24 protein-coding genes and 1 pseudogene (1 of these 25 running past the window's edge) are annotated in these 57,671 nt (G+C 48.0%); 7 read left to right on the plus strand and 18 right to left on the minus strand.

What is annotated here, in order from left to right; translation table 11 throughout:
* Nucleotides 1–187: pseudogene (locus J7438_RS12410) on the plus strand (hypothetical protein); the annotation flags it as partial.
* Between the two features lie 108 nt (nucleotides 188–295).
* Here J7438_RS12410 and J7438_RS12415 read toward each other — a convergent pair.
* The 5 genes from J7438_RS12415 to J7438_RS12435 all read right to left on the minus strand — a co-directional run bounded on the left by J7438_RS12415 (nucleotide 296) and on the right by J7438_RS12435 (nucleotide 7,557).
* Nucleotides 296–628 (minus strand): calcium-binding protein, encoded by a 333-nt coding sequence (locus J7438_RS12415; protein WP_209276780.1) that lies wholly within the window; start codon nucleotides 626–628, stop codon nucleotides 296–298.
* Nucleotides 629–955: 327 nt separating this feature from the next.
* Nucleotides 956–1,513 (minus strand): 3'-5' exonuclease, encoded by a 558-nt coding sequence (locus tag J7438_RS12420; protein WP_503003903.1) that lies wholly within the window; start codon nucleotides 1,511–1,513, stop codon nucleotides 956–958.
* A 585-nt stretch (nucleotides 1,514–2,098) separates the two neighbouring features.
* Nucleotides 2,099–3,115, minus strand: a complete 1,017-nt coding sequence (locus tag J7438_RS12425; RefSeq protein ID WP_209276781.1) for a DUF1848 domain-containing protein — start codon at nucleotides 3,113–3,115, stop codon at nucleotides 2,099–2,101.
* Nucleotides 3,112–3,543 (minus strand): small ribosomal subunit Rsm22 family protein, encoded by a 432-nt coding sequence (locus J7438_RS12430; RefSeq protein WP_209276782.1) that lies wholly within the window; start codon nucleotides 3,541–3,543, stop codon nucleotides 3,112–3,114. Before J7438_RS12430 ends, J7438_RS12425 begins: the two co-directional genes overlap by 4 nt.
* A gap of 591 nt (nucleotides 3,544–4,134) precedes the next feature.
* The gene (locus J7438_RS12435) at nucleotides 4,135–7,557 is read right to left on the minus strand and encodes a DEAD/DEAH box helicase (RefSeq protein WP_209276783.1); all 3,423 of its coding nucleotides are present in this window, start codon (nucleotides 7,555–7,557) and stop codon (nucleotides 4,135–4,137) included.
* A gap of 228 nt (nucleotides 7,558–7,785) precedes the next feature.
* Here J7438_RS12435 and recD2 point away from each other — a divergent pair, with 228 nt between their 5' ends.
* Nucleotides 7,786–9,987: an SF1B family DNA helicase RecD2 gene (gene recD2 / locus J7438_RS12440; protein ID WP_209276784.1), complete on the plus strand. Its 2,202-nt coding sequence runs from the start codon at nucleotides 7,786–7,788 to the stop codon at nucleotides 9,985–9,987.
* Here the strand turns inward: recD2 and J7438_RS12445 are convergent.
* From J7438_RS12445 to J7438_RS12455, 3 genes are all read right to left on the minus strand, one after another.
* Nucleotides 9,984–12,041: a Y4lR C-terminal helical domain-containing protein gene (locus J7438_RS12445; protein WP_209276785.1), complete on the minus strand. Its 2,058-nt coding sequence runs from the start codon at nucleotides 12,039–12,041 to the stop codon at nucleotides 9,984–9,986. The genes recD2 and J7438_RS12445 overlap by 4 nt on opposite strands.
* A gap of 511 nt (nucleotides 12,042–12,552) precedes the next feature.
* Nucleotides 12,553–12,960: a hypothetical protein gene (locus tag J7438_RS12450; RefSeq protein ID WP_209276786.1), complete on the minus strand. Its 408-nt coding sequence runs from the start codon at nucleotides 12,958–12,960 to the stop codon at nucleotides 12,553–12,555.
* Nucleotides 12,961–13,093: 133 nt separating this feature from the next.
* Nucleotides 13,094–13,330, minus strand: a complete 237-nt coding sequence (locus J7438_RS12455; protein ID WP_209276787.1) for a hypothetical protein — start codon at nucleotides 13,328–13,330, stop codon at nucleotides 13,094–13,096.
* 244 nt (nucleotides 13,331–13,574) lie between these two features.
* On the opposite strand from J7438_RS12455, the gene J7438_RS12460 reads away from it, so the two are divergent.
* Nucleotides 13,575–14,270: an aspartate/glutamate racemase family protein gene (locus tag J7438_RS12460; RefSeq protein WP_209276788.1), complete on the plus strand. Its 696-nt coding sequence runs from the start codon at nucleotides 13,575–13,577 to the stop codon at nucleotides 14,268–14,270.
* A 341-nt stretch (nucleotides 14,271–14,611) separates the two neighbouring features.
* Here J7438_RS12460 and J7438_RS12465 read toward each other — a convergent pair whose 3' ends face one another.
* The 5 genes from J7438_RS12465 to J7438_RS12485 form a co-directional block, all read right to left on the minus strand.
* Nucleotides 14,612–15,439: a hypothetical protein gene (locus J7438_RS12465; protein ID WP_209200961.1), complete on the minus strand. Its 828-nt coding sequence runs from the start codon at nucleotides 15,437–15,439 to the stop codon at nucleotides 14,612–14,614.
* A gap of 259 nt (nucleotides 15,440–15,698) precedes the next feature.
* Complete coding sequence (locus J7438_RS12470) at nucleotides 15,699–16,466, minus strand: efflux RND transporter periplasmic adaptor subunit (protein ID WP_209200962.1); 768 nt, start codon at nucleotides 16,464–16,466, stop codon at nucleotides 15,699–15,701.
* 5 nt (nucleotides 16,467–16,471) lie between these two features.
* Nucleotides 16,472–18,487 carry a preprotein translocase subunit SecA gene (locus J7438_RS12475; protein ID WP_209276789.1) on the minus strand — a complete coding sequence of 672 codons (2,016 nt, stop codon included), beginning with the start codon at nucleotides 18,485–18,487 and terminating at the stop codon, nucleotides 16,472–16,474.
* Complete coding sequence (locus J7438_RS28275; protein ID WP_209276790.1) at nucleotides 18,480–20,585, minus strand: efflux RND transporter periplasmic adaptor subunit; 2,106 nt, start codon at nucleotides 20,583–20,585, stop codon at nucleotides 18,480–18,482. The genes J7438_RS12475 and J7438_RS28275 overlap by 8 nt, the downstream gene beginning before the upstream one ends.
* 44 nt (nucleotides 20,586–20,629) lie before the next feature.
* On the minus strand, nucleotides 20,630–22,483 hold the full coding sequence (locus tag J7438_RS12485) for a GAF domain-containing protein (RefSeq protein ID WP_209276791.1): 1,854 nt from the start codon (nucleotides 22,481–22,483) through the stop codon (nucleotides 20,630–20,632).
* A 181-nt stretch (nucleotides 22,484–22,664) separates the two neighbouring features.
* On the opposite strand from J7438_RS12485, the gene J7438_RS12490 reads away from it, so the two are divergent.
* The 3 genes from J7438_RS12490 (at nucleotide 22,665) to J7438_RS12500 (ending at nucleotide 50,080) form a co-directional block, all read left to right on the plus strand.
* Entirely contained in the window at nucleotides 22,665–24,092 is a 1,428-nt protein-coding gene (locus J7438_RS12490; protein ID WP_209276792.1) for a TolC family outer membrane protein, read from the plus strand.
* Between the two features lie 31 nt (nucleotides 24,093–24,123).
* Entirely contained in the window at nucleotides 24,124–24,903 is a 780-nt protein-coding gene (locus J7438_RS12495) for a SapC family protein (protein WP_209276793.1), read from the plus strand.
* A gap of 178 nt (nucleotides 24,904–25,081) precedes the next feature.
* Nucleotides 25,082–50,080 (plus strand): LEPR-XLL domain-containing protein, encoded by a 24,999-nt coding sequence (locus tag J7438_RS12500; protein WP_209276794.1) that lies wholly within the window; start codon nucleotides 25,082–25,084, stop codon nucleotides 50,078–50,080.
* A 334-nt stretch (nucleotides 50,081–50,414) separates the two neighbouring features.
* Here J7438_RS12500 and J7438_RS12505 read toward each other — a convergent pair whose 3' ends face one another.
* Nucleotides 50,415–51,461 (minus strand): ankyrin repeat domain-containing protein, encoded by a 1,047-nt coding sequence (locus tag J7438_RS12505; protein WP_209276795.1) that lies wholly within the window; start codon nucleotides 51,459–51,461, stop codon nucleotides 50,415–50,417.
* Between the two features lie 11 nt (nucleotides 51,462–51,472).
* Here J7438_RS12505 and J7438_RS12510 point away from each other — a divergent pair, with 11 nt between their 5' ends.
* Nucleotides 51,473–51,655 carry a hypothetical protein gene (locus J7438_RS12510; RefSeq protein ID WP_209276796.1) on the plus strand — a complete coding sequence of 61 codons (183 nt, stop codon included), beginning with the start codon at nucleotides 51,473–51,475 and terminating at the stop codon, nucleotides 51,653–51,655.
* Nucleotides 51,656–51,809: 154 nt separating this feature from the next.
* Here the strand turns inward: J7438_RS12510 and J7438_RS12515 are convergent, their stop codons facing one another.
* The 4 genes from J7438_RS12515 to J7438_RS12530 all read right to left on the minus strand — a co-directional run.
* Nucleotides 51,810–53,543, minus strand: coding sequence for an AIPR family protein (locus J7438_RS12515; protein WP_286196556.1), 1,734 nt, complete (start codon nucleotides 53,541–53,543; stop codon nucleotides 51,810–51,812).
* A gap of 64 nt (nucleotides 53,544–53,607) precedes the next feature.
* Entirely contained in the window at nucleotides 53,608–54,621 is a 1,014-nt protein-coding gene (locus J7438_RS12520) for a PD-(D/E)XK motif protein (RefSeq protein WP_209276798.1), read from the minus strand.
* The gene (locus J7438_RS12525) at nucleotides 54,605–57,451 is read right to left on the minus strand and encodes a Z1 domain-containing protein (RefSeq protein WP_209276799.1); all 2,847 of its coding nucleotides are present in this window, start codon (nucleotides 57,449–57,451) and stop codon (nucleotides 54,605–54,607) included. The genes J7438_RS12520 and J7438_RS12525 overlap by 17 nt, the downstream gene beginning before the upstream one ends.
* 22 nt (nucleotides 57,452–57,473) lie before the next feature.
* Nucleotides 57,474–57,671 carry the final stretch of an ATP-binding protein gene (locus J7438_RS12530; RefSeq protein WP_286196557.1) on the minus strand. Its footprint extends 1,290 nt past the window's final position, so the window shows 198 of its 1,488 coding nt (coding positions 1,291–1,488); its start codon lies off the right edge, out of view; it ends in the stop codon at nucleotides 57,474–57,476.

Here is a 57,671-nt window from a genome sequence, read left to right on the forward strand (position 1 = left end):
CCGTGTATTCTTAAACCAGAAAAAAAAGCCCTGCCAGAACCCAACGGCGAGATGGGTGTTTTTCTGTTTTCAAGGGGTTAGTGTATTAACGGTCAATAATCAGGAACAACGTGTGGTCGGTTTGAAGGAAAGACAACGGGCGATCATTCAAGTTTTAGGCATTTTATATGAGTCGGTATATTCCTGATTGGGGTGGTGAAAGGCAGCTGTGGATGTAATGGGATGGTCACCGGTTAGCAAACCAGACCACATACTCCCGAAGCGGCCAGTAGCAGGGATGGTCTCTGGTGGTGACTTACAATTCGCAAAGCGGGAGATAGCCTTTCCTGCACCCCTCTTTCACGCCGACGATCAAACCCTGCATATCATCTTCCATGTAAATGCCCTGTACCTGAACGGTATGGCCTACACCAAAAGGCGCATCCGTTGAGAATGGGCTTGCATCGCCACCTTCAAAGCGAATGGCGGGGAAGGGGAAAGTTAAATGCTCCGTCAGGTATTGGTACCAGTCCCGTTTTTTCCATTCCGTAAACCGGGTGTTAAGCAGTGCATGGTTACCCTCATCCCATGAGGTATCGTATTCTGTGTTTATCGTCATTACATCACCAATATCATCATCAACTGGCAACCAATTACTTGTCGGGTGCCGTATCAATCATCCACACGTCTTTATACCAATCGAACTTTCTAACTCCCTATTGCGCTGAAGAGTTGAGCCTTAATCCTGCGTTGGCGATCGTCGCCATAGCTTAGGCTATGACTCCTCACGCCGCCTTGTCTTAAGGCTCAAATCTTCATGCTCATCACGGGAGTTAGAAAGCACGATTGGTATTACGTTATGAGCGCCGGTTGTGAGGCTCCGAAGTCTGGCTTCACTTTTTTATTGCTGGCCTGTGTGCTTGATCACGCGCACAAGCAGGATGGAGTTCCACGCAGAGCCCGGGGTAACCGGCTCTTACTCCATCGTCGCTCTCAGGCACTGCATGTCCGAAAACGCAATGGGTGCTGGACGGCCCATCATCGACAAGTCGTTCAACATGGCCAGCCAGAGATGAGCCGTCATTCTGGCATCGGACAGTGCCCGATGGAAATTGCCATCGGTCGGGAGCTGCTTGAACTCCACCAGTGTTGACAGGCTATGATCGGGTACCTTGTGGTATACCCACCTTGCCGCATTCAGGGAACAGGCGAACTCGCCGGAATAGCGGGTACCCGGCAACGCCATCTCATTATCGAGAAATCGCTGGTCAAATGGCACATTATGGGCAACCAGGTTGTGCGAACCGATAAACCGGGCCAGCTCACCAATCACCTCACTGCACGGTGGTGCATTTTCCAGCATGGCGTTGGTAATGCCAGTGTAGCTGGCAATAAAGCTGTCAACCCGGAAGCCGGGGTTCATCAGTTGCTGAAACCGGTCTGTGATACGACCGTCTTCTACCAATACCGCGCCAATCTCAATGGCGCGATCACCGCTGTCCGGGGAGAGACCGGTAGTTTCGAAATCCAGCACCACTACCGTATTGGCGCTTCGCTTACTGTTCTTCCAGACGGTGTCTGGCAGGAGATGATTATGAACGTTGTCGATGAATTAAACGAGAAGAAAGACGTTAGGAGCCTGTCGGACATAACCGACCGTAGCGAGAAAAAGTCCGGTTTGAGCCAGTTTTTATTCTGATGTGAGTGCCAGAATGAAGATGACGATCTGACGTTGGTAGCCTGAAGGAGTGCAATCGGCTGCCACATCCGGTAGCTTATTTTTAATGAAGTGATTATCCAGACCCAAGCGGCAAAGTGGGGCTAATAACAACCGCAGTCAGAGCCGGGAGCTATCCTTGAAATGCGTTACCCAGCCCCGGTGACCTGACCGACTGGCCTCCGTTAGAGGCCATTTTGTTTTGTGGGTGAGGGATTGAATGGTGTGTCTGTGGGGGCCAGTGGTTGGGTCGTCAGTTGGTTGAGGTATTCTATGATTCTCTGACGCAAAATGTTAAGTACCAAGTCTCGTTCTTAGAACAAGGACCCTTGAGGAACGTTACTGTTCAACAGAAGTGGGTCTATACCCTCAGTTCCCCCAAGCAAGAAAGGGCTTAAGTAGCTAACCATATGAAATCATATATTTCTGACTCCTTGTGCCGGCACTCTGCTTCGTTACAACTCCGGTCACATAGCTACGGCTATGCTCCCTCCGTTGTGCCTCGCATAGTACCAGCCCAAGTAGCCAGAAATATTCGATTCCATATGGCCAGCTACTTAATGGATCGTGTTTCTTTTGATTCTTTATTACTGCATCATGGTTAAAAGTTGCATAACAGTATGAACAACCATGTAGGCATGTGTTATAAACGCCTATGTCAATGCTTTTAATACAGCCACATTCTTCACGCTGACCACTGTCCTTTTTACTGTCCAGACTCAAACCGAAGACTTCTTTAATCAGTTCGTCATCGATGCACTTCCCATGTGGCACCCCAGCATTAATGATATCGACGGCTTCTGCACAGCTTTTTATTTCCATACCATACGCAGTACTAACCTTCGCCATGTAAGCAGATAGTTCTAGTAGCTGTTCCTGATATTGAGTGATATCCGAACAAATCAGGCTATCTACCGTCTTAAGATTCTTCTCGGTCTTCTTGTAAAAGTCAGCAAAACTAATCACTACTCGACTAGTTTTCCCTGCCAGCATGCCAGCAATTTTACTGAACAAACGTTTATGCTTATCCAACGGTAATAGGTTCGATAGCAAAATAGGGTCGTAGCGCCACACCACCTTGTCTGATCCAACTTGCTGGCTAAGGTTGATGAAAGTTTCAATCGCACGGTGTGGACTAGGGACTGACTTTTCGACGGAGCGAGGATACCCTGTAACAGTGTACTGGAAGTAATAGCGATACCCTTGAGAATCCATCTCCGGTAAAAAGGGCATAAGCTTGGACGGGTTTCTTGTCCAGAACACAAATACTTCAACATCCTCTGACTTTAATGAAACTCGCTTAATCTGATGGGCATTAAATGGGTTGCGTGTGAGTAGGAAACCTTCACGCACACGATTGATAAACCAGCTGGAGTAAAAGGCTGGAATATCGGTGCGGCGACTAGCACTGATAATCATCTCTTCACTCCAACAAACATGCCTGAGTTCATACTAAATTTCGGACCAACAACCGTAGCAATTTCATTTGGATAACTACTCAATTCAGAAGTTAGATAAGATGCTGTTACCAAATTAAATTTTTCACCAGAAATTAAGCCAAAGCCGTCATTAACATCCATATGTACTGTTCGATAATTAACCCAAGGAAAGAATCGTTCCATTATATCATTGAACACTTCATCCCATTGATCCTCAATATCTAGTCGAATAACATCAACAGATAATTCAATATTTCGCCTTTTTGCTTGCTTTTCCAAATACTCCAGAACGCCACAAACATCAGAGCCTGGTCCTCCTCCGACAGACAATATATCTACATGTTCAACCTCAAACCAAGAATCGAGCACATCACAAGATATATTGGTTGCACCATGATAGTTTTCCATGACGTGAACAACAAAATACCTTAGCAAATAAAGCTTTCTCTTTTCCTCACAGTCGTAACTTATCTCATTACCATCAAAGAATTGGTTCTGAAAACAGCCTAAACAATTTTCGCTTCTGGGCGTCTTTCTTTCACAATTGCCAAATTCCTATAGATTTAACTCATGGTAATAATCTGAAATCAAGTCATCCATTTAATAAATTCTTCAAAGATAAATTTAAAATAAGCAAGAAAGTAAAACAGGTGTCAGTTCTTTATATTTGACACTTTGTCAACCACTGTTGTCTTTGACCAATAAGTCAAAATCATACTACCGTCCATGGATTATACCATTGTCTTTTATTGACGCCGGGGAGCATGGGACCAGATAGCTCAGAGGGATGATGGTCTAGTTGGGAACTGAGTGCGACAGGGTAGTTTCATCCGATGTGTTCGGATGTGCATGATATAAAAATACCAGGCATGAGTGAATCCTGTTTTCTACGTATGGACCAGCCACTACTCCCTGAGCGAACCGCATCCAGCCCCCGACTCCATAAGTTGCTGCCCTGTGTTTCGAGCTGCGGGGATGGAGAGCGTGAACCTAAAAATATTAAGCCTGCTTCAAAGGCTCAAAGAGTACACTGAGGTCTTCTGCGGTGATTGATGGTTTTTGTCGGCCGCTACCCTCACTCAGAATCGCATCGGCAATGGCTTTTTTCTTCTCTTTCAGCGCCTGGATTTTTTCCTCAACGGTGCCTTCGGTGATCAGTTTGTAGACAAATACCGGTTTGTCCTGCCCAATGCGGTGTGCACGATCACTGGCTTGATCTTCTGCCGCCGGGTTCCACCAGGGATCGTAGTGGATCACGGTATCTGCCGCGGTGAGGTTCAGGCCGGTGCCGCCAGCTTTAAGACTGATCAGGAAGACCGGGATATCACCGTGCTGGAAAGCCTCAATGGGTTGTTTCCGGTCACGGGTCTGGCCGGTCAGTTTTACCCAGGGAATACTGGCATTGTGCAGACGGTTTTCAATCAGGGACAGCATACTGGTGAACTGCGAGAAGATGAGTATCTTTCGACCTTCTTCTACCATGGGTTGTACCAGGTCCATCAGAAGATCAAGCTTGGCTGACTCCCGGATATTGGATGCCTGCTCCAGCTTGACCAGTGTCGGATCGCAGCATGCCTGCCGCATTTTGAGCAAAGCATCCAGAATAACAATCTGGGAGCGGGCAAGACCTTTCTTTTCAATCTCTTTTTGAACCCTGGCTTCCATACTGGCGCGGATGGTTTCGTACAGATCCCTTTGTTTGCCCTCAAGCGAGGTAGTGCGCAGAATTTCGGTTTTGGCGGGCAGCTCTCTGGCCACCAGGTCTTTACTGCGGCGCAACATAAATGGTGCAATGCGCTTTTGCAGTTTTTGGGTTTGTTGCTGGTTTCCCTGTTTTTCGATAGGGGTTCGATAAAAACGGGTAAACTGGTCCCTGGCACCGAGAAAGCCGGGCATCAAAAAATCGAACAGCGACCAGAGTTCACCCAGATGATTTTCCATTGGCGTACCGGTCAGGCAAAGTTTATGCACTGCGTTAAGGCAGCGCACTGCTCTGGCACTTTTTGCATTGGGGTTTTTTACCGCCTGGGATTCATCCAGGGCTAACAGGTGAAACCGGGTTTTTGCCAGTTGCTCAAAATCCCGCTGGATGACGCCGTAACTGGTAATCACCAGGTCTGCTTTTTGGATTTCCTCGCTGTCGCGTTTGGAGCCATGATGGATATGTACGGTTAAATCGGGTGTAAACCGGCTGGCTTCATGTTGCCAGTTATGGAGGAGGCTGGTGGGACAGACCACCAGACAGGGCGGGAGCTGGTCTCCAAGGCGTTGTTTTTCCAGCTGGATATGGGCGAGGGTCTGCAGGGTTTTGCCCAGCCCCATGTCATCAGCCAATATACCGTTCAATCCAAACTCTCTCAGGAACTGCAGCCAGGAAAGGCCATGCTGCTGATAACTGCGCAGGTCTGCCTGCAGATTTTTTGCCGGTTTAACTGACTTAAGTCGTTTAAAAGTTTTCAGCTTTTTGCTTAATGCCAGTAGCTTTTCACCACCTGCCCAAGGCAAACCAAGCTGTTCATACAGCTCCTGCCAGATTTCGGCGTGGTAGTTCTGCAGTTGGTATTCGTTTAATGGACGATCGCCAAAGAGTTCTAACAGTGTTCCGGCAATTACCCTTAACCGTTCAGCAGGCAGTTGAATAAACTTGCCACCGGGCAGGGCAATCGGAATCCGGGTGTCTTCCGGCATGTTCTTTAGTTCATCCAGTGTGGGCAGCTGATGAATCTGCCGGGCAAGCAAAGGCAGCAGGTCAATGGATGTGCCATCAATGGTGATGCCAAGACGCAGGTCAAACCAGTTGTTTTCGGACTCGTCCAGTTCTGCATACCAGTCATCATCGGAGATGGCTTCAAACTGGTAGGGGAAGTTGTCGTCAATCTCAATGATCCAGTCCTGCGCCTCCAACTCTGGCAGGACATTGGTCATGAAATGCAGCCAGTACCGGCGATGGTCTTCTCCGGGGAGTGCCATTATCAGGTCATAGGGCTTGAGTGCCGGGTATTGTCGGATAATATCACTGTGGCGCTGAAGTGCCGGTTCCATCCACGTTTGAAGCTGTTGCAGCAGTCGGTTTTCTTCCGATTTTTGACGGGGAATAACCTGGTGGTTATTGTTTTCTGCTGGAATAGTGTCTCCGGGACTTCCAAAAGGGATGCGATTATTGTTGTAGGCAAAGAAGAGTTTTGCCCGCGCCAACAGCTGATCCGTTTTCGAGCCTCCCACAGGCAGGGTGTCTAACTGTAAAACGGGCTGTGGGGCAACGGTGATGGCGGTGATTTTTCTGGGGAGTTGTACACTTTTGCGCTCTTTGGTTTTCTCTCTCCCTTTAAAGAGCGATTTCAGGACTTTACTGGTCTCTTCAACGCCGGTTTCATCCAGAGGCGGAGCTTCCATAATGGCACCGAGTAAACGTACATCCGGTAAATGGGTTAATTCACCGCACTCGACCTGATCATGCAGTGTTTTCAAATAACAGGGAGGCGCGGTTGGCAGTAACTGCAACGGGTAGCCTGAACTGGCATCAAATAAAACAGGTCGCTGAAGCCCCTGGTCATCAAGTTGCCAGCGAATTTCCCCCTTCAGTTGTGGGCCCTGAGCAACAGGCAGAAGTCTTTCTCCTGCCAGACAACGACCGGTACCCAGTATTTTATCAAGGAGCTCACGACCCTCTGATCCTTTAAGGCTGATCTGGGCATCATACAGGTCGATTCTAGCCTGTATATACGCCAGTTTGAAAATATGTTTGTCACCATCATTCATGCTGGCAGGCCAGTTGTTATGGTGCAGACAGTTGTAGGCGCTGGTATAGATCTTAGGCTTGCCAAAGCCTCCCTTTTTTAACCAACGGGATAAGTAGGGTTGAACAAAGATCCCTCCACTGTATGGGGTTTCATCGAGAATATAAACAACGCAGTTATTACTTTTTCCTGAATGGGTACCTGTTGATGCGGATAATTGACCGGAAACTTGCCGAGCCATTGCCTGAAGGTGATGTAGCCAGCTTGATCTGCGTTTTGTCAGGACTGACAGCTCATCTGTTTTTTGATCAGCTTCAGTTGGAACTGTTGAGGTATGATTTTCAATGCTACCGATTAATCGGTTAAGCCGGGGTGCACCATACTGCATTTCTCCCGCCAATAACAACGCAAGGGAATGTTTGCAATCGATACCAACAGGGCATGAACAAACGCCTGCAATGGGGTCTTCATCCGGGTCATCATATTCTGCCCCCAAGAAGACCTCAACGTCATAGTGGTGACCTTTACTCCCCATAACGGCACCCGACAATTTGTGTTCTTCTTCATCCAAGTCAACATAGAGCACATGATTATTTGCAAAGTAGTGTTGACCCTTTTTCAGCGTATTGGCGGTATAGAGTGCGTTCAGGTTAATGTTGAGCTTGGTCATGGGGAGAGAAGCCAAAAATAAATGTATTCATGTTGGTGTTGATTATGGTGGATTTTTTTGATCGAAAACATCAGTTTTTGACTTCGAAATAAGTTTTGAAATGTTGGTTCAAAAATGAGAGTTGGATTTTATCCTGAAGGGCTGGATGCACTAAAAATAGAGTCGTTTATCTAGTGAACGCTTGATATTATCCTTAAGCGATTCGATTTTTTAATACCGCCTTAAATTGTAGACAACAGATCAATGACATTCGCTTCGCAACACCGTCAGCCCTACACCGACCATCAGCCACTGGTTCATCTTCAGGGATCGGTGGAGCGGGTTACCTTCCACAGCGAAGCCAGCGGGTTCTTTGTGATTCGGGTCAAGTGCAGGGGGCAGCGTGAGCTGGTGACCATGACCGGCAACACGCCCTCGGTGACACCCGGTGAGTTTGTGGATGCCACCGGCATCTGGTTTAACGACCATAAGCACGGGGTGCAGTTCAAGGTTAAGCAGATCAAAACCGTCACACCCAATACCCTGGAAGGGATCGAGAAATACCTGGGGTCCGGCATGGTGAAGGGCATCGGTCCCCATTTTGCCAAACGGTTGGTCAAAGCCTTTGGTGAACAGGTGTTCGATATTATTGAGGAGAATCCGGAACGGCTGATGGCGCTGGAGGGCATCGGTAAAAAACGGCGGGAGAAGATCACCTCGGCCTGGTCGGAGCAGAAAGTGATCCGGGAGATTATGGTGTTCCTGCAATCCCACGGTGTTGGCACAGCCCGGGCGGTGCGTATTTATAAAACCTACGGCGACGAGTCCGTGGCGAAAGTGCAGGAGAACCCGTACCGGCTGGCGCTGGATATTCACGGCATCGGCTTTAAAACGGCGGACAACCTGGCCATGCAGCTGGGGATCGACCGGGTGTCGTTAATACGCGCCCAGGCCGGGGTGCGCCATGTGTTGCAGGAGTGTTCCGGAGAAGGTCATTGTGCCCGACCGTTTGAGGCTCTGGTTAACGACGCGGTCACGCTGCTGGAAATACCGGAAGACACCATTAAGGAAGCGATTCAGTGCGAGATTAATGAAGAGCGGCTGACACCGGAGACCATTGGTGAGGTACCTTGCCTGTTTCTGACGCCGCTCTACCGTGCCGAGCAGGGGGTTGCCAACCATGTGAACCGCCTGCTTCAGGGACGTTCCGGCTGGTCTGGCATTGCCATGGACAAAGCCATTCCCTGGGTGGAGGAGAAAAACAACATTCAGCTGTCCGACTCCCAGAAAGGAGCAATTGACCTGGCGGTGCAGAATAAGTTCTGCATCATTACCGGTGGTCCGGGCGTGGGTAAGACGACAGTGGTGAACAGCATCCTGAAGATCATCCAGGCCAAGCGGGTTGAGGTGACGCTGTGTGCGCCAACGGGGCGTGCCGCCAAGCGTTTGTCTGAATCGACAGGGCAGGAAGCCACCACCATTCACCGGTTGCTGGATTTTGATCCGTCCGCCTTCGACTTCAAACGCAATGCTGAGAATCCCCTGGAAACGGATCTGCTGGTGGTGGATGAGTGCTCCATGGTGGATGTGGTGCTGATGAATCAGCTGTTGCGCGCCGTGCCTGACTCGGCTGCGGTATTGCTGGTGGGCGATGTGGATCAGTTGCCATCGGTGGGGCCGGGGTCGGTACTGAGAGATTTGATTGAGTCCGGCAAGGTGCCGGTGGCGCGATTGACGGAAATCTTCCGGCAGGCGGCCACCTCACAGATCATTACCGGCTCTCATGCCATCAACCGTGGCCAGGTGCCCAGGGTGACGAAAAAAGGGGAGGAGACGGACTTCTTCTATCTGACCGGCGAAGAGCCTGAAGAGTTGTTTGCCAAGTTGATGTCGGTGGTTACACGGCGGCTGCCTGAGACGTTTGGCTTTGATCCGGTCAACGATATCCAGGTGCTGGCTCCAATGAACCGGGGCGGACTGGGTGCCCGCAGTTTGAATGTGGCCTTGCAGGAAGCCCTGAACCCGGATGCCCACCCCCGGGTTACCCGGTATGGCTGGACCTATGCGCCGGGGGATAAGGTGATTCAGACGGTCAATAACTACGACAAGGAGGTGTTCAACGGCGATATTGGCCGGGTCAAAGCGATTGATATTGAGGAGGGCGAGTTGATGATTGAGTTCGACGGTCGGGAGGTACTTTACCCGGTCAATGAGCTGGACGAAGTGTCGCTGGCCTATGCCACTACCATCCATAAAAGCCAGGGCTCCGAATACCCCTGTGTGGTGATCCCCATGGCCATGCAGCACTTCACCCTGCTGGAACGTAACCTGCTCTACACCGGTGTGACCCGGGGCAAAAAGATGGTGGTGCTGGTGGGGCAACCCAAGGCGGTGGGTATGGCGGCCCGAAACCGAAAGTCGAACCGCCGGTTGACTAACCTGCAGGCGAGGTTGGGAGCCAATTAAAGCGACTTTTTGACGATACTCTCCAGAAGTTTGATTTGACTGGCAGGCATATCCTGTTCCAGTAACCAGCTGACAACGGCAAAATCCCGTGCCTGTTTTTGTCTCTGCTTACTTTCGCAGGCATTAGCCCAAAGACACATGCGCTGCATACGTTCACGCCAGACTCCTTTTTTGGGTTCAAGTACCTGGTCACAGACATCGCTGATCATCTTCTTCACGGTACCACCTGTGATGGTGAATGCATCCGAGATCAGCCAGCTGTCAGCAAAAGCAGAATTTGTCCAACTGACAGAGCGTTTTTGGACACTGGCAATCTCTTGATCGGATGGTGGCGTGTTGAAACTCAACAGTTCGGGGCTGAGGGTCTCAAATTGTGCCGACGCCGGATTCCAGTTATCGAGACCAAGCAGCTCCATGCCTTCCAGCATATCTGCACTGAGGCAGGTTTTACTGCTGAGATTCAAGGCCATAAATGGCGGGATAAGTTTCCGAATCAGTTCACTGGATACTTTCTCAAAGGGAACGCCGTATTGTTTTGTACTGGTAATGATGTGCTGGAGTTTTTTGCGGGTTTCTGGCGGCGACACGGAAATGTCGACAATCCCGACGGCTTCTTTAAGTACAAAATTTACCAGGCGGAATGCTCGAGGATGGTTGATATCATTGACTATGATCATCACTCCCTGGGCACCACTGCCATCCACGGAGGTCATCCATGCCTGTATCTCGCCATCGGTGGATACTTTTTTCCCGGAAGGACAGACACCCAACTTGCGGACATTTTTGATGAGTTTGTCAATGTGAGTCTGAACTGCTTTAGGCAGCCAGTTTCGAATACGGATCATTCGTTCCAATGTTAAGGGCGTGATCGCTTTTGGGTGGTTGGCCAGCAGATCTGCTATAGCGACAGCGCTCTTTTCCTGTTCATCCAGCACCAGTAAACTCAGGAAATCACCATATCGTGGGTTATCCAAAGAAAGTATCTGCTGGCCAATTAAGCTAATGCCTTCCGGTGGCATAAAGCCCATTTGATCCTGCCAGACGGAGGCAAATGTGAATTCATCGGGAATTTCTTCCAGCATGGCCTGACAGATCTTATTCAGGTCCTCCAGAGAAAAGTCACTTTTCGAGTCTTGCGAATCATGAGTCTCCGTTTGCCAATGATGGATGAACTCCATAAATGATTCTGACAGGTATTGCCGATGACCAGCCAGAACACCCAACAGGGGTGTCATTGCAACGCTGTCCAGTTCATCGTGCTCATAAGATAACATGATATTTTGTTCAACTTCCTGCCAGAAGTGAGTAGCCTGATGACTACCCTGACGAATCTGGATAAAGAGACTGTGCAGAGCAAACGAAAGGAGCGCGGCAACCGCATCAGACTCGTCTTCGTCAATGCCTTCAATACAGACGGCAAACAGGAACTGTGACAATGACTGGAGATCATAAAGGCGATGCCAGCTCTGAGGTGGTTCCGGTTGCTTACGGATGGTCGCGAGGTTGGTGACCGCATCTTCAATCAGTGCTTCTATCCAGTCATCTTGAGTACTGGTTTTATCGGGTGTTGCGCTTTCCAGAATGGTTACTGTTGGGCCTGAAGCATCGTGGTGGTTATAAATTTTCAGGTAGTCCTTTTTAATACTCTGAAGGTAGTTAATAATGGCTTCGGCATGCTTGAGCTTTTTCTTCTGGGCTGAACCATCAATCAAGCGCTGCAGGCACTGCCAGCAAGCGATAATCTCGGGGACTATCGTTTTTGCCTGGGTATCGGAACAGATCATCTTACGAGGGAATAGCTTGGTCATCACCTCGCGGGTTGATTTGAGATCTATGGACTCAAGTCCTTTACCCAGGTAGTTCATGTTCAGCTCCATAAACAAGCTGAACATCATGCCGCCAGATTTTTGATTGGCTTTTGAGAGTTTCTGATATTCAGGCGATTCATAAAAGATATCCAGAAACTGCTCAACCCAGTCCTGTAGTTGATCATTGCACTTATCAGGATCGCTCAGATAGGCGTTCTTGTTGAGCTTAAAAGGTTTTAATGACATACGAAATCTTAACCGGTGAACTGTGAATTGGCCGGATCATGCCAGATATACCATAGCGCATAAAGGGAATATGTTTTGGAGTACTATGGTGGCAATAAAATTATTATCAAAAAATTCCGCCACTGGTTCCCGCCCCCACCGCCATATCTTCAAGCCCTTACGATACCTGTCGTAAGGGTTTTGTCGTTTATAGACCCTGTAAACAAAGGGTTAAACGTATGATGCTGTGGTTTGTGGCCTTCCGTATTTAAAGCTGTTTCCTCCCGTTTTTCTGACTTTTCTCTCTCCTCTCTGAAAAGCTGTGGTTTTGACCCTTGCGAGAATTACAGCGTTTAACTTTTTGATTCTATTATGCTTTCGCTGTGGTTTACGGTGTTGTAATTTTGTAGGTTCGCGGCTATTCCGGCGGTAGGGGCTGTGAAACATGTGCGAACTATCTTTGCTTTCTGAATCTATATTCGCTGTTGGCATCATTACCTGTGCGCGATTTTCACTATTCTCGGTCAGCCTCCTAAATGCCTGTCGACTTATCATCCTCCTGGTCAGTAAATATTTCAAAATCTGCACATATGCTTAACGAAATTGAATGGGTGCGATTTACTGGGTCCAAAGGTGGCAGAAATGCTGCTGTATATGCTTTTATACATCGATCCGTGTGAGGGTTTTCTATTTTTTCCTGGACTCTGGTTTTAAAACCATTTTTTGGGTTATTCACCAATTGGTTGCCAGCGAAGACTGACAGGAATTCTGGATTACGTAATCCTGAATTATAAGGGCTCAATTGCGTATTGAGCAGAGCTGCAAGGAAATCATTATCGTTAATAAAGTCTGAATTATTTGATTTTTGATTAAATCCCGTTGTGAAAATGGTTTCCGGAGGCCTCGAATCGCCTCTAAGTAGCTGGCCATATGGAATCACATATTTCTGGCTACTTGGGCAGGTGCTATGCGAGGCACAACGGAGGGAGCATAGCCGTAGCTATGTGACCGGAGTTGTAACGAAGCAGAGTGCCTGAACAAGGAGTCAGAAATATGTGATTTCATATGGTTAGCTACTTATATACCATGCCAATATGGGATGGTGCTTTCAGACTAGGAGTAAACCTGAAACGCTCATGCTGCCAGAATGGATTATGACTGAAGAACGCGTTTCGAGATTCTGACAGATAGGTTTTTCCTGGATATGCAGCAACCTCCCGGGCAAAGGCTTCGACTGTTTTAGTTGTTGCAGTTTGCCAGTCTGCAGGGGAGCTGGGTGGTTTGGTGATAATGGTTTCACTGATGTGCATAGTTTCACCTCTATTGGTCAATGATTATTAGAAGAACTGGATTTCCAGATTGCTCTTTCATCAGACGGAGTGTGAGTCAGCATGGCTTGAAAAACTCCAGAGGTTAATTGCATGAGTCCCCCGAGTCTGCAAATATAGGCAAATTTAGCCTTTTACACAGTTCGATAGTACAACTATAAAAAAGTTCCATTAATTTTGTGGGGTTTGTGCAGAATCTCTCTGGTTATATTGGTAAATATTAATAATGAAAACGATTGGATTGATTGGTGGGATGAGTTGGGAGTCAACTCTAAGCTACTACAAGGGAATTAATGAAGGCGTTAAGACATCTCTTGGGGGGTTACATTCAGCCAGGGTCGCCCTCTACAGTGTCGATTTCGCTGAAATTGAGAAGCTTCAGCATCAGGGTGAGTGGGATAAGACAGCAGAGATCCTGTCCGCTGCGGCTCGTTCTGTTGAAGCAGGTGGGGCTGATTTCTTTTTAATTTGCACTAACACCATGCATAAGGTGGCAGAGGCTGTTGAAAAATCCGTTGCTATTCCTCTGGTGCATATTGCTGATGCAACCGGCGAGCTTCTCGTTAAAGATGGTATAAAACGGGTTGGTTTATTGGGCACTCGCTTCACCATGGAGCAAGCGTTTTATAAAAATCGCTTGTTGGACAAGTTTGGTATAGAAGTTGTTATTCCGGATGAAGCTGAACGGGAGGTAGTCCATCAGGTTATTCACACAGAACTCTGTCTTGGCCAGATCAACAACGCTTCCCGCAACCAATATTTGAAGATCATTAGCAGCCTGCATAACCAAGGGGCTGAGGCAGTAATTCTTGGCTGTACTGAAATTGCCTTGTTGGTTCAACAGACCCAGACGACCATACCACTGTATGACACAACAGAAATACATGCCCAGAAGGCAGTGAAGTTAGCGATCAGTGAATAAAATAAACGGGTGGTAAATCGTAGACAGTTTCGAAAGTGCGTATACCTGAATTGCTGGAAGAAATAGCACCTCATCAATCGCTTGATGAGGCTTCAGGGGCTATGTTTGCCAGTTTGCTGAAAGCAGGCACTCTTCCCGGATGAGGAAATTACTTTTACTATCCCATCGGGGGCTACCAGTAATTATCCCGATTTTATCCGGTAGCAATGATTCGCGAACTGTGTGACTTAGTTTGCGTCCATCAACTCTGCTCATAAACCGCGCCCCTGAAAGTGGCGACAGTCTACTCAAATTTGATGTGGAAGGTTTTGGCACATATCAATATGTGAGGAGTACATTAATCAATCTTCGACATATATGGAGAGAAAAGGCTGATTATCTCGCCCCAATCCTCCAGAAATATGCCCGAGAGAGCGTGTACTGTATTTGGGCAGCACTTTTAACAAGTCATTTCTAATATGCCATTGCTGAGCCAGTTCCAGGAGGAAGGGTAATGCATCTGCCACTGATAACTGTCCCTTATAGCAATTGATATCAAAGGATTGTCTTGCATTGTCTTTCCCGATAACTTCAAGATAAATGAGCTGTGACCCTGCCAAAGATCGGTTTTGAAAAAGTACAGGGCTCAGGAAGTATTTGAAAATCGCATCATTAATAACTGTGAGTGATTTTATGCGGTTATGTATTTCAGTCAGTGTTAAAAGTGGGTAACACCAGTAAATATCTTCCTTCCAATGTTCTGGACTGTCAGCTTCCCATTTATATCCACGATTCAGGGCAAAAGGTTGCCGATCATGTTTACCTTGTTGAATGAGGGAAACAAGAAAGTCCCAGTATTCCAAATATACTTTTAATGTTGCTTTATCATCCATCTCCTCTATTCCAAATAAAAGTGTGTCTGCATTTTGAATATTGTTGAGGATTTGACGTATGACCTCCTGCGGGACATTGAGAAATTTTAAAAATAAAGACCACTCCTCAATGGTTTTCTGCTCTTTTTCAAAACCCATCAGTATTCTGCGGTCTATGACTTGGCCAGGCTTCAGCTTAATAGATCGTTCTTTCTGGAATGCAGACTGGATACTGCAACAGCCGTGAAAAAAATTTTTTGTGTCGAGTCGCTGGAATAAATCATCGAATTTTTTTGGGGTTGAATTAGCAGATAGCATAATTGGTTCTCATGGCCATGATAGTATTGAACATTCTTAGGGTGGACATTAAGCTTACCCCTCCATTTTCAATGGCTTTTGAATGGAACCACGAAGGAGACAAAGAGCACGAAGGAAAAGAAAATCTCTTCTTTGTGCTCTTCGTGTCCTTCGTGGTTCCATCTTTAACTTCCCGAAGAGGGGAGTAGACGCTTAATGTCTACCCTAAGATTGAACATTAGGATACGGATGCATTTCGATTTTCTATCAAAGCAAAAAATCATTGAATGCTGCTCGGTATTGCTGAAATTTCTATACGACACCGTGAACCTGCAATCAGTTGCAGTTGATCATTGTTGACCTCAACGGTGATGCCAAAGGTATCACTGGCCGCATCAATAATAGGGTCAAGAGTTTTTATCCGCGCTGTGAATCCTTGCTCAGAACCTTTGGTAAACAACGTTATGGGGGTGTCTTTTTTGATGTGTCCGTAAAGATCTGCCTGAAAAATGACCTGGGCATGCAGTGGGTCGAGACTAACCACCTGTAAAAAATGAGAGTCGTCGATATATTCCCCCGGCTCTTTAACAACATCGGTAATGACGCCGGAAAAAGGACTGCGGACTTCCCGCTGGCGCAGTCGGACAAGTGCTTCCTCGGCCTGCAGCATGGCAAGCCTTTTTTCGGTCAACAGTTCATCCTGCTCGTGGTCAGAGATCAGCTTATCTTTGTAGAGAGCTTCATTACGTTGCAGTTTGCGCTCAGCAAAATCCAGTCGAGCTCTCGCCGTTTTCAGGGTTGCCTGTTCGATATCTGAATTCAAAACCATAAGAACCTGACCTTTTTTGACGGTGTCGCCCCGTTGCACCTTCAGGTCACGAATGATACCGGGCACTTCGCTGCTCAAATCTGAACTTTTACTGGGCTCCAGAAGGCAGCTAAGCTGACCGAAATCGGTTGTGCTGGTCTGTGCGAATATGACCTGAGCACAGGAGGATAAAAGCAGTGCAGAAATAATGGTGGAGATTTGACGTTTAGTGCTGGTCATGGAATTCATACCCGCGAATTGGCAAATGAAAGAAGTTCCCGTTGATGCTCGTCACTGCGTAGTAAGTGTTTACGGGCTCGTTCATGCTTGTGTTCAAACTGGCTCTGGCAAAAACGGAAAGTTATTAATGCAAACCAGTTTTTCAGAAATATTGGGAGTGGAAGATTGAATAGTTGTTGCAGTATCCCAGACCATTTTGAACTCAAAAGAGAGTCTTCAAGGGATAACAGGAGTTCATAACTTCCGCGGTCACCCTGGCGTGCACAACGGCCAATCAGCTGCCGGTCGATACGTGATGATTCGTGCAAGCCGGTAATAATGACATGAAGACCTCCGTTGTCGTCTGTTACTTCGTCGATCTTAATATCAGTGCCCCGCCCAGCCATGCTGGTGGCAATAGTGATCGTGCCGGGCGCACCGGCTTTGGCAACGATATCCGCTTCAAACTTATCCTGTCGGGCATTGAGAACCTGATGATCGATGTTCGCTTCGTCCATATACTGGCTCAGCTGCTCAGAGTCGGCCAGAGATAAAGTGCCAATCAATACGGGGCGATTTTTTGCTCTCAAGGTTCTCACCCGGGACACCACAGCCTGCCATTTTTGGTGCTCTTTCTGAAAGATTCTATAGTGGAGAAATTGTCTCCGACTGGTTTTGTGGGTGGGAATATCGACTACTGGCAGATTGTAAACCCTCCATAGTTCACTGCGTACATGACTGGTGGTTCCGGTCATACCCGACAGGTGATGAAAGTGACGGAAAAAGTTTTGAAAGCTGATGCTCGCCAAGGTTTCTCTGGGGGCCGATAAAGGGCAGTTTTCTTTTATTTCGATCAGCTGATGAAGCCCTTGCTCCCAAGTGCGATCCGGCATCATCCTGCCTGTGTGCTCATCGATAATAACGACCTTTCGTTGTTTCATCGAGTCATCAATCAAATACTGTTTATCGCGTTCGAAGAGATGCCAGGCCGTTAAGGCCTGTCTGATAAGTTCTAATCGGCGTACCCGTCCTTTCCAGAGCACCCCGTGGTTTTTAGTGAGTTTGGCTATTTGCTCTTCACCGGAAGGAGTGATTTCGATATAGCGTCGATCTTTCCAGATTTTGTAGTCTTTACCTTCACACAGTTCAGGAACGATCGTCATGGCTTGAGCATAGAGTTCCTGCTGGACAGCGATGGGAGCTTCTTCTCCTGAGATAATCAGTGGTGTGCGGGCTTCATCCAGTAAAACGCTGTCCGCTTCATCCACGACGGCGAAGTGGAGGCCGCGCAGCATCAGTTCGTCTATATCAGTGGTTTTATGTTTACTGGAAGGGTTAAGCAGTTTCTGCGCATGAAGATTAAGCGAGCTGTTTTTACCTTCCAGAATGATACTGTCTTTCAAATAATCAAAAGCCAGTTCATTGTTAGTGCAATAAACAATATCGCAGGCATATTGTGACTGTCGTTCACTGGTTTGCAGCCCCTGAATAATAACACCAACACTAAGCCCCAGCCGTTGATACACCGGCATCATCAGTTCAGCATCGCGCTGTGTTAAGTAATCGTTAACCGTTACAAGATAGGATGGAATGCCTGCAAGAGCTGCAGCAGCAACGGGTAATGTGGCGGTCAGTGTTTTGCCTTCACCTGTCTGCATCTGGCCAATGTTGCCATAGATAATGGCAAGCCCCCCCAGCAACTGGGAATCAAAATGATACATACCCAACTCACGACCAGACACTTCTCGTATAACTGCAAACGCTTTGGTTACTGAAGTGTGAGTGAGTCCTTTCTTCTGCAATACTGATTTAAGAATATGGATTTCGTTGTCCAGTCCTGAATCAGAAAGTGCAGATAAACCAGACTGATAGCTTTTTATTTTCCAGAGGAGAGGGTAGTACATCCAAACCTGAGCCTGAACAGGGCGCAGAACGATTGACGTTATCCAGCGCCAGATTCGTGCTGACATCTGCTGCCCGGGAATGGATTTCTGAGGGCGGTCTAGTGTTGAAGCCGGTCGTCGTTGTGGAAGCTTAAACATCAAACTGCCTCAGGAATAGTCGTCTTATATCTCGATACCACCTCCAGAATAGTGGCTCAGGGTCATGTTCAAAAAGCACATGCAGGCGCTCATCAAAGCGCTGGCGGGGTGCATTTTCAGCTTCAATATCGACCCGGAAGTAACCCTGATAACTTTGCAGTTCATATTCTCGATCTGGAGCAAGAGCGATGAGGCCACCACCTTCAGTTGATAATATATGACTTGGAAGAATGTGGGTTGATGAAGGATGTTGCCTGATAATCTCGGCGTGGTATTCCTGATTTGGAGAAGAGCTAAACTTCAGGGAAACTTGTTTGGTTTGATTCCTGACCTGATCGATATCACTCTCAGAAATCACCGTAGTTAGAGGTAAGTGGTCGTAATTGACGATGTAACCCAGTACATCACCACGTTGAAAGTACTTGCCATCAATGCCTGAACGATCAATAACCACTAACTCACCATCAGTCACTCCGTTAATAGTCAGTGCGCGGATACGTTCTGTGGCTTCCAGGAGTTCATTATTAATAAATTGCACTTCTTGGGAAAGAATGTCGGACTGAGTCCGGTCATCAATTGCAGCCTGGTATCTCAGCCTGGCTTCACTGGCCTGGGCGGTTAACACTTTCTTTCGGGCGATAAGTTCAGGGGCGTCCATAGTGAAAATGGAATCGCCGGCAGATACTTCAGAACCCGTTTCTGCCCACTGCTTTTCAATAAAGCCATTAGCCGGAGCCCGGATGATGGCTTCTTGCGGGATATAAACGACACCTTGGCTATAGGTTTGATAGGGCATCGGGATAATCAGCAATAGTGATAAAACAAGGCCAACGCAGATGCAGGAATATAGGTAAATGGATTTTCTTTTATGCCAGAGCTGAGGGTCAGAGACTGGTTTGGCAATCATTTTGGTAATGGGCGCTAACAAGCTGCTCCAGATAGACCAGCAGGCCAGTAAAACACCAATAAAAAAATACTTGGAAGCAACCAGTAGCGAAATAGCCACCATCACGAACAATCGGTATATGTAGGATAAAACAGAATAACCGACCAGCCAGGTGGATTCTGAACGACTTTGGGTGACCGATTTTAAGCCCTGAACCTTCAACAGGTATTGCTTCACCAGATAACTCACCTGAGCATTCCCTCTGGCGGCAAGGTTGGGTATTTCAAGGTAATCAGCCAGAACATAATAGGCATCGAAGCGCAGCAATGGGTTGCCATTGAAGAGCAGGGTAGAGAAACCGCCAATCAACATCACATTGAAAGCCAGTGCGCGCACGACACCCGGTTCAACACTGACCCAGATTATCATGGCAATAGCTGACATCAGCAGTTCGCCAAGAATACCAACGGCACCCACGAACATTCGTTGATATTTGTTATGAAAAGAAGATGCTGCGGATGCATCAACATAAGGCACTGGAAACATGACCAGTAGCATAACCCCCATCTCGTGTACTTCGCCGCCCCAGCGCTTAACGGCGTAGGCATGCCCTAACTCATGAATGAGTTTTACAAAGGGGTAGACTAGCGCCATCATCAGCAGGTTTTCTGTAGCCAATAAGCGGTCGCTGAGATTTTCTGTCAGGGGTTCCCAGTGAGTGATGGCCAGTACGCCACCCAGTAAAATAATGAATAAAAAGGCAATAGCGCCTAAACGGCTGAAGATGGCTGTGGCAATAGATGATGTTACAGAAAGAAATGCTTCCGGGTCTACCAGTGGTATTCGTATGCTCAGGGGAGATTTAATCTGTTGCAGCCACTTGTTACGGATAACTTGTGATCGTTGTTTTTGTAATTGATCAATATCGGGCAGTTTGTCCGTTTGAATGACGTTAGCTTTGTTGAGCTGGCCCACCAGCTGGATAACCTCATCCTGAGTGGGCAGATTGTCCCCCAGCTCTTCACAGGCTATTTCCCAAATCTGTTGAAGAGTACGAGTGCCATCCATAAGGGCAATTATCTGATAGGCCGCAGGCTTGAAGCGATGGAACTGGCCTGTCACATGATCCTGAAGTACATACCAGACGTTGTCCCGATACACGTGGCGGTGGATATGGGCATGCTTTCTAAGCCGGACTTTAAGGTCTGCCACCTTATACCATGAGCTGCTGAACAGTGATCCTGACATCCGTTACCTCAACCCCACCAGGCCCATAGTTTAAGCTGAAGCCACTCCCGGGTTTCCCTTAGCCAGATGCCGAGAAGATTCCGCTCATCAATAATGATTTTGCCGATGCCTTCCATTCCGGGCTGTATAAGACTCGTGTCGGATAAGAGCTCACCCTCAACGATAAAGTAGGTAGAACCATCCAATGCTTCGGTTAAAGGCGTGACTTTGCTAAGGGTAAAATCAAAAGATGTTTCCGGCAGGGCTGAAAGATGAGCAGTACCTTCTTGTCCAGGCTGAATATCAGCAATTCTATTTTCCGGGACCAACATTTTTATGCGGTATTCATCCAGTTCAGATACCGATAATAAAACCTCTCCTTTGGTGACTGAGCTGCCAAGTCGCTGATCAAGGTCGCCGCTGATAACCAGTCCATCAAAGGGGGCGGTCAGGTTGGCTCTCATTAACTGGCTATTGACCAGCTCCAGTTGCGCTTCAGCCTGTTGAAGCTGTGCCGTGATGATATTGATTTTTGCCCGGTCCCTGAATGCCAGGGCTTCCTGATACTGGCGATTAAGCTTTGCCTGTTCTGATAGCCATTTCAGTTTTTCCAGCCGCAGATCCCGATCATCAAGGCTGATGAGCGTATCTCCGGAATTGACTGTATCACCAGCGCGCGCATGGGTGCTCTCTATATAGCCATCATAAGGTGCCACAATAGCTCGCTGAGCTGAGCTTTCAATTCTGGCCTGGGTTGATAAGCGATAGGTGCCGGTTGCAAAGGTAAAGAATACAGAAAAGACGACTAACAACAGAGCGGCCAGTTTTCTTCCCGGGTAATTTGGCCCTGTAAGTCGTTTAAACTGGGTTTTCCAAGAGTCTACCGCTTTTTGCCACAGTGAAAGATCATTCTGACGTTTGTCGTTCAGAGAAGGGCTGATGAGACTGATAATACTCTGGCAAAGCGCTACCTGTTCATCGGTAAAAGGGTAGGCAGGGCTGGTTTCAAGAACAATGGCACCAGTCACTTTATGGTCGGAATATACAGGTATTGATAATATGCAGGCATCGCCCTGTAGCCCGGACAGTGCTTTATGGGCAAGCGTCAGTGCTGACCCATTGTTTTCTGTTTGGGGGAATCGAATAGGGCGGTCCTGATCGATAGATTCATCCATGACCTGTTCAATGGCACGAACCAGGTTCATTTTTTTGCCAAACTGTGTGTTGTGGGACAGGTACTTCAACGTCGTGTGATGGTTATGGTATTCACCCAGACTGACCCGATCACAATTAAAAAGAGTAGCCAGCTCTGTGACCAGCCCTATGGCTGCTGCAGAATAATTTGGTTCCGATAGCACTCTGGCGAGAATATTGACCCGGTCAGAAGTGCATTTCTGTTGAAAATTCAGCGCGTCAAAGCGGTGCTGATAATCAATAATCTCAAGCCCCGCAGTACTCCATTGAAGCGACGCCATCGCTTTTTGCAATGCTTCCTGAGAGTTGGCTTGCAGTGCAATGGCGACCAATGCTATAGGGCGCTGGTTAGGAAGAGATGGATCATTGGATTGTACCGGGTAGAGGAGAGCAAATGTTTCGCTACTGCTCCCATCACTATGCAGTGTACTGATTTGTGGTTGATCCCAATGGGAGAGTTGGCTGGCCAGTGCTTCCAGCCTTGGGAAATAAGTTGAGCTCTTTTGGCAGGAGGCAACGTTGAAGAGCACGTTATCAGTTTGGACCATGATCAGGCTGCAATGCAGTCCGTCAATCATATAATTCTGACCCAGCAGCCACTCCTTATAATAGTCAGCCGATGTCTGGTGACTCAGCTGGCTATTGTCTTGTCGTATTTTTTCGGAGTCAGAAACTGCTTGTTCATCCATTGGCATTCGCTTCTATACGGCTGATTTTTTTTAGAAACCCATGGTGAAACTAAGGGTATTATTTTGTTAACATTTGCACACTTCTTCTTGAAAGTGCTTGCCATTTATTTTTTAATCAACGGGTAAATAAAATATCAATAAAAAGTAAGTACGTATATACCCTTTCAGGGTGTTCGTCGAAATGTCACCGCTCAAGGAGGGGGTCGTGAACATGTCACCCGGTTTCAAGGCTACGTCTCTGAAAAGGTTTATCCTTACAGTGTCATGGTTAACGATAGTGCCTTTGTATTCTCAGGCTGCTGATTTGCTTGATATTTATAAACAGGCGCTTGATCATGACCCGGTGTATCGGGCAGGGATGTTTGAGCACGAAGCTTCCAAAGAAATATACACGCAGGCTCGTGCGGTTTTATTACCAAGCCTCCAGTTTGAGTACAGCAAAACAAAATCAAAACAGGATATTGTCAGTTCAGACAATACGGTTTATGCAAAAGGCAGTACTTCGTTTCCCACCGATGAGCAAAACCTTTCACTGACCCAATCTATCTACAGCTACAGCAATTGGGCCTACTTCAAACAGGCAAAGGCCGAAGTGAGGAAGGTTGCTGCGGACCTGGAGAATGTGCGCCAGGATCTGGTGATGAGAGTAGCAGCTGCTTATTTTACGGTATTGCGAGAAAGCGACAGTTATCAGGCAATTGACGCTGAAGTAAAGGCGCTTGAGAAACATTTCCAGCTGGTGGATCGGGAATTTGCCAATGGTCTTGCTAATAGCACCGACTTACTGGATGCCGAAGCACGTTACATGCAGGCTCAGGCCGGTCAGATTGAAATAGCGAACAATCTCCATGATGCGCTCCAGGGCTTAAAGGAGATTTCTGGCAAGTTGCCAGATAACTTGAATGCTCTTGGCCAGAATCTGGCTTTGCAACGCCCTGACCCTTCTACGATGAAAAGCTGGGTGGATAATGCTCAGGCAAACAACCCGGCGGTTTTGTCCAGACAGAGTGCTGTCGACGTAGCCTGGCAGGAAGTGCGCCGCCAGAAAGGCGGTCATTATCCAACTTTTGATCTTGTGGTCACCCAGAGCGCCAGGGAAACCGGCGGCTCACTGTTTGGTGGCGGAAGTGAAGTGGATTCCCGGGATGTCCTCTTTCAAATGACCTTGCCAATTTATTCTGGTGGTGCGGTTTCATCAAAAGTGCGTGAGTCCATTAATCGTCATTACAAGGCTCAGGATGAATTAGAGCTGGCACTTCGTCAGGTGGCCCGAGAAGCTCAGGCAGCCTATACGGGGATTGTCAGTTCCATCAGTAAGGTCAATGCATTACAAAAATCCGTGGAAACCTATGAGAAAGCGGCAGAGGGTAAACGCACGGCATTTGAATCTGGCGTGATCTCCAGTGGCAGTGTGCTGGATAGTGAACGGTTGTTGTTTATTGCCAGAAGTGACTTCTCTGCTGCCCGTTACGATTATCTTATGAATCATCTGCGCCTCAAACGAGCGGCGGGTAGCCTCTCTGAAGCGGATATTGTGGGTATAAACCGGTTGTTGAATGGTGTCAGTTTATCAACGGACACAAATGCGTTATTGGCCTTTGGTGGCTGAACTCTAATGTAAGGGAATGAGGTAATAATAAATGAGTGTGCAACTGTTGATTTATGGACAGGTAGAAGCCGTCAATAAAAAACGTCATTCTGACTGGTCTATCAAGGCTGAAAACAATTATGACTTTGCCAAAGAGGTTAACTCAGTACCTTTAATGGCGGTAGAGTTTCCAAAAGCGTCTCAGGACTACGCGATTGTCTTTGCTGGCAAAGACGACGATGTGGTTCCAGTAGTTGTGATGGGCGTTCGTGAAGGTGAAAACGCCTATGTTGATGAAGAGGGGCAATGGCAAGCACCCTATGTGCCTGCGTTTATTCGTCGCTATCCGTTTGTTTTTGCGACCTCTGATGATGGAAAAACGCTGACGTTGTGTCTGGATGAAGCTTATGCCGGTTGTAATCAGGACGGTCGAGGAGAGCGCCTGTTTGATGCAGAAGGTGAACAAACCCAGTACCTTGAGAAAGTTTTGAGCTTTCTGCAGGACTATCAGACTCAGTATCAACGTACCCAGTTGTTTTGCAAAAAATTGAACGAGCTGGGTCTGTTGGAAGAAATGGGGGCGAAATTCACCCTGCCAGGCCAGGAAGAGCGGACCCTGACCGGATTTAAAACCATTAATCGTGAAAAGCTGAAAGGTATTCCTGCTGAAGAACTGTCAGCCCTGATGGCCAATGATGGCCTGGAGTTGATTTACCTGCACCTTCAGTCACTGAATAACCTGAATAAAGTCATTGAGCGACTGCCAAAGCAGGTTATCTCATCCTCTGAGATAGCCGATACTGAAAGCGCAGAAGCAGCAGGTATTCACTAAGGCTAATGTGGCTTTAGTGTTGATGTTGATAGGGCTCTATTAATAGCACGGCTTATGTCGTGCGTTTTGCTGTAAGGGTGTTGTTGATGTCTTTAATTGAAAAAGGACTCCAGTCTTTGACCTGACCACCTGAGACTGGAAACCATTGGATTCAGAACAATAACAAGCGGACCGGCTAATGGATAAGCAAACCCATAACAGCAAATCATCCCCGTCAGGTATTGCTGTATCGGCTCGTAAGGGCTTATTTCCTAAATTAAACCGGTTGTTTGAGAAAATGTTCCGGCAGGAACGGCTGCAGGAGCGTCGTAAAAGGCTGGAAGACTTCTTCACTCTAGAGCAGTTGGAGCCCCGACTGCTGCTTTCAGCCGACCCCATTGCTGCACTGCAGGATAATGCACTCCAATTAGAGCAGGATGCTAAGGTTACACTTCAGGTCGTTATTAATGAAACTGATCAGCAACAATATCTTCGTTTGGTCGACGAAAATAAAACAGTGTTGGGTCAGAAGAAAATCAGTGATATTGCGGCGGGGAGCACTATTACTGTGACGGGGTCAGAAGGTGCGGACAGTTTAACAATTGATCAATCGTTCCTTGATCTGGGTGAGCAGTCTTTTGTGGTTCAGTTTGATGGGCGGGGCGGTAATGATACTGTCGCTGCGGGTGATGATGTCACAGACAGTGCCTGGCAGATTAACGGCGAAAATGAAGGCTCCATGGGCGCTAATGGCATTGTGGAGTTTCTGGATGTCGAAGCGCTTCAGACAAATCAGAAAAATCAGGCCGATGAATCCAGACACGTACTGGCCGCCATTAATGATGATTATCACTGGCTGATTGATAAAGACGAAGATGGTAAAGGTGTTCTGTCGACCCTTGAAGGTGTTGAGGGCAGCATTACACAGACACCGTCGAATACAAAGATCACCTTTTCCGGTTTTGATATTCTGGGTGGCAGTGGTTCAGATTATCTGGATTACAGTCAGAGAGAGACCGGTGTGGACGTTAACCTGGATCTGGAAACAGCCGCTGGTTTTGATGGCATTACCGGGTTTAATACCGTTATTGGCTCCAAAGCCAGCGATACGCTGACAGGCGATGGCAACGACAACCTGTTCATTGTCGGTGCTGGCGATAAGGTCGAGGGTAATGGTGGTTTTGATACGGTGCTCTTTGATCAGGTTGATGGTGACCTGAAGCTTAATGCATCCACAGAGGGGGATGCGGGAGATGCAGTCAACGTTTTTGAATACGAAACAGGAACCTGGGCGAAGGATGGCAGTGACTGGTCGTTTACATCCAGTGGCAAGCTGGAAGCAAAGGATGTAGATCTGCTGGCGGCGAGAGGTGATGACAGCAATAACCGCTTTGATTTTTCCGCTGCGACGGTTGAGGTTTATCTCGATGGTGGCAGCGGTGATGATACGCTGATTGGTGGCAGCAAAAATGACCTGTTGATCGGTGGAGCAGGTGCTGATCAGATTACAGGTGGTGATGGTTACGATCAGCTGATTGAAGTCCGGGCTGCTGACTTCAAGCTGGAAAATAACACGCTGACGATTGGTAATGACGGTTTAGATACTCTGGAGGGTATTGAATCCGTTTACCTTAAAGCGATCTCCAAAGCGGGAGATGTTTCAGGTTATAGACTGGATGCAAGGAATGCGAAGCACGAAGCAGACCTTGACCCTGCCCATGCAGATTATGATGCAGCCGCACATCGAGAGTACGACATTACCCTGGTCGGTACCGGGCTGGATGATGAACTTTATGCATCCTCCTATGGCGATACTCTGAGCGGCCTTGGCGGTGCAGATACCATCACCGGTGGTTCTGGTCAGGATACCCTCGAAGAAGATTTTGCCGGACGAGCTTCGATATCAGATGCATCCGGGAGTTATGAGCTTGATCTGGCTCAGGGGGCCTCTGAGGTTTGGGTATTTGATATTCCTACCGGCAAAACCAGTACCGGTTTTACGTTATCTATTTCAACATCTGATGGTACTTTTAACACTGACACCATTGCCTGGGATGCAGACGGTTGGGATATTGTTCGATCTATTGAAAAGGCACTGAACATACCGTTTGGCCAGATTGCTGTCAGTAAGACCGTTGATGGCAAGTGGCAGCTTGAATTCACCGGTTTGTATGCGGGAACGGGAATAGCCTCGGCAATCTCTGACAGTGAAAGTGCCAATATCGTTTCGATTACAACGAACGGTAATAAATCGGTTGATACCCTGAATAGCTTTGACAGTAATGACACATTGAAACTGTCAGGGAGTGAATTAGTAGACCATGTTGATCTATCTGCTTTTTCAGGAAAGTCAGAAATCACCACGTTTGGCGGCAATGATATCATTACCGGCACCCAGGGCATAAACATCATCAATGCCGGTAAAGGCAATGACTCTATTTTTGTTACCTCAATCAGCGCCGACTCCATTGATGGTGGCGAAGGTTACGACACCATTGTCGCTGATGTGAGTAATGTGGCTGATGCGGCCAGTGGCTATACCCTTGATCTTGACAATAGTCAGTTAATGCTGGGGGCAACGATTCTTTCGCATCAGGGCTTTGAATCGTCGGCGCTGATTGGTGGTGCTGGAAATGATATGCTGATTGCTGATGGCTTTCATGGAGTGTCCGCCAGTACCAGCCTTGACAGTATTGCCGGATGGAATGGACTTTCTGATCATACTCTGAGGCTGACTCTGGAAGATGGCAGCACAATTCTTGATATCGATGTCAGCTCCTCCTCAACCTTGCAGGAATTAATTGATCTCATCAATGCTGCAGACGACAGAGATAGTGATAATCCCTTAATCAGTTTTGATCAGGCTTCTGCAGAACTGACTTTTAATGGGCTGTCAACGCTGGGTGTGGCTGGCACTGACACCAGTATCCTTACGGTTTTAGGCTTTACTTCTGGCACTTCTGGTACGGTTATTAAAGGCGTGAGTTTAAGTCTGCTGGCATCTCTTCAACTGACCAGTCAGAAGGGGAGTGGAGGTCAGGATAAATATACCGGCTCTAAGGGGACGGATTTCTTTATCATTGATTCCGAAGACCTTGAAGTGGATGGGAAGGATGGTCGGGATATTCTGTCTGCTGAAACGACCAGCTTATATACAACACTGGTGATAGAAGACGATAAACTGACCTGGTCAGGTCAGGATGTTGACCCAACCGATTCGACTCAAACCATTGATGTTTCATCCTCCGTTACGCTAGGTAATCTGGAAGCTGCTGAACTGCTTGCTATAGACGGAGCAGAGTTGCTGGATGGAAGCAGTGCCACACTGGATCTGGTTCTGGATGCTGCCACTTCAACGGCCACCTTGAAAGGCAGCTCTGGTGATAATGAAATTCGTCTCAGTGTGGATGGCCGGTCTGATGTAAACACTGACAAAGTCACCGTTGAACTTAATGATAATACCAATACGAATGAGGTTGTCTTTTACGGCAGCAGTGCTGACTTTACGGTCAGTGATTTTGGCTGGGCAACCATTACCGGTGGCAACTACGTTGCGGTTAAAGAGAGCAGCAATGATCTCACCATTAATAGTGATCTGATCTGGACGGGGGGGGATCTTAAATTCCGTGCATTGAATGGCAAGATTACTGTTAATGGGAGCATTCAAACTGATAACAGTAGTTCGACAGATCGCGCCGGTAATATTACCTTTGCTGCCCGCATTGTTGAGATAAACAACAATGTCACAGCGGTTGGCCAAAACACGGCAAGCAGCGGTGATATCACCATTGAAGCCATTGATGGTCGTAACCTGATATACGGTAGCCTAGAACAGGGTGCTGCATCGATATTGGCGGCACTGCCCGTGTACTATAACGTCGACCTGCAATCAGCCACGGTAACCATCGGTGATGTGACGATTCAGGGTAAAGATATCAATATTCTTGCCCGCGCGGAGTCGAACCCTGACAGGGATATGAATAACGACGATGGGGTTTTTGGTGAAAATATTCCCATCATTGATGATCTGGCAAACGAAGTTGAAGATTTCAAACTGATTGCTGGTGTCAGTCGCTCCGATGTGACCAGCAAAATTACCATCTCCAGTGGTGCCACCCTCAAGGGTGATAACATCACCATCCATGCCAACTCCATCGCCAGAGTCAATGCTTCACCCATTTCCATAGGTCTTGCGGTGGCTGTCGGGGTGCTGGATACCGACGCCGTGATCGATATTCAGGGAACACTGGACGCTGAAGGTAATATCAGTATTACTGGTCAGGCAGATAATTACCTGAATATTGACGCTGAGCCATTGTTTGGCCTGAAGGGCTTTGCCGGCAGTGTTGCTGTGGGTGTGCTGAATTCAAACTCCCAGGTGATAGTGAACAGCGGCAGTAGCATTACCGCAGGTGGAAACCTGACAGTTAAGGCGGCAACGGTGGATTACAGCCTGGTGTCTGCTGCCAGTGAGGCGGGTAATTCAGGCAAGGCCGCAGCCAGTGTCGCGGTCCAGGTTGAAAGTGGTCATACCGAAGCCGTGCTTGCCGGTGATGTTCTGGTTAATGGGGATGTGATTGTAGAAGCGGCCCAGCAACAGGCGGAGCTGAATCCGACCAGTTCTGAAGCCATTGTTGATCGTGTGCCCAGTGTTCTTGATAAGTATGAAGATGCCGCGAAACAGAAGGTTGCCTTTAATAAAAAAGTACCCTTAGGCAAGTGGCTACAGAAAAAGGTTAAGCCCAGCGATCGTCTCAAGCCGACAAAAGCCACCGTCGGTATTGCTTTTGTGTATGCAGAAGACAGTAACCAGGTGCATGCTTATCTTGGTCAGGACAGTACTGACAGTGATATTAATGTAGGCGGCAGCCTTGACTTACAGGCAACCGCCGAGAGTCGTCTGTTAACTGCAACATCTTCTACGTCCAGTACACCATCTCAATTAAGTCAGGTAGAAGGTACGGCAGGAACTGATACCAGCAGTGGCGAGTTTAAGCAGGTTCCGTTTGGTGCTGCTGTCTCGGTTACCATTGCGTCATTAGATAACAATGCCCAGGCACAGGTTCGGGGCAATACTGAGCTTGATGCACTGGATGCCATTAATGTTAATGCAACGGCTCAAAACTTAACCGGCCTGATTGCGCCGGATACCACTATAAAATACGTAAAACCCAAGTTGGTTGATAAGTCTGAAATCGGTGGAAACTATGGCATTGATAATGGTGACCTGATTCGATTTGATAATTCGGATTATCAGTGGGGAGCTACAGGTACACCACCAGATATTGGTTATTTTGGTGCTGTTTACAAGTTTAAGGGTCTTGATGGCAGCTCTCTCACTCTGGCTACAGAGAATTTCAGTGATGGAACCCGCTGGGAATTGTTAGGGAATCAATATAGCAGTCTTCCCTATCAATTCTTTGGCGGTGATTCTGACTTGTATTTGCTGGATAACGATATCAAATCAGAAGCCGCCGGAGCGAAAACGTCTCTTGCACTGAATTTCTCATATCTGGATTCAAAACAAACAGCGAATGCCCTGGTTAAAGGGCTGGTGAAGATTAACCAGAAAGCTGACTTTATCAGTGCTTTTGATTCATTCAGTGATGCACCCGATGCTTCTGCTTCACGTAATCTCTCTATTACCTCAAATACCAATAATCAATCAGTAGACTGGGTGGGTAATAAAACTGCTACAACGTCGTCTATTGAAAAAATCAATAATCTCTACAAACTGCTTGGCGCTTCAGAGAGTGGTAACGGTGTCGGTGCCAGTGTCTTCCTGAATAATATCACCAATACCAGCACGGCTATGATAGAGACGGGTGCTGACATTTATGCAGATAAGGTCTCCGTTAAGGCGGATAGCGATGTTTTTGCCGTGAATCTCGGGTACGCCGGCGGTTCAGGTACAGCCAGCCTGGGAATTGCTGGCCTCTATATGCAGAACACCATTGATAGCACAACCATTGCCCTGATTCAGTCTGGAGTCACTTTGGTTGCTGGCGCAGATGATGGGGATGTCAGCGTTGAACGACTGTCGGTTGTTGCTGATAACCGGGTTGATCTGATTGTTGCAGCAGGCGCGATGGGTAGTGCAGGCAAGCTGGGTGTGGGTGCGTCAGCGGCGGTCAGTGATATCACCAAAGTAACTAAGGCTTTGGTGGGTTCTGAAGACAATATGACCGAAGCGGGCTCAGTGGTCGTTAATGGTGACGCGCGTATTGCAGCGGACAGCGGAGGCCTGATTATTGGTACAGCGCTCAGTGCTTCCTGGGCAACCGGTAAGGTGACACCATCAGGTGGAGAAACGCCTAAGACAGAAAACACACCTTATGGTATCAGCGCAGCAGGTGCGTTCATTTTTAACACGATAAATAGCACTACTGCTGCCGGTATTCTGAATCTCTCCAGTTTCAATGCACAGAATCTTTCCCTGAAAGCCACGGAAAGCAGCGGTGTGTTTGCCTTCCCAATTACCTATGCCAGCGCCAGCGCTAACAAGGTTGCCCTGGCTGCTGCTGGCATTGGCTTAATGAACGATGCGACATTTACTGTGAGCTCCGGTATTACCAATGTTGGATCGGTGAATCTGACAACGCTGGATGTGCTGGCGAAAAACGACAGTATTGTGATTACCAGTTCAGTGGCTGCTTCCATCGCCGGTATTGCTAAGTCTTCAGTGGAAAGCAACTCCAGCAGTATAGCCCTGACAGGAAACGTGTCGGTCAACAATGTGACGGCGGATATCGATGCCTATCTTATTGATGTCGATGATCTAACGGTCACCGGTAAAAACGGTAGCGATGTTGCTGTCAGTATAGAGGCAAAAGATGAATCAGAGGTTTATGCCGTTGCCCTGGGTGTCGCCTATGCCGGTAACGGTGCTGTCAGTGCGACGATTGCTGAAAATAACATTAATAGCGACATAGATGCCCTGATCAGCGGTACCGACCTAACCGTTGAAACCGGAAAGATTAAGCATCAGGCAAAAAGTGAGGCAGATATGGTATCTGTCGCACTGGGTGCATCGTTTGCAGAAGACTCCAAACCGGACTTTGACACCAAAGTAGGGATTGCCGTTGGTGCGGCCATCAGCAATAACATGGTGCGCATGAACACACGTGCCCGCGTTATGAGCGACAGTGTGATTACACTGCCTGCCAGGCACCTTGATGACGCTCGTCTGGACATTGTCGCTGATAATGAAACCGATATTACTGCCGTTGTGGTTGGTGCCGCTATTGGGTCTCAAACCGGTGCGGATACAACCGTCACGTTAACCGGCTCCGGTGCTGAGGCGAACAACAAAGTCTATGGCGACACCGAAGCGCTGGTTGATGGTTCAATCATTAAACAGGCTACTTCCAATCAGGGCGCTTCAGACGAAGCGATCGGTGTGTTTCTGGATGCGGATGTCGATGGTTCGGTGACGGGTGTGGTTGTCGCTGCTAACCTGGCTTATGGCAGTGCCACGACAGGTGCTGGTGTAGTGGGAGGTATTGGCGTCAGCCTTGCTGAGAACACCATTGGTGGTGATCCGGACAATGGCGACAATGCCAACAGTTTACGAGCAGTCATTAATAACTCGGATATAGACATCACTGGTGAAGTCAGTACGAACGCAGAAAGCACTCAGAATATTTCATCGGTGATTACCGCTGCTTCTGTGGCTGTCGCCAAATCGGAGTCTGGTATTGGGGCTGGGCTTAGTGGTGTAGGTGCTGATGCCAAAAACACGGTGAAGGTTGATATTGACTCGGGTGTTAAGGCCAGCACAGATGGGCATACACTCCTGGCTGATAAACTCACCATTGACGCTAAAGACGACTCAGACATTTTAAGTACCGTTGTCGGTGCAACCATTGCCGGTGCCTATTCCGGAACATCCAGTACTGGCACATTGAGTATTGGTGTCTCTCTTGCAAAAAATGAGGTGAATACCAATACCAAAGCGATTATCGATAACGTTGATGTAGGTTCCTCAAGTCGTAAAACTGGTTCTGTTTCATTGAGTGCGTCATCCAACGCTGAGATCACTGCCACTTCAGTGTCGGCCTCACTGTCAGCCAGTTACTCCTCTGCATCGGGCGGCTCTGCGGCATTAAGTGGTGGTGGTGCTTCCTCAAATAATACGATTCTTGGGAATACGTCCGCTGTTGTCCGTAGCAGCGACCTCAAGAGCAATGCTGATCTTTCCGTTATTGCTGCCAATACATCAACCATTGATGCTTCAGTTGTGGCGGCTTCCGTTGCCGCTGCTGCAGATACCAGTAGTGGAAGTCTGGGTGTTTCCATCGGAGCCGCAGTCACCAGTAACCAGATTGGTGCTGAAAATGATCCTCTGGGAGTGAAGGCGTATCTGGAAAACTCGCAAGTGGATACCGCTGGTAATCTGACCTTTTCTGCGACCGGTGATATGACCATCAAAGCAGATGCCGGCGCGGGTTCTGGTGCTGTATCAGGCAGCACTGGAGGCGCAGGTCTTTCTGCCAGTGGTGCGGGGGCAAAAGCCAGCAACAGTGGTTACGCGGATGTACTGGCTTACATTGATAATACGACAGCGACTGACGGCCATTCGATTTTTGCCGGGGCGGTCAGCATTACTGCGAAGGATGACAGCGAAATAACCAGCAAAGCGGTAGGTGCATCTCTTGGTGTCAGCTATGCGCCATCCAGTGCAACCGGTGCGGTCAGTATTGGTGTATCACTGGCGGAAAATGACCTGGATATCAATACAGCTGCCCGTATTGCCGGTGTCAGTGGCGGTTCTGCAGAACGTAAGCTTGGCAGTATTACCTTGTCAGCAGACTCAACAGCGACTATTGATTCTACCTCTGTCGCTGCATCTCTGGCAGGGACCTATGGTTCATCTGGATCGTTGTCCCTGAGTGGGGGAGGTGCATCATCCAATAACACCATTAACGGTGCTACCGAAGCCACTATAAATGGCAGTAACCTGTTCAGTAACTCAGATGTATCGGTGACTGCATCCAACACATCGGCCATCAATGCAACAGTGGTTGCTGCATCCATAGCGGCATCAGGAAACAGTGGTAGCAGCAGTGCAGCTGTGTCCATCGGTGCAGCGCTGACCAGTAATGCGATTGGCAACAGTCAAAGTGACCGCCATGGTGTTCTTGCTTATCTGAAAGATACCAGTATTGATGCTGACGGTGGTTTAACCCTGTCCGCCACTGGTGATATGACCATTAATGCCAACAGTGGTGCTGGTTCTGCAGCGGTAACCGGCAGTAGTCAGGCTGCCATTGCCGGCAGTGGTTCTGGTGCCAGTGCTGAAAATTCCATCTTTGGCCAGGTTGCGTCGTTTATCGATAATACGCCAACCGGCCAGGCCACTGTCAGCAGTGATCGGATTATGGTGGGCGACCTGAGCCTGACAGGCACCAATACCTCAAAAATCATCAGTACGGCGGTAGGTGCTTCGCTTGCGGGCAGTTATGCCGCGGGTTCAGGTTCTGCCGGGATCACAGTTGGAGTTTCTCTGGCTGAAAACAAGGTTGATATTGATACAGTGGCCAGGCTTGACCATGTGAATGGAGGTAAGGAAGATCAATTAAACGGTAGTGTGTCTCTGTCTGCTTCATCCGATAACACCATCATGGCACATTCCGTTGCCGCTTCTCTGGCTGCTACGTTTGGCTCTTCTGGCGCAATCTCTCTGAGTGGCGGCGGAGCCTATGCTGGCAATACCATTGGTGGCTCAACCGAAGCCCTGGTTGAAAGCAGTGACCTGTTCAGCAATGGCGACGTTTCCATTAAAGCGACCAATAAGTCGGATATAGATTCAACGACAGTAGCTGTTTCTGCGGCTGTTGCGGCAGACTCCGGCAGTGGCAGTGCTGGTATTTCCATTGGTGCAGCCATCACCGAAAACACTATTGGTACGAGTTATGATCGCCTCAGAGTCAAAGCTCTTCTGGATGATAGCGCTCTGACCATTGATGGTGATCTGAATATTGATGCGACGAATGACATGACCGTCGATGCTGAAGTTGGAGCGGGTTCGGCAGCTGTTGTGGTTAGCACTAATGGCTCGGGTCTCGCTGGTAGTGGCTCCGGAGTTGGTGCGACCAATAAGATTTATGGTGAGACGCTGGCCTGGATTGATCACAGCAGAGATATCAATGCAGGCAAAATAACAGTTAATGCCATTAACAATGCGTCCATCACATCTGTAGCGGCTTCTGCGAGCCTTGCCTTTGGTCTTGCACCCAGTGGTGGCAGCGTATCGCTTGCTGTAGCGGCTTCGGTTGCAGAGAACACTATTGATTCGATCGCAGGAGCCAAGGCTACAGGTCAAAATACTGGCAGGCCCAAATTCCTCTCTGAGTCCCTGGCTGTTAATGCAACCGATACGTCTACTGTTGATGCCCAGGTCGTCGGCGTTTCTTTAGGGGCAGCGGTTGGTGAGTCATTTGGTGGTACGCTGACCGTTGGCGCGGTGGAAGCTATTAACACCGTTGCTAATCAAATTTACGCAAATGTTGAATATCTGGATATTCAAGCCAGAAATGGCGGTGTGACCGTTGGTTCCCATGAAGGTACAACTGTTACCTTAAAGGCTGAAGCGGCTTCTGTTGCCATTGCTGGTGGTAAAGTTGGTGTCTCACTCGCCGGTGCCGGTGTAAAAGGTACCAATACAATAAACAACAGTAGTCAGGCATTAATCAGTGATTCAAAAATCACATTGGTTCCCCGTTCTGATTATGCAGGTTCAAGCCTGACTGATGAGCTGTTGGAAAGTGACCTGGTTGAATTTGCCGATGGCGTCTATCGCTATATTGGCAGTGATCTTGATCTTTCTCCTGATTTCGAGTCAGACGGCTACAAGTACGATGAAAATGGCAGTCGTGTAGGCGTGGCACAAACATCGGTAGAGAGTGGTGAGCAGTTCTACTTTATCGATGGTACTTATCGCAATAATGGCGCAACAGAGCTTTCGCTGGAGAAAGCCATTGCTGTAGCCGCTGCGCTGCGTGCTGAAGCGTTAGCATCAGAAGCGGGTAGATATGAAAGCCTTGCCAGCACAGCTCAGAGTAATGCGGATGCTGCCCAGGCATCGGCAGATGCGGCCCAGACTGAAGCAGATCGACTGGCTGCCCTTGCTGATACTGCGGTAGAAGCATCATTAAATGCCAGTACATCGAACGCGGTAGCAAAAGCCGAAGCGGCAGAGCTAGCCGTTGCTGCATGGCAGACCGAGCTTGAAAATGTAGTGAAGCTTCAGGAAACCGCTGACCAGCTTCAGGAAGAGGCCGATGTCTGGAATGCCATCTCTACATCAGCCAGATCGGCAGCAGATGATGCCCAGTCACTGGCAGAGAGTGCCGCTGCTGAGGCGGGGCTGGATGCTGCGGGAGTGTCAGCACTCAAACCGGATTGGTCACTGTTAGATCTTGACGAAGTTAAACGTACAACACCGGCAGATGACTGGATGTTGGTTTATGCCAATGCAGATTATGGCGATCAGGATGTTTCTGTTACCGCGGTTAATAATGCTGCTATTACCTCTGTCGTTGGAGCTGCCAGTGGCTCTGTGGGAGCCGGAAAGGGGGGTGCGGCAGCAGCCATCGGTGTAACGCTGTCCGAAAACACCATCGGATCCAATCATATTACCTCTGCCTACATTGAAGATTCGCAGATAACTTCACTCAACGACATTGTTGTTAATGCACAGTCACTGTCGACTATCGACAGCACCGTTTATGGTGCGGGTGTTGCCGTTGCCGCCGGTAAGTTTGCGATCGCTGGTGCTGGCGTTGGCATTGATCTTGACAATACCATCGGTGGCAGCACCTCTGCTTATGTCAATAACTCCGCCATGGTGGCTGGTAATGATATTTCCATCACTGCTGATGCTGATGGTCAGGTGGTTAAAGCGGATGCCGTTGCTGCTGCCATATCAGCAGCTATTGGACTGGGTGGCTCCTTTTCCATCTCCGCAACGGATATTGATAACACCATGGCTATGGCCGTGAGTGCCTGGCTGAATGTAGACGACAGCGAAAGTATTGCTAATCAGGATTACCGGGTATTTGCCGGCAACGATATTGAGGTTGCCAGCCATGCCAATGCCCTGATGAAAAATGTTGATGCGACAGCGGTGACCTTCAGTGCCGGTCTGGCCGGTGCCAGCGGAGGTGGTGTGGATATCACTAACCTGGTCAATAATCAGGTAAATGCAACCATCAGTGGCAGTGATAATAGCAGTGCTGTGATTGGCTCTATGGGGGATATCAATCTTAAAGCCAGTGAAGCGACCGATTTAAGCATCAATGTGACCAATGTGGCACTCAGTGCCAGCATTGGTGGCGCTCTTGGTATTGCCCTGGTTCGTAATGATGTCCGCAGCTCGATTTCCAGCAAGGTCAAAGATACTTCGCTGGAAGCCCAGAATATTTATATCGATGCCCAGGCGGATAATAACATCCATAAGACACAAGCCTTTGGTTTTGCTGCGGCGCTTGCGGCTGCCAGCGCTAATCGTGCCGATGTCGATATCACCACCACGGTGTCAGCCGTAACAGAGTCAGCCAAACTGACTGCGGTTGATGACGTTGTTATTAATGCCAATGCCACCAATTATGCCCGTGCCGATGCCAGTGGTGGTGCTGCCGGCGCGGTTGCTGCCGGTGCCATGATTGCAGATATTGAGCAGGGTAACGATGGTTCTGACGATGTGCTGGTGGAAATCGGTGATGGCTCACAACTGGGTGCTGCCAGTATTACGGTAAAAGCGTCCGGTAATGATGACCTTCTGCCAGAAACCATTGCGGCCTCCGGTGGCTATGTTGCTGGTGCTGGTGCAGAGAGTAATGTCACCAGTTACCAGGCTGTCGTCGCCAATATTGGTAAGGGTGTTGTGATTGAGGCAGATCAGTTTGACCTGAGCAGTATGCTCGATCAAACCGTCGATGCCAGTGCAGATGCCTTCACGGTGGCGTTAGCCTCTGGTGCCGGTGCCGGACTGAATATCATTATTAATAGTTACGCGGATGTGAATATTGGTGCCAGCACCGGCCTGCCGGGTTCTGATAATCCTTCATCCATTACCGCTCATGATATCAATATTAATGCCCTGAATCGCTTTGATAAATCACGGTTCAGTAACGGTAAATCCCTGAGAACCGGTTCTGGTAATATTGTGGGTGTCAATGTGATGGTGAGCCAGGCCATCCTGAACAATCAGGCGCGTATAAACCTGACCGATGATGTGCAACTGGTGGCAGAAGGCAGCTACGACGATAAAGCTTCCCTTCGTATTGAAGCCCGGAATGACATCACTACTGTTGATAGCATTACACTGGAAACCGTCAGTGCCGTAGGTGGCATCAATGCTGCGACCAGCAAGGTAGAAGCCAATTCTGATGCCAGGGTGAATATCGATGGTGCGGTGATAGAAAACGTCACGGGCAAAGTATTTGTGACCGCGAAAACGGATTCCGAGAATCGGGCCAGTGCCGATATTCTTGCGGTTTCCGGACTGTCCAGTGCGGCTACCGGTGTTGCGATTGCTACAACGAATGCTCGAAATAATGTCAGCATTGCCAATGCCACTATGAAGGCTGGAGACGTCTATCTCTATGCTGGTAAGAGTAGCCAGGGTGTGCTGAATATTCTTGAGAGCAGTGCCAATGTCGAACTGACATCAGTCTCTACCTCTGCCAATGTAGCAGTGCCGGTTCCAGATGCCGACATCACCGAAACCAATACCATCACTTTGGGTAACAACGCTGATATCAAGTCGATGACGGATATCACCATTGAAGCCCGTGAAGGTATCGGTGGTAGTGAGCGGGCGAAAGAGTCGGGGCTGACACTGTCTATATCCGGAGTTCCTTACGGTGTGGATATTGACCGTGAGGGTTCTGTCACTTCCAACAACCAGTTCTCGGTTGCAGATTCTGCCAAGGTGACAGCGGGCGTTAATAATAAAACCTTTCTGCAGATTCGTCCTGTGGCTGAGATACAAAGCATCCTTAACGACAGTAGTAAAGTCAGTGCTGATGGTGTCATCAATATCGATGCGCTGACCGATGACGATAAAAAACTGTTGTTTGGTGTAGATAATGCGCAAGGTGAAGTGGTTATTCCAGAATTGCCAGAGGATGTGGTGTATATGATGGAGGAGCTTGCGCTCAGCACCATCAACTTCCTGGTAACTCAGGATACAGTGATTGAGCACAACGGCAGTTATTACCAGTACACCCCTCAGAACAGCGCTGAAATCGACCTGCAGCAGGAAAATTACAGTAACAAAAATCGCTGGACCAAGTTGAATCTGACATTGGCGCAGATTGAATCTCTGGGCTACCCGATTTACGAAAGCTCTATTACTGAGGCTCTTGCCAGCGCCATGACCGGTGAGTTCTTCGTGGTTAAACCCAGAGAGCTGGATTCACCTACCCTGACGTTTACCAATTTAAGTACGGTGCTGTTTGAGCAAAAGGCTCAGGTAGAGAGTTGGATTCGTGATCACAGTACGAACACTGAAGCCATTGCCCGCTATCAGATTCAACTGGAAGAGATCAATAATAAAATTGATGAGCTTGGGCTGTCTGATTATGTCCATACTGTGGATGCAGGTCAGATTGTTAAGGCACCAGACGGCAATTACTATCAGAGCAAAATCAAACAGGAAAGCATTCTTGAGTTAGCGGACTATTCCGACACTACGTTGTGGCAGAAAACCAACTTAACGTCGGGTGCCTGGGATTATACCGATACTGCCCGCGCCACCAGTAAAGTTTACAATCAGGCACTGGATATCCTGATGGTAGACCTGCCGGATGTTTATGCAGCTCCCGGTTCCGTCTATCTGCAGATTGATGGCAAAAGCGCTGAATCTCTGGCTGCTCTGGACAATATGGACAACCTCCATGCCCGGGAAGGCGCAACCATTCAGATCGTTAATAGCACACCATTTGCCTTGCGTGTGAATGACGCCATTGTTCAAGACTCCCAGCGGATTGAAATGGTGGGTGGTTCCCTCAAAACCTATACGCCGGGTGCCGTTCAGATTAATTATAAGGATGTTAATTCCATTGCCATCCGTGGTGGTACTCAGTCCACCGATGGCCAGGGCGACAATTCTGACTCACTGAATGAAATTATTATTTATCAGGACAGTGACCCGCAGTTTATTAAAGATGCTTACGGAAATTTCACACTGCCTGAAATCCCTCAAGGGATGTACATTCAGGGTAATGTGGTGAATGAAAACGGTGGTGCCTATATCAATAACCGGGAAGGTTCTATTGAAGTCTCTACCCAGATTCGTGCTGAGACCGTCAATGTCTTTGCCGCTGGTGATTTCTCTCTGAACTCGGATGCGTGGTTTCATACCAATAAAGATCCACGCCAGTATATTAATTACCAGTTGATGCGTAACTTTGTTTACAACAAAGAAGGCAATTCGCGTTCTTATCAGACAGGCTTAAGTAATACCTCGCTGATCTACACAATGTTTAAGGCTAAATACAACGAACTGACCACCAATATCAATGTCGATAACTCCCAGATTGTCTCCATGGGCAAAATCACTCTGACCGCCCGTTACCTGAATATCAATGGGCTGATTCAGAGTGGGGTGAATACGGTTTATCTGGAGATTGATGAAAACTTCCGTGGTGGATCTAAAAATGTCGACCTGACCAATAAGAAAGGTCAGGCCATTGCGGGTGTCAGCTTTGCCAATCCGAACGACAGCAGTAATGTCAAAGTACCTGTCGATGGATACTGGGATGCTGTACGAAAGGCAATCATTATTGAAGACATTGTGCCTGCCGGTGGCGAAGTCGTGATTTCCGGTCAGATTATCAGCACAGGTAATGGACGTATTGTGGCGGCCAGTGGTTATGCTTCTGTCAATATCAACAATAACAGCGGTTATGAGCTGGTTATGAACGATATCGATAACCGTCAATATCGCGAAGGCAAGATCACCATCATTGACAGTAAGCAGCTGACCAGGGATGAGTACCAATACAATGGTTCTGGCGCAATTCACACGAAGTACACTGGCACATTGATTCCTGCCACCGGCAATGACATCGCCAGAATTGAATATGCGCAACAGAGCACCAGCAATGGCGATGCGGATTCTTTTGCTTATAAAGTTGCTGCCGGTTCACGCTATGTATGGACAGAAGGCCAGAGCAAAACCAAAACAACGGTCCGTAAGTACGAGAAGAAGAGCTTTAACCTGTTTGGTGATAACTCGTTTGGCGACTGGCTGGTTAAGGATAAGAGCTATAAGTGGGAAACCATTGAGTTCACTGATAAGAAACCACTGCTTGAATCCGAGTCGGTGCTGCTACCAATTGAAGGGGCTGAGTCTGCAGATTATAAGGTGACTTATATTCAGACTGAGGGTGATCCTAATGTTTATGACTTTGATCGTGAATCCTGGACAACAGGTGGCGGATGGCTCCGCAAAAAAACGGTACACACCAAGATTACTGTGGTTGAGGGGCTGAAAGATTATTACACCCATTCTCTGAAAGCAGACTACGACATCGCCATTGATTTCCTCAGTGGTAATAGCCAGCCGGATGTGAATATTACCAGTAAGGGTAATATTACCCTGTCCGGTAAGATCAAAATGGCTGACGAAGGCAGCTTAAATATCCTGTCTACCAATGGTGCTATTACCATGAGTGACGGTGTTTATGCCCTGACTTCTCAGGCAGATATTGAAGCGAAAGGCACTGTCCGTGTGATTCTGGAGGGCAATACTACAGATAAAGGTCACCGCGTAGTGTCTAATACTGGCAGTGTCTATCTTGGTGTTGTGCAGGATGATAATCCCGGGGAAGGGAAGAGTAGTTCAAACAAGCTGTACATCGATGAAATCTCTGCTCGCCATACTGTCGAAATCAATGCCGGTGGCGGCATCTTCAAAGCCAGTGGCGGTGAAACGGTCTCTATTTCTGCCAATGTCATTGAGCTTCTGGCACTTGGTGGTGATATTGGGCACCTGACCATTGATTCAGCCACCCGAAATGATGCGGGTTACATCACTGTTGAGGCTCAGGGCAATGTTGCATTGACTGAGCACGCTGGTGATATGAACGTGAACCAGATTATTGCCGCAAAAGTCGATGGTGTTGGCAGTTCACCTTATGGTGTACAGCTGACCACCAACAGTGGTGATATTCTGGATGCCAATGATGATGAAGTGCGTGCCTCCAGTCTCGATACCTCTGCTGCCCAGCAGTTTTATGCGGAATCTCAGGTGACCAATGAAGCGGATGCAGTGACTGAACTGTATCACCAGTACTGGAATATCCTCCGAGATAATGGCTCAGTGGGCTATCTGTCCGATGTTACTGCGTACGACAAATACAATGATTTGTTTGAACAGCTTTTTGGCGATGAACTGGCAGATGCACAGAGTCGTATTGCAGCATTGAATAGCAGCCTGACGGTTGCCTCTGAATACGATATGGCCTTTGATCAGCTTTCTGTCTGGAAAGCGACGGATGTCAGCTCTGCTGCTGGTATTATTAGTGAATTCGGAAGCCGTATTCAGCAACAGGTAAACAGCAATCGACCTGTATTTGAAAGTATTCTTTCTCCGGGCATTGTTGCGAAGCTCTACCCGGATACCCCGATTATTGGTGGCGCAGGAAATACCGGGTCAGCAGAATCAGCCAATATCCAGACACTGGTCAGTGGTAGCGCAATTATCCTTAACGCTTCTGGCGGATTAGGCCAGACCGGTGACCGTATCACCATTGATATGAGCGGTGGTGTTGTTGCCTTGGAGGAGCGTGAGAAAGAGATCCTCGCCCAGGCGACAGGCAGTGATGTCGTCGCCACGGATTATGTCTTCTATGTATACACTGGTACGGCGGGTGATATCTCCCAGCTAGATATCAATTACAATGATGGTAACTGGACAGAAATCAGCAGCCTGGATGCATCCGCTAATGGTTTCACCTCAGTAACTTATGGTGACTATGTTCAGGTAGACCAGGACGGAGTACCCGTTCTTTATCAATACACGGGCACCAGTGACTCGATTGAACTTACCCAGGAAAACTTTGACGACACCGGCTCTCCATGGCAGCTCGTCAGTGTGACCAGTGTTGCGCCTGCCAGTGTGTTCAACCTGAACTCTGGCGATCTGGTGATGCAGCTGAACTCAGTCACGATTCAGCTGTGGGATGACTTGAACCTTCAAGGCGATGTTAACCTGACGGCACAAGCCGGAGAGGGCATTGCCATCGAACATGGCGGTGCACTGTCCATTGATCACATTGTAGGTGCAAGCTGGGTGCGACTGAACGTTGCCGGAGCATTGATTGACAGCGGTGAGCACAATACTGCTGCCCTGGTCAGTGCTGGCGACCTTGTTCTGATTACTAGTGGAAATATTCATTCCCAGGGTGATGGAGGGTTCCGTGTTCAGGTAGCGGAGTCTGCAAAACTGAGTGTCGATACCGTGGGTTCTGTTGATATCTGGCAGGTTGAAGGCAATGTCAGTATTGCGGGTAAGAATACGACGATTGGCGATCTGTATCTGGATGATGTGGCCGCTACCGGTGATCTTACCTTTACTGCTGGATTACTATCTTCCTTCACTCCAACCACTTTCGGTGCGGGGCAGGCAGATATTGTTGTTGAGAAAATCAGCACGACGGCAGGCAAGGTGACTCTGCAGGCTGCAGGCGATATTCTCGATGCTTATGACGATGCCAACAGTGCGATCATCAATATCCGTGCTCAGGATTTGATGCTGGTTGCTGGTGGCGGTATTGGCAGCCGACAGAACCAGATTGATAACTATCTGGACTTCAAACTTACCGGTGATGTTTCGGCCAATGCTCGCAGCGACGTATATCTGAATGCAATAGAAAGCTCTCTGAGCGTTGGTCAGATTACTTCCGATGCTAATGTCATTTTGGAGTCAGCCCAATCCATTCTGGATGGCGATCAGGACAATAATAATGAGTTGATCAGTCTGACCGGTGTTAGTGATATTACAGCGTCTTCTATTTTCCTTAATGCCACCAATGGCACCATTGGCCAGCTGGGTAATCAGTTGGAAATTGATACCACTGGCGGACAGCTGACCAGCCTCAGCGGTAAGAGCACGTACCTGAGAGAAGTGCGTGGCGACTTGTTTATCGCCAGTCTGGTTGCGGACAGCGATAACAGTGGTCGTGGTGATGCCAATATCTACCTTACCGCTGATGGTCGTGTTCTGAATGGTAATGCCTCCGGTGACACGATTACGGCAAGTGGCTTACGCATTGTTGCTGGCCAGGGTATTGGTGCTGCTGGTGATGCTCTCAGAACGCTGATTGATCATCTGGAAGCAGAAGTACTGGTCGGTAGTCTTATTCTTAATAATACCGGAGCCCTGATGGTGGGTGGCGTCAGTGATGAAATGGAAGGTCTGCTGGTGCAGGGCTCCATCGAACTGGTTGCACAAAGCCCGCTCACCATTAATGAAGATGTTATCGCCAGTACAGGCGATATCACGTTGACCGCGATGGATTCACTGTCTGCAGGTGATGATCTGACGGTAAATGCTGTTGAAATTGATGCTGAGTTGGGCAATCTGATTCTGAACGCTGGTGATAAATTTGAACTGAATCTGGATGGTCTGCTCAACGCCGCTCAAACGCTGACCCTTAATACTGACCTTGGCAGTGTGGACAGTGAATCTGGTGATATCAAACTTTACGGCAGCCTGAATGCTGCCACCATTCTGGTAAACACCGGACAGGGTGATGATGCAGCCCTGTTTGATGTGCAGGATATCGATGGCGATGTTGATGTCAATACTGGTGCCGGTAATGACCTACTGACCATTAACCAATTGGTCAGCCGTTTGGCAGAAGATGCCTTTGTGCTGGATGGTGAAGGCGGCACGGATACTTACACGATCTATCGCACTGGTAACAACGCGGACTATGTTGTTGATGTCCGTGATTCCGGTTCTGAAGCCGATGGTGCAGACACTCTGACCATCAATGGTACTTCAGAAGCTGACACCTTCCTGCTGCGGGCGAACTTTGTAGCAGCCATGCACACCGATAGTCAGGGGGAATACACTTCGACTGTCGAACGAATCAACTACGATCGGAATATCAATGCCCGCCTGACGCTGAACGGCCTTGATGGTAATGATAGTTTCTTCAGTGATGATAACGGCACTATTACGACGCTGGATGGCGGCGCTGGCAACGACCGTTTCCAGATTGGCCAGCTGTTTGGGTTGGATCGTAATACCGCGAAAGGCACCGTTGCTGCTGGTGATGAAATTGAAACCACCGAAACGACTCTTGGCTTCCTTAGTAAAGGTAATAGTCTGCCCATGGTTGTTTATGGGGGTGATGGTAAAGACGAAATCAAAGTTTACTCCAATAAAGGCATTACTAAACTTTATGGTGAGGACGGCGACGACAGTTTTGTGGTGCGCGCTTTCCTGAAAAAGAACACACTGCAAACCGCGGGTGGTGGTGATGTGGAGTTATTCGGCGGTGAGGGTGCCGACGATATTCAATACAGTATTAATTCACCACTGAAAATTGACGGTGGTAACGGCACGGACTCTGTTGTGGTTCTGGGTACCGAAGGTGATGACAACTTTATGATCACCGAAAAAGGTATCTTCGGTGCCGGTTTGAATATCAGTTTTGATGGTGTGGAACTGGCGGAAGTGGACGGGCTGGAGGGCGATGATACCTTCTATGTGCTCAGCACCAGTGATGATGTGGAAACCACCATTATTGGTGGTTTGGGTGCAGATACCTTCAATATCGCCAGTGATGTGACTAAGCCCATTGTTTCCTACTCAGTAGAAGGCCGCAGTAGCTTTGTTAACCACAGTGTGTTCAGTGATGACCTGTCCTACAACGATATTTTTGTGGAAGGCATCTCCCTGAACGTAGCCAGTAAAGAAAACGGTGCCATTGGTGTTGAACGTGATGATGGTGAGGTTGTGGTCAGTGAAGGCGGTGTTACTGACTTCTACGAGTTGCAGCTGAATGCACCAAAACCGTCGGATGCGACCATTGCTTATGTCACCGTTTCTGCTGCCAGAGCCTCTGGCAGCGATAAAGATAAAACCAATGGGTTGGCAGACAGTGTTCTGATTTCTCTGGATGGTCAGACTTTCCATGAGTCTCTGGTCATTGCCTACGACTCAGAAACCAACTGGGATGATGCCACCAGAATCTACATCAAGGCGGTGGATGATCAAGCTGCCGAAGGTCAACGGGATTATGTGATCAGCCACAGTGTCCGCAGTGATAACCCGGACTTCGATCAGCTGGATATCGATAATGTTGAAGTAGTCGTTAATGACAATGATATGGGTGGCATTATTGTCAGCCCCGTCAGCAACCTGACGGTGGTTGAAGGTGGTAGTGAAATCACCTTTGATGTCCGCCTCGCAACAACCCCTGAAATTGGGCAGGTTGTCACGGTATCTCTGGCTGAGATTATTCCTTCTGACTGGAGCAGTCAGCTGACTCTGAGTACTGATACACTGACGTTTGATCACACCAACTGGGCTGGCCAGTTTACGGTGACTGCAACAGACGATGGATCTGTTGAAAATCTCTATCGAGCAGGTATCACGCTCTCTGCATCTGGTGACTATGCGGCGGAGAGTGTGTCGTTGGATATTGACGTCGTGGATAACGACAGTGGTTCGGTCATTATTACTCAGACCGATGGCTCGACACTGGTGAGTGCGACGCAACAGGATGCTTACCAGATTGTACTCAGTAAACAACCTGCTGCACCAGTGACGGTAAATTTGCTGAATGATGGACAGGTACTGTTCAGCAGTGCTGATCCACGATTTGATGCCAGTACCAATAGTGTGACCTTCGGTATCGATGACTGGGATTCACCAATTGAGCTGACTTTGGCTGCTAACACCGGCTTCCAGCCTGAAACGGATTCTCAGCCGGTTCAGAACCCACCATTGCAGCCGCATACGCTCTCAGATATTCGCGGCAAACTGATTATCGAAGGTGGCACACCAGACGGTAAAAAGCGTGAACTGACAAAGGCCGTCATGTTGCCAACAGAGATTGACGGGCCATTGCCACTGGTTAACATTGAACTGAATGAAGATGAGCAGACCGATACACTGAATGTCTTTAACGATGGCAGCATCCAGAATGACTCCGGTATGTTGACTGAGGATACGATTACCGGACTCGGTATGACGTCAGGTAAGGGTATTGAATATCACGATATAGAAGTGCTCGAAGTTCTGCTGGGGAGTGGTGATGATGACTTCACCATTGAAAATACCGCTTCCAATGTGATCACCGTCGTACATGGTGGTGGTGGTAATGACACCTTGACTGTTAATGATAGTGCCAGTGAGGGAGCACTCATCCTCCTGGGTGATTCTGTTCAGAACGGTTCTACTTACAATGCAACATCGAACCAGAAGACCGAAAAGGCCAGAGAGTATACTAACCCCGGCAACGATGTGATTAATGCTTCAGGTGCCGGCGCTTCCGTTGTGATCTACGGTGGACAGGGCAATGATACGCTGACTGGCAGCCAATACAGTGACCATATTGCCGGAGGCTCTGGTAATGACAAGATCTATGGTCTTGATGGCGATGACCATATCTATGGTGATTCCGGTTTCAATCTGGACGTTTCAACTCGCCTGGATCTCTCCACGCAAATTTTGACCGTGGTAAACGATGCCGATTTGCTCAACGACAACCTGGATACTGCAGACCAGCTAACGGTGGGTAGTGACACCATTGATGGTGGTGAGGGCAATGACATTATTCTGAGTGACAAGGGTGAAATCGTACAACAGCTGGATACCAATCGGATTCTGACCACTGGTCTGGTAATCAGCATTCACAGTTCCCAACGTGATCAGGGCGGAGATGACATTGTTGATGGCAGTGCCGGTGAGGATGTCGTGATTGCCGGGTTTGGTAACGACACTATCCGTGGCGGCACAGGCAATGACATTCTGCTGGGTGACAATGGTCAATTAAATTATGTCGACGGTGATACTGACCTGCAGACACTGGACAGTGTTATTACTATCGACGCGGACCTGGGCGGTGATGATCACATTTCCGGGCAGTCCGGTGATGACATTATCTTTGGTGGTGCCGGCAGTGATTCACTCTATGGTGATGGCTCCGTCAATCGTCTGGCGATAATCGATGAGTCTGATAATGACATCATCATTGGTGATCTTGGTGCCATTGCTCTCGTTAGTAACCGAGCCGTTCGAATTTACAGTACAGACACCAACGTGGGTGATAGCGATACCATCCAGGGGAATGAAGACAATGATATTATTATTGCCGGTGCAGGTGGTGATGATGTTAAAGGCAATCAGGGGAATGATTGGATTCTGGCCGACTTTGGTGAAATAGATCTTCGTAATGGTCAGCAGGTGCTGAGTACCGCCTCTGGTGACAGCCACAGCACTGGCGATGATATTGTCGATGTTGGTGAAGGTGAGAACCGGGTTTTGGGCGGTCTTGGTGACGATCAGATTACAGCCGGCTCAGGCAGTGATATCGTTGTTGGCGATAACGGTGCTTTGACCTATGACAACGGTATTCTGGTTAAGTTAACCAGCCTTGATACAGAAACCGGTGGTGATGACACCATCAGAGCCGGTAACGGTAATAATCTTATTATTGCTGGTCTGGGTGATGACAATGTCATCACTGGCAATGGCAATGATGATATCGCTGGTGACAATGCCACATTGACCTTTAACGACAGTGGCATTCTTCGGGAAATGGTAACCATCGAAGCCACACTGGGTGGTGGTGATGTCATCAGCGCTGGCGATGGTAATAACCGTATTCTTGGTGGGCAGGGAGATGATGAGATCACCACTGGCAGCGGTAATGATCATATTGCTGGCGATAATGCCATTCTTGCCTATGATGACAGCGGGATTATTACCCGTGCAGAATCCATAGCCCTTGCCTTTGGTGGTGACGATCTGATTGAGTCCGGTTCAGGCAATGACCTGATTCTGGGTGGCTTTGGTAACGATGAACTGACGGCAGGAGACGGTAACGATACCGTTATCGGTGATAACGGACGGGTTAACTTTGTTGGTGGTATTCGCAACGAAGTCTTCAGCACCGATATCAGCAACAGCACAGGTGGGAATGACGTTATCAACCTGGGCAATGGCAGTGATCAGGCCATTGGCGGTGTTGGCAATGACCAGATGAACAATACATCTGGTGAGACCGTCATAATTGGCGACGATGGCAGCATTGTTAATGACTCAGCAGGGCGTTACCTCACAGTTCGGACCGGAAGCACAACCATTGGTGGTAATGATCGTATTGTAGGAGGTCTGAACCGTGACATCATGATGGGTGGCTTTGGTGATGACTTCCTGGATGGTCAGGCTGGTGATGATCTGATGGGGGGGGATGGCACACAGGTGACTCGCAGCCCATCAACCATTGTTATTGAAGCGGTAGACCTGTTCACTGGTGGTGTTGATACTTTGATTGGTGGCTCTGGCCTGGATCGTATGCAGGGGCATTTTGGTGGTGACTTCTTTGATGGTGACTTCAGTGAGGATGTCATGATCGGGGAATATGGTCGTTTCACCTTTAATGCCAATACCGAAGCGCAGCAGGCAACATTTGTTGTTTCTCTGGCACAGAATGGCCTTGATTTAATCAGGGGGCAGCAGACTAACCTGTTCAGTAATTTTGCCCAGCAGTTCTTTGCGGAATCGGGACTGGGGCAGGTAGCACGAGCCAGGGCTCTGGAAACACCACTGTTTACGGAAGACGCTCAAGAAGCCTTCGCACGATTAACGCCGGCTTCCCAGCAGAGAACTCTGGCTTCCAGTGAAGTAACCGCTACAGAGATTGAAGCGGAGCAGCAGGAAGTTCCGGTCGAAGAGGTACCCGTCAATGAGCAACAGGTGCCTGAAGAAGAATTGGTGCCGGTTGAAGGTGAGCCAACTGTTGAGCCAGGTTGTGAAGTTATTGATGATAACCCTGAAGGCTTCTGTGAACCAATGGTAGTGACTCAAGTGCCTGAAAATCATTCAAGTGATGTATCTGAGACGACATTGGAGCATCAAAGCTCAGGCATTGATTTAAAGGCGGTACTGGCTGGGTTTTCTGCCTGGGCAATTGTGCGGCCTGTTAGAAAACAACGGATTCGGTGAACTTCTGATTCGGAAGTTATGTAGTGCGTGTATTTTCAAAAAACTCCGCATTCGATTCCCGTCCCCCCGCCATACACTTTGACCCTTACGATGTCTGTCGTAAGGGTTTTGTCGTTTATATGGCCTGTAAACAATGGGTTAAACGAATGATGCTGTGGTTTGAGCCTTTCCGTTTTTTAAGCTATTTCCAGAACACTGTTTAAAGAGTTGGAAGTACTTCAGCAAACACTTAACACTACCAGAGATTCAGCAACTCCCAAACACATCAATTAGTGCATCCTTGCATTGTGTGCTTTAAATTTCTGGGAAGTCAGTGGCCATGCCAGCTCAGAAATCAGACCAGATTACATGGGAACGTCCAAGTGGAAGTTTCAGGTGACTGAGCCTGCTTACCCTCGTGTTTATTCTCCATATAAAACTCTTGCCAGGGACCATCAGGATAGCCGAGGTCCTTAAAATATTTTCGTGTATAACTATCATTTCTATCCAATTGACTCTTATAATCTTCCAATTCTTTGGCCTGATCATCTTTTAGCTGCTTTGCATAGATTAACCTTTTGACATTACCATCCGATTCCAGGGCAACTCTGCGAATATCAAGCAATATCTCCTTAATCAGGTCAGCTGGCGTCTTCCCATCATTATCCAGCTGCAACAGTGTTGACTCTCCAGTGATGTTCAGCTGATTTTCCAGCAGATACTCAAAGACCTTCGGATTTTGCTGCTGTGTAGCGAGATGCAGCAGACTGCTCTGGCTCTTTGTGCTGTGCATCAGATAGTCGTCAAAGTAAACCAGGCTAAACTCTCGCCTGAGACAGTTACAAAGCTCGGACACTACATCCAGGTTGCCAAACTCGGCGGCCACGCTTAGTAAACTACTGCCGGTATTATTTACCGTATTATTGAGTTTTCCAGCAGCTGACAGTTCGTGAATTAATTTTAAAGCACCCTCATTCCAGCTGTAATGCAGGGCAAAATGCAAAGGAGTGTCACCGTTCATGGCAGGCATTTTCTTATCATCCTTTGTAATAATTGCCAGTTCGTCCACATCAATTGCGGAGGTGCATTGATCGATGATCCTCCAACATTGAGGGTCAGCAAGTGCTGCCTTCAACAGCACCCTATCCTTTGCCAGGCAGGCAATGTGGAGCGGAGTAAGCTGATGGGGAAGGTTCCAGCTATCAACCAGACGATCATCGTCGGTAAGCAGCTCGGCGGCAACGGCCTTGGCATTCTCAAGAAACGTTCCTTCCTCTGCTGACTTCAGAAACTTGCTTGCCGACTCAGTGAACTCAGGCACCGCTGATGCCTTATCAGATTCATACATGGGACCCAGGACATTCTCCGGGGGCAGATTAATTACACCACCAGTACCATTCATAATATGCTCCTGTGTTAACTTATCAGTTGGAGCAGGTTTCCGGTAGAAAGTTCCCATCAGTCAGTGGTTTTTCTCGTTTTCTCTCCTCTGTCAATGAGCGGTTGGCTGATGGCTTTCTCAAGCTGGTGGAGATGATGAACCATTCACTTTGGGCTGATCTCGATATTCAGGCCATAGAAAACGCTGTCGTATAGGGTGCTTAAAAAATTTGACTGCGGTTCGAAGGAATACAGAAAAAGAGCCGATATTTCGGCCTCTGATTGATGATTAAACTCAGACAAAGACTTGGTCTGGCAATTCAAATTAACTTCAAAATTACCAGATCAGGTCTGAATCCAGCTTTACGCATCAATTACATTCAGGAATACCCTCAATAGAATCGGAGTATTGAACGGCCTGAATATAATCCCAGCATTTCGGATTTTTAGCCCACTCAGAAATCATTCTTCCAGAAGAAGACCCGTGCAGGTACTTTTGAACTTCAACTGACCAGATTGAGATCTGCTCTTTCAGATGGTTGGAAATATCCTGGTTATTCCAGATCATATCCAGATTCATTCTATCACCAAGCTTTAAGGACACCAGGGCCAGGGTATAGGCTGTGATGTTTGCCTGAAATGCCTGAAACTTTGGCCTGATCAGCTTAGTGGCAGCTTTAAACAAGATCCCTTTAGCAATCACTCTCTTAAAGTCAGCAAGGGTCGGAGTTTCTTCACCAGATTCCCAGCGAAACTCAGGCAATGTCGCCATAAATTTCAAGAAATTTTTCTGTGCTCCCTGAGAGACTACAGCAGGTTTTTGATCCCAGATGTTCAGAAACTTAGCCATATCCGGTTTGGTTACTTTTCTGGATGTAGGGATAGCTTTCTGAAGGGCCTTCTTTTTCGCAGGTGTACTGCCTTCACGTATCAACAGAGTTCGATAACTGCCTGCAGAACGCTCATAGAACCAGCGACTGACGCCATCCGGGCAATAAGTAGTATTAGCAAAATGCTCTAACTGCTTATGCAGTTCATGATGGGCCTCCAAATCTGAGTCATTTACCTTATTCTGGCTATTCGCATACTTGGAAATATTTCGAACCAGCGAGTCTTCACTGTCAGAATCAGAAGATCGCAATACAATAAGTTTTGCAGGCACTCTGACACTGGAAAGATCTACACCTTTATCTTTCTTCTTAGTGAAGTAAAGCGAAGCCGTTGTCTGACCACCATTTACAATCTGCATCCCCTTCAGCCAGGTGATCCCGGGGCCACCATCCGATGTCTTACCTAAATGCGCTTCGTCTGCAACAATAACCAGACCATTATTGTAAGCCATAAAACGTTCAGGATTTTCTTTCAGGGTATCCCTGATCCCTTTATTGACCTTGCCCGTCACCTGGAGGAATGAACGAACATTTGCCTCCAGAATTCTCTGGCCATATTTTTCATAGATAAAGCGCAGTGCCTCGCCAGGAATGACTGTCATGGCATAATCATACTCAGTCATTTGCCCCGGTACCCACACACAGGGCAACGCTTCACCAGCAACTTCTTCAAAGTTTACAACCAGTTCATCTCTGGGCTTGCCAGCGGATGTATGTCTGTACAACCGCTCAATATCCATTACCTCCAGCTTAATTGTCTTGCCCTGTATCTCTCTGGATTGAAACTGCTTTGATTTTGCATTCAGCACGCGGTCTGTAAGCACGTAAACCCGAACCTGGTCGAGACTCGGGTAAGCTGCTTCAACAGTTGCAGCAAACCCGTAAGCCTCGCTGGATTCATCCATTTTTCCAGACAGTTTCTTTTCAGCACACATGCTAAGAAAGCGCAGACAATAATCCGCTGCCTTTGTTGCTTCAGACAGAGGCAAAGACTGAAGTTCTCCTGAACCATTATACAGGCTGACAAACATATCCAGTTGATCAACTTCGTCAGATAATGCATACCCACTGAGCCTAACATTTGCCTTACTGACTTTAGCATCAAAGTGGCACACTACTGGTTCGAATGTCATACCGATGTCAGACATATGCTGCATCATAACTTCCGTGAAAACAGACTCCGGAAATGGATATGGCTCATCCGGCATATCCATTCGTTCATTCAGCAGTTCTTGAACTTCTGCCTGCGTCTGTCTTAAAAATTCTGCTAATTCCATTTCAAATAATACCTAACTGTCTGTACATCTCAGCTACAGGCACTTCATCAGATGCCGACTGATCGATGTCAATTTCATACCTGGCAGACCTGATTCCTGCCGGAACAGCACCCGGAGTCATTCTGGGGAGTTCTCCGCCCACTAACAGGATTCTGATCTCTGCAACTGAAAACTGCCTGATATAATGCTCACTGTGTGAATCAAGGTAACCTGCTCTCAACAGCCGATTATCAAATTCTGATAAGGCTTGTCTGTCCTGGGACATTAGCTCCCTGATAACACCAATCAACTCCGAAAGCGTCCATCCAGAAGGATTTCTACTCAGACGAACTGCCCCAAGAAAAATGGGTTGTACTACGGAATCATCCAGCTGTTCAAGGGAATGAATTTTTGCGGGAAAGCCCTTCTCAGCCAGAGTCGCTTTTACTTCAACAGCTCCATGGCCAAGCATAAAATCCTGCAATCCATCCAGTGGCCCATACCATGACTCAACAGCATTAAATGTGCTAAGTCCGGAGTCTGTCAGCTGTTTCAGGAAAATCAGCTCACCAAAAAGACCAACCTCGGCTTCTGGTCCGAGTGCTGCCCGGGGTTTGCTCATAAATTCCTGCCAGGCTCTTATTCGTCCAATAAATGCGCTGAACAGCGTTGCCGGAGGCATACCTGACTTTTTACCCACCATGGTCAGAACATCCCTGACCATGGTAAGAAATATCTCAAGGCTACCTGACTTCAGTCTTATAAGGCCTATCCATGTCAGCCCTTTACCAAGGCGCTCATCACGAATTTTTTCTACCCGAAAACCTTTGCCCTCAGGTAGCTGCGTGGACGATGGCTGACTTTCCAGATTAAAGCTAATCAGCAGTGCTTCATCATTTTCCGGAAAGTGGCGGGCAGCCATAATACGACAATCCCCCGGAGAGGTTACCGGTACAGCCTGCCAGCCGGTACCTGAACCCGGATTGTTTAATGCCTTCCAGGAAGCAAGGATCTCATCATCAATATGAAGGGTCATATTCCTGCTCCCAAAGTACGTTGTTCACTTCATACTTAACCTTTGTGCCGCTGTGACTTCCGGGGAAGCTGATACCAAAAGACACTATTGGTGGAGTATTCTCATCATAACTGTCATCAACGCCCTCAGGGCTCAGCAGGTAGATAAGCAGAAGCCCCCGTTCAGGGTGGCCGACTATATGGCCGGCACCAAATCCTCTGATTTTTCGCAGAGCAGGACCATTAGGCTGCTTTGGCGGCACACCTTCAGTACCTTCCGACCGGGCAGGATCATTCTTCCAGCTGTTCCGGGTTTCCGTCAGTGCTGCACTCCAGGCATCGTCGTCAAGATCAAGTGCTTCATCCGCTGGCGACAGGAGTCTTCCAATAGAATAGCGATCCTCAGTAATCGTTTTAGGTGTACGTTTTACCAGCCGAACGGTACTGGACTCATTAATTGAGTAATTCCTCTTTTGACCACCATTAATCACGGCTACTGTCCATGATGTCAGTTCGTGCTCTCTGGTCATGTTCTGAATAAAGTCTGAAAGCAGCCTGCTGTTGACTTTCGTGGCACCAGGGTGAGTTTTGTATTCGCTTAAAAACTGAATAACATCATCTGCAGGCACATTGGACCACTGAATACCATTACCGGACTTCTTACTGCCATTCCGGTTTCTGTCTGGAATCGGCTCAGGTTCACCCAGGCGAGCTGTGAGGCTGTCAAAGGCCTGCAGGTTTGACTCCAGAGAGTTTAAATCTTTTAAAAGAGAGACTGTTTCAACAGACTGCCCACTGAAGGAGAGGTAAAGGCTTTGAGCATTCCTCATTTTTAATCGGGAGGTAACCATCAGGACAGGATGCGAAGCTACCTTCAGTCCATATTCCTTTGGAGTCGCTCCACTTGCAGTCATCAGGTCAAACTCTTCGCGCAGTTCTTCTGATGCATCAGCAATATGTTCAAACCACTCAATAAGATCAATGGTTGTATACAGCCTGCACAGATCAAGATATCCCGGGCGATATCCAAACCAGCGCCCCATCTGCATCAAAGTGTCATACATTCTGGAAGCACGGAGGAAGTAACTGACACAAAGCCCTTCCAGAGTCAGCCCCCGGGCAAGTTTATCCCCACCAACAGCAATGACTTTCAGACCTACGGCACTGTCCGCATAATCAAGCGCTTCTTTCGCAAAACCGTTGATAGCTCTTACTTCAATCTCTGAGATAGCATCCGAAAGTTCTGCTTCTAGCTGCGACCAGGTCAGCGTATTTTCATCCACCATATCAGGGTGCATGGAGTGAATGGTTTCTGTTGTTGTCAGAAAATCACTTTCCCAGAGCAATCGAAGTTGATGAATGACTGCGTCATGATCAATCCGTCGCACCAGGCGCTTCTTGAGCCAGTCCACATAAGCTGCCACCTGATCTTTCACATGCCCCTGAACGGATGTAAATCGAGTGACGTGTATCAGCATGGAGCAGTGCTCATCTTTCTGCCCTCTAAGCCTGCGCAGTGTACAGGCAAGCACAAATGCATCGACTGACTCCCTCAGAGACTCAGGTATGCCATGCTTCTGGTCACTTGATGGGTAATAACCATTTTTATGCCTGGTTGGCATCCAGCCTGATTTTTCATCTTCAGCGCAATGGTCATTTACCACTTTAACAAGAGGAAGGCCTCCATCCCTGCCATTTTCAGAAGAACGACCAAATACTTTTGCAGGACCGATGTAACTGGATGATGCTGAAAGGTTTGCGATAAAGGCTGATGGAAAAAGATCAGGCCCTTCTTTTTCAGTCTCACTACGGTTGTGAATGAAAATATTTGCGAATGGTGTCGCTGTATAGCCAACATAAGCTTTACGGGTAAAGCTATGAAGTATTCTTCGGGTCAACCTGTTTATTGCTGTGGGTTCATGCTCAAGGTCAGGTTTACCGAACTCATCATAAGCCTGGTCACCGGTATCAACCGATGCATTGTCCGCCTCATCATCTATGATCAGAAGAGGAAGGTGGGTAACAAGTTTTCTGCCTGTCTCAGGATCCCGAATATTGGCCACATGCTCCTGAATCCACTTCAGTAACCGCTCCAGAACCGATTTGTTCTTTTTCACAACAAACAACCAGGGTCGCTCTTCTGGGGATATGCCAAGATGTCTTGCAGCCTTGGTGTTAAAATCGCCTTTTTCTGAACGGTTAGTTGCAAAATTTGGTCGTATGGCCGGGTCTTTGTCAATCTCGCCCACACCAACAACGTGCATTTCATCCTGAATGATACTCGTCGTGAAACCCAGAAAGCCTTCGTCCAGTCGTATCTGAGTCTGGGAGCGCAGGTTATTGTGCATGCCGGCAAGCACAATAATTATTTTGTAACCGGCATCAGCCGCCTTGCAGATCAGGCCTGTATAGTTGCCCGTTTTACCAGACTGTACGTGCCCAACAACCAGCCCTCTTCGATCCCATGATCCCTGACGTTTTGGATCTTCAAGATTGCCAAGAATCTGATCTGTTGACTTATCCAGTCCTTCAACAATATTCCAGGACAGTTTTTTCTCCTGGTACTCACGGTAGCGCTGCCAGTAGCGCCAGCCCTGTTTACGGTCCTGGTTCAGCCAGGCAATATGGCCTTCGTCGTTGGTCAATAATGCATCATCACCAACCCATGTGCTCGCTCTGCGGATAAGCTCATCAATAATCGCACTCTCATCAGTGTCAGCTCTCCACTCTTTTTTCATATTCAGAACAAGATTCATCTGCTCCTGAATAATCGCTGGAGTAACCTGACTTTCTGCCTCAAGCATATTCTGTACAAAAATGAGGACCTTCTGTTCAGTGGGATTTAATGCCATTTTCCTTTCCTTGTCAGGCTGACTATTTCAGTGATGCGACCAGCTGAGGGTAATCATGAAACGGTTCTGTCTGAAGAAGCTTTCTTTTAGCCTCTTCAGCACTGAAACGTTTTTTACTCGTGAGGTTCTGATACATGACAGTCAACACCTCAACCACCTCTGATGGTGCCTCACCATCAAAGCAGGTGCGTGGTGTTTCTTTATTTTCTGCTGTATCCAG

This window comes from Thalassotalea sp. G20_0 (assembly GCF_017744175.1).
Taxonomy (GTDB): Bacteria; Pseudomonadota; Gammaproteobacteria; order Pseudomonadales; family Endozoicomonadaceae; genus Endozoicomonas.

Bases quoted from the DNA above. Each gene is read 5' to 3' on its own strand.
- J7438_RS12425 (WP_209276781.1), bottom strand. From the start codon at position 3,115: ATGATTATCAGTGCTAGTCGCCGCACCGATATTCCAGCCTTTTACTCC.
- J7438_RS12430 (WP_209276782.1), bottom strand. From the start codon at position 3,543: ATGGAAAACTATCATGGTGCAACCAATATATCTTGTGATGTGCTCGAT.
- recD2 (WP_209276784.1), top strand. From the start codon at position 7,786: ATGACATTCGCTTCGCAACACCGTCAGCCCTACACCGACCATCAGCCA.
- J7438_RS12445 (WP_209276785.1), bottom strand. From the start codon at position 12,041: ATGTCATTAAAACCTTTTAAGCTCAACAAGAACGCCTATCTGAGCGAT.
- J7438_RS12455 (WP_209276787.1), bottom strand. From the start codon at position 13,330: ATGCACATCAGTGAAACCATTATCACCAAACCACCCAGCTCCCCTGCA.
- J7438_RS12460 (WP_209276788.1), top strand. From the start codon at position 13,575: ATGAAAACGATTGGATTGATTGGTGGGATGAGTTGGGAGTCAACTCTA.
- J7438_RS12465 (WP_209200961.1), bottom strand. From the start codon at position 15,439: ATGCTATCTGCTAATTCAACCCCAAAAAAATTCGATGATTTATTCCAG.
- J7438_RS12470 (WP_209200962.1), bottom strand. From the start codon at position 16,466: ATGACCAGCACTAAACGTCAAATCTCCACCATTATTTCTGCACTGCTT.
- J7438_RS12475 (WP_209276789.1), bottom strand. From the start codon at position 18,487: ATGTTTAAGCTTCCACAACGACGACCGGCTTCAACACTAGACCGCCCT.
- J7438_RS12485 (WP_209276791.1), bottom strand. From the start codon at position 22,483: ATGGATGAACAAGCAGTTTCTGACTCCGAAAAAATACGACAAGACAAT.
- J7438_RS12490 (WP_209276792.1), top strand. From the start codon at position 22,665: ATGTCACCGCTCAAGGAGGGGGTCGTGAACATGTCACCCGGTTTCAAG.
- J7438_RS12495 (WP_209276793.1), top strand. From the start codon at position 24,124: ATGAGTGTGCAACTGTTGATTTATGGACAGGTAGAAGCCGTCAATAAA.
- J7438_RS12500 (WP_209276794.1), top strand. From the start codon at position 25,082: ATGGATAAGCAAACCCATAACAGCAAATCATCCCCGTCAGGTATTGCT.
- J7438_RS12505 (WP_209276795.1), bottom strand. From the start codon at position 51,461: ATGAATGGTACTGGTGGTGTAATTAATCTGCCCCCGGAGAATGTCCTG.
- J7438_RS12515 (WP_286196556.1), bottom strand. From the start codon at position 53,543: ATGGATATGCCGGATGAGCCATATCCATTTCCGGAGTCTGTTTTCACG.
- J7438_RS12520 (WP_209276798.1), bottom strand. From the start codon at position 54,621: ATGACCCTTCATATTGATGATGAGATCCTTGCTTCCTGGAAGGCATTA.
- J7438_RS12525 (WP_209276799.1), bottom strand. From the start codon at position 57,451: ATGGCATTAAATCCCACTGAACAGAAGGTCCTCATTTTTGTACAGAAT.